General features: G+C 63.9%; 52 protein-coding genes (2 of these 52 running past the window's edge). 21 read left to right on the plus strand and 31 right to left on the minus strand.

What is annotated here, in order from left to right:
- The 7 genes from FEV53_RS03430 to FEV53_RS03460 all read right to left on the minus strand — a co-directional run.
- Positions 1-50, minus strand: partial view of a Na/Pi cotransporter family protein gene (locus FEV53_RS03430; protein ID WP_142833417.1) — the 5' portion only. It extends 1,615 nt beyond the left edge of the window; 50 of the gene's 1,665 nt are visible here — the first part of the coding sequence; the start codon lies at positions 48-50; the stop codon falls past the left edge of the window.
- Between the two features lie 45 nt (positions 51-95).
- Positions 96-893, minus strand: a complete 798-nt coding sequence (locus FEV53_RS03435; RefSeq protein WP_142833418.1) for a metallophosphoesterase — start codon at positions 891-893, stop codon at positions 96-98.
- A gap of 2 nt (positions 894-895) precedes the next feature.
- Entirely contained in the window at positions 896-1,705 is an 810-nt protein-coding gene (locus FEV53_RS03440) for a carbohydrate ABC transporter permease (protein ID WP_142833419.1), read from the minus strand.
- Entirely contained in the window at positions 1,702-2,595 is an 894-nt protein-coding gene (locus FEV53_RS03445) for a carbohydrate ABC transporter permease (RefSeq protein WP_142833420.1), read from the minus strand. Before FEV53_RS03445 ends, FEV53_RS03440 begins: the two co-directional genes overlap by 4 nt.
- 61 nt (positions 2,596-2,656) lie before the next feature.
- Positions 2,657-3,913, minus strand: coding sequence for an ABC transporter substrate-binding protein (locus FEV53_RS03450; protein ID WP_142833421.1), 1,257 nt, complete (start codon positions 3,911-3,913; stop codon positions 2,657-2,659).
- 33 nt (positions 3,914-3,946) lie between these two features.
- Positions 3,947-4,978, minus strand: coding sequence for an ABC transporter ATP-binding protein (locus FEV53_RS03455; protein WP_142833422.1), 1,032 nt, complete (start codon positions 4,976-4,978; stop codon positions 3,947-3,949).
- On the minus strand, positions 4,975-5,757 hold the full coding sequence (locus tag FEV53_RS03460) for a DeoR/GlpR family DNA-binding transcription regulator (protein WP_142833423.1): 783 nt from the start codon (positions 5,755-5,757) through the stop codon (positions 4,975-4,977). Before FEV53_RS03460 ends, FEV53_RS03455 begins: the two co-directional genes overlap by 4 nt.
- 142 nt (positions 5,758-5,899) lie before the next feature.
- Between FEV53_RS03460 and FEV53_RS03465 the strand changes: the two genes are divergently transcribed.
- From FEV53_RS03465 to hslU, 8 genes are all read left to right on the plus strand, one after another.
- The gene (locus tag FEV53_RS03465; RefSeq protein WP_142833424.1) at positions 5,900-6,784 is read left to right on the plus strand and encodes an HAD-IIA family hydrolase; all 885 of its coding nucleotides are present in this window, start codon (positions 5,900-5,902) and stop codon (positions 6,782-6,784) included.
- Positions 6,785-6,975: 191 nt separating this feature from the next.
- On the plus strand, positions 6,976-7,212 hold the full coding sequence (locus tag FEV53_RS03470) for an Lrp/AsnC ligand binding domain-containing protein (protein ID WP_142833425.1): 237 nt from the start codon (positions 6,976-6,978) through the stop codon (positions 7,210-7,212).
- Positions 7,213-7,235: 23 nt separating this feature from the next.
- Positions 7,236-8,372: an ABC transporter substrate-binding protein gene (locus FEV53_RS03475; RefSeq protein ID WP_142833426.1), complete on the plus strand. Its 1,137-nt coding sequence runs from the start codon at positions 7,236-7,238 to the stop codon at positions 8,370-8,372.
- A 48-nt stretch (positions 8,373-8,420) separates the two neighbouring features.
- Positions 8,421-9,344, plus strand: a complete 924-nt coding sequence (locus FEV53_RS03480) for a branched-chain amino acid ABC transporter permease (RefSeq protein ID WP_142833427.1) — start codon at positions 8,421-8,423, stop codon at positions 9,342-9,344.
- On the plus strand, positions 9,341-10,324 hold the full coding sequence (locus tag FEV53_RS03485) for a branched-chain amino acid ABC transporter permease (protein ID WP_142833428.1): 984 nt from the start codon (positions 9,341-9,343) through the stop codon (positions 10,322-10,324). Before FEV53_RS03480 ends, FEV53_RS03485 begins: the two co-directional genes overlap by 4 nt.
- Positions 10,317-11,072 carry an ABC transporter ATP-binding protein gene (locus tag FEV53_RS03490; RefSeq protein ID WP_142833429.1) on the plus strand — a complete coding sequence of 252 codons (756 nt, stop codon included), beginning with the start codon at positions 10,317-10,319 and terminating at the stop codon, positions 11,070-11,072. Before FEV53_RS03485 ends, FEV53_RS03490 begins: the two co-directional genes overlap by 8 nt.
- Entirely contained in the window at positions 11,069-11,758 is a 690-nt protein-coding gene (locus FEV53_RS03495) for an ABC transporter ATP-binding protein (RefSeq protein ID WP_142833430.1), read from the plus strand. Before FEV53_RS03490 ends, FEV53_RS03495 begins: the two co-directional genes overlap by 4 nt.
- Before the next feature lie 89 nt (positions 11,759-11,847).
- On the plus strand, positions 11,848-13,155 hold the full coding sequence (gene hslU / locus FEV53_RS03500) for an ATP-dependent protease ATPase subunit HslU (protein ID WP_142833431.1): 1,308 nt from the start codon (positions 11,848-11,850) through the stop codon (positions 13,153-13,155).
- Positions 13,156-13,197: 42 nt separating this feature from the next.
- Here the strand turns inward: hslU and FEV53_RS03505 are convergent, their stop codons facing one another.
- From FEV53_RS03505 to FEV53_RS03540, 8 genes are all read right to left on the minus strand, one after another.
- Positions 13,198-14,244 (minus strand): ABC transporter ATP-binding protein, encoded by a 1,047-nt coding sequence (locus FEV53_RS03505; RefSeq protein WP_142833432.1) that lies wholly within the window; start codon positions 14,242-14,244, stop codon positions 13,198-13,200.
- Complete coding sequence (locus tag FEV53_RS03510; protein WP_142833433.1) at positions 14,244-15,500, minus strand: MGH1-like glycoside hydrolase domain-containing protein; 1,257 nt, start codon at positions 15,498-15,500, stop codon at positions 14,244-14,246. Before FEV53_RS03510 ends, FEV53_RS03505 begins: the two co-directional genes overlap by 1 nt.
- 5 nt (positions 15,501-15,505) lie before the next feature.
- Entirely contained in the window at positions 15,506-16,720 is a 1,215-nt protein-coding gene (locus FEV53_RS03515) for a carbohydrate ABC transporter permease (protein ID WP_142833434.1), read from the minus strand.
- A complete protein-coding gene (locus FEV53_RS03520; RefSeq protein WP_142833435.1) occupies positions 16,717-17,946 on the minus strand; it encodes a carbohydrate ABC transporter permease in 1,230 nt (409 codons plus the stop codon). Before FEV53_RS03520 ends, FEV53_RS03515 begins: the two co-directional genes overlap by 4 nt.
- A 64-nt stretch (positions 17,947-18,010) precedes the next feature.
- Positions 18,011-19,357 carry an ABC transporter substrate-binding protein gene (locus FEV53_RS03525; RefSeq protein ID WP_142833436.1) on the minus strand — a complete coding sequence of 449 codons (1,347 nt, stop codon included), beginning with the start codon at positions 19,355-19,357 and terminating at the stop codon, positions 18,011-18,013.
- Positions 19,357-20,436, minus strand: a complete 1,080-nt coding sequence (locus FEV53_RS03530; protein ID WP_142833437.1) for a LacI family DNA-binding transcriptional regulator — start codon at positions 20,434-20,436, stop codon at positions 19,357-19,359. Before FEV53_RS03530 ends, FEV53_RS03525 begins: the two co-directional genes overlap by 1 nt.
- 183 nt (positions 20,437-20,619) lie before the next feature.
- Positions 20,620-20,823, minus strand: a complete 204-nt coding sequence (locus FEV53_RS03535) for a hypothetical protein (RefSeq protein ID WP_142833438.1) — start codon at positions 20,821-20,823, stop codon at positions 20,620-20,622.
- Between the two features lie 24 nt (positions 20,824-20,847).
- Positions 20,848-22,080, minus strand: coding sequence for a urate hydroxylase PuuD (locus tag FEV53_RS03540; protein ID WP_142833439.1), 1,233 nt, complete (start codon positions 22,078-22,080; stop codon positions 20,848-20,850).
- Positions 22,081-22,180: 100 nt separating this feature from the next.
- Between FEV53_RS03540 and FEV53_RS03545 the strand changes: the two genes are divergently transcribed.
- Positions 22,181-23,098, plus strand: a complete 918-nt coding sequence (locus FEV53_RS03545; RefSeq protein WP_142833440.1) for a LysR family transcriptional regulator — start codon at positions 22,181-22,183, stop codon at positions 23,096-23,098.
- Between the two features lie 8 nt (positions 23,099-23,106).
- Here the strand turns inward: FEV53_RS03545 and uraH are convergent, their stop codons facing one another.
- A complete protein-coding gene (gene uraH, locus FEV53_RS03550) occupies positions 23,107-23,460 on the minus strand; it encodes a hydroxyisourate hydrolase (RefSeq protein ID WP_142833441.1) in 354 nt (117 codons plus the stop codon).
- A gap of 148 nt (positions 23,461-23,608) precedes the next feature.
- Here uraH and puuE point away from each other — a divergent pair, with 148 nt between their 5' ends.
- The 4 genes from puuE to FEV53_RS03570 all read left to right on the plus strand — a co-directional run bounded on the left by puuE (position 23,609) and on the right by FEV53_RS03570 (position 27,964).
- Positions 23,609-25,021 (plus strand): allantoinase PuuE, encoded by a 1,413-nt coding sequence (puuE, locus tag FEV53_RS03555; protein WP_246100720.1) that lies wholly within the window; start codon positions 23,609-23,611, stop codon positions 25,019-25,021.
- On the plus strand, positions 25,018-25,503 hold the full coding sequence (locus FEV53_RS03560) for an ureidoglycolate lyase (RefSeq protein ID WP_142833443.1): 486 nt from the start codon (positions 25,018-25,020) through the stop codon (positions 25,501-25,503). Before puuE ends, FEV53_RS03560 begins: the two co-directional genes overlap by 4 nt.
- Positions 25,504-25,560: 57 nt before the next feature.
- Positions 25,561-26,985, plus strand: coding sequence for a uracil-xanthine permease family protein (locus tag FEV53_RS03565; RefSeq protein ID WP_142833444.1), 1,425 nt, complete (start codon positions 25,561-25,563; stop codon positions 26,983-26,985).
- Between the two features lie 163 nt (positions 26,986-27,148).
- Positions 27,149-27,964: a bifunctional allantoicase/(S)-ureidoglycine aminohydrolase gene (locus FEV53_RS03570; RefSeq protein WP_142833445.1), complete on the plus strand. Its 816-nt coding sequence runs from the start codon at positions 27,149-27,151 to the stop codon at positions 27,962-27,964.
- Between the two features lie 8 nt (positions 27,965-27,972).
- Here FEV53_RS03570 and bhcR read toward each other — a convergent pair whose 3' ends face one another.
- On the minus strand, positions 27,973-28,803 hold the full coding sequence (gene bhcR / locus FEV53_RS03575) for an HTH-type transcriptional regulator BhcR (protein WP_142833446.1): 831 nt from the start codon (positions 28,801-28,803) through the stop codon (positions 27,973-27,975).
- A 167-nt stretch (positions 28,804-28,970) separates the two neighbouring features.
- On the opposite strand from bhcR, the gene bhcA reads away from it, so the two are divergent.
- From bhcA to bhcD, 4 genes are all read left to right on the plus strand, one after another.
- Positions 28,971-30,161, plus strand: a complete 1,191-nt coding sequence (gene bhcA, locus FEV53_RS03580) for an L-aspartate--glyoxylate aminotransferase BhcA (RefSeq protein ID WP_142833447.1) — start codon at positions 28,971-28,973, stop codon at positions 30,159-30,161.
- The gene (gene bhcB / locus FEV53_RS03585) at positions 30,161-31,126 is read left to right on the plus strand and encodes a beta-hydroxyaspartate dehydratase BhcB (protein WP_142833448.1); all 966 of its coding nucleotides are present in this window, start codon (positions 30,161-30,163) and stop codon (positions 31,124-31,126) included. Before bhcA ends, bhcB begins: the two co-directional genes overlap by 1 nt.
- A gap of 27 nt (positions 31,127-31,153) precedes the next feature.
- Positions 31,154-32,317, plus strand: a complete 1,164-nt coding sequence (gene bhcC, locus FEV53_RS03590; RefSeq protein WP_142833449.1) for a 3-hydroxy-D-aspartate aldolase BhcC — start codon at positions 31,154-31,156, stop codon at positions 32,315-32,317.
- Between the two features lie 113 nt (positions 32,318-32,430).
- Complete coding sequence (gene bhcD / locus FEV53_RS03595) at positions 32,431-33,396, plus strand: iminosuccinate reductase BhcD (protein WP_142833450.1); 966 nt, start codon at positions 32,431-32,433, stop codon at positions 33,394-33,396.
- On the opposite strand, the gene cuyB is transcribed toward bhcD, so the two are convergent.
- From cuyB to xdhA, 5 genes are all read right to left on the minus strand, one after another.
- Positions 33,393-34,091, minus strand: coding sequence for a cysteate racemase (gene cuyB / locus FEV53_RS03600; protein ID WP_142833451.1), 699 nt, complete (start codon positions 34,089-34,091; stop codon positions 33,393-33,395). The genes bhcD and cuyB overlap by 4 nt on opposite strands.
- Positions 34,088-35,299, minus strand: a complete 1,212-nt coding sequence (locus FEV53_RS03605; protein ID WP_142833452.1) for a DegT/DnrJ/EryC1/StrS family aminotransferase — start codon at positions 35,297-35,299, stop codon at positions 34,088-34,090. Before FEV53_RS03605 ends, cuyB begins: the two co-directional genes overlap by 4 nt.
- A 212-nt stretch (positions 35,300-35,511) precedes the next feature.
- Positions 35,512-36,327, minus strand: coding sequence for a xanthine dehydrogenase accessory protein XdhC (gene xdhC / locus FEV53_RS03610; RefSeq protein WP_142833453.1), 816 nt, complete (start codon positions 36,325-36,327; stop codon positions 35,512-35,514).
- A gap of 3 nt (positions 36,328-36,330) precedes the next feature.
- Positions 36,331-38,616 carry a xanthine dehydrogenase molybdopterin binding subunit gene (gene xdhB, locus FEV53_RS03615; protein ID WP_142833454.1) on the minus strand — a complete coding sequence of 762 codons (2,286 nt, stop codon included), beginning with the start codon at positions 38,614-38,616 and terminating at the stop codon, positions 36,331-36,333.
- A complete protein-coding gene (gene xdhA, locus FEV53_RS03620; RefSeq protein ID WP_142833455.1) occupies positions 38,613-40,082 on the minus strand; it encodes a xanthine dehydrogenase small subunit in 1,470 nt (489 codons plus the stop codon). Before xdhA ends, xdhB begins: the two co-directional genes overlap by 4 nt.
- A 168-nt stretch (positions 40,083-40,250) precedes the next feature.
- Here xdhA and FEV53_RS03625 point away from each other — a divergent pair, with 168 nt between their 5' ends.
- Complete coding sequence (locus tag FEV53_RS03625; protein ID WP_142833456.1) at positions 40,251-42,560, plus strand: Tex family protein; 2,310 nt, start codon at positions 40,251-40,253, stop codon at positions 42,558-42,560.
- Between the two features lie 15 nt (positions 42,561-42,575).
- Here FEV53_RS03625 and bchO read toward each other — a convergent pair whose 3' ends face one another.
- From bchO to crtA, 4 genes are read right to left on the minus strand one after another with little or no spacing between them, the layout of a single operon-like run.
- Positions 42,576-43,433: an alpha/beta fold hydrolase BchO gene (gene bchO / locus FEV53_RS03630; RefSeq protein WP_142833457.1), complete on the minus strand. Its 858-nt coding sequence runs from the start codon at positions 43,431-43,433 to the stop codon at positions 42,576-42,578.
- Entirely contained in the window at positions 43,433-45,052 is a 1,620-nt protein-coding gene (locus FEV53_RS03635; RefSeq protein WP_142833458.1) for a VWA domain-containing protein, read from the minus strand. The genes bchO and FEV53_RS03635 overlap by 1 nt, the downstream gene beginning before the upstream one ends.
- Positions 45,049-46,074, minus strand: coding sequence for a magnesium chelatase ATPase subunit I (gene bchI / locus FEV53_RS03640; protein WP_142833459.1), 1,026 nt, complete (start codon positions 46,072-46,074; stop codon positions 45,049-45,051). The genes FEV53_RS03635 and bchI overlap by 4 nt, the downstream gene beginning before the upstream one ends.
- Positions 46,071-46,766, minus strand: coding sequence for a spheroidene monooxygenase (gene crtA, locus FEV53_RS03645; protein WP_142833460.1), 696 nt, complete (start codon positions 46,764-46,766; stop codon positions 46,071-46,073). Before crtA ends, bchI begins: the two co-directional genes overlap by 4 nt.
- A 105-nt stretch (positions 46,767-46,871) precedes the next feature.
- Between crtA and FEV53_RS03650 the strand changes: the two genes are divergently transcribed.
- Positions 46,872-48,407, plus strand: coding sequence for a phytoene desaturase (locus FEV53_RS03650; RefSeq protein WP_142833461.1), 1,536 nt, complete (start codon positions 46,872-46,874; stop codon positions 48,405-48,407).
- Positions 48,404-49,414, plus strand: a complete 1,011-nt coding sequence (crtB, locus tag FEV53_RS03655) for a 15-cis-phytoene synthase (protein ID WP_142833462.1) — start codon at positions 48,404-48,406, stop codon at positions 49,412-49,414. The genes FEV53_RS03650 and crtB overlap by 4 nt, the downstream gene beginning before the upstream one ends.
- A 30-nt stretch (positions 49,415-49,444) precedes the next feature.
- Here the strand turns inward: crtB and FEV53_RS03660 are convergent, their stop codons facing one another.
- Complete coding sequence (locus FEV53_RS03660; RefSeq protein WP_142833463.1) at positions 49,445-51,022, minus strand: trimethylamine methyltransferase family protein; 1,578 nt, start codon at positions 51,020-51,022, stop codon at positions 49,445-49,447.
- A gap of 132 nt (positions 51,023-51,154) precedes the next feature.
- Between FEV53_RS03660 and FEV53_RS03665 the strand changes: the two genes are divergently transcribed.
- Positions 51,155-52,042 carry a LysR substrate-binding domain-containing protein gene (locus FEV53_RS03665; RefSeq protein WP_246100721.1) on the plus strand — a complete coding sequence of 296 codons (888 nt, stop codon included), beginning with the start codon at positions 51,155-51,157 and terminating at the stop codon, positions 52,040-52,042.
- Here the strand turns inward: FEV53_RS03665 and FEV53_RS03670 are convergent.
- The 4 genes from FEV53_RS03670 to porA form a co-directional block, all read right to left on the minus strand.
- Positions 52,039-54,075, minus strand: coding sequence for an NADH:flavin oxidoreductase (locus FEV53_RS03670; protein WP_142833464.1), 2,037 nt, complete (start codon positions 54,073-54,075; stop codon positions 52,039-52,041). The genes FEV53_RS03665 and FEV53_RS03670 overlap by 4 nt on opposite strands.
- A gap of 176 nt (positions 54,076-54,251) precedes the next feature.
- Complete coding sequence (locus tag FEV53_RS03675; RefSeq protein ID WP_142833465.1) at positions 54,252-55,934, minus strand: FAD-dependent oxidoreductase; 1,683 nt, start codon at positions 55,932-55,934, stop codon at positions 54,252-54,254.
- Positions 55,931-56,992 (minus strand): thiamine pyrophosphate-dependent enzyme, encoded by a 1,062-nt coding sequence (locus tag FEV53_RS03680; protein ID WP_142833466.1) that lies wholly within the window; start codon positions 56,990-56,992, stop codon positions 55,931-55,933. Before FEV53_RS03680 ends, FEV53_RS03675 begins: the two co-directional genes overlap by 4 nt.
- Positions 56,992-57,509 carry the final stretch of a pyruvate ferredoxin oxidoreductase gene (porA, locus tag FEV53_RS03685; RefSeq protein WP_142833467.1) on the minus strand. It continues 655 nt past the right edge of the window, so only the last 518 of its 1,173 coding nucleotides appear in the window; its start codon lies off the right edge, out of view; the stop codon is at positions 56,992-56,994. The genes FEV53_RS03680 and porA overlap by 1 nt, the downstream gene beginning before the upstream one ends.

The following is a 57,509-nucleotide window of genomic DNA, read 5'->3' on the forward strand; positions in this document are numbered from 1 at the left end:
GCCGCGGCGCCTGCGATGTTGAGGAAGAAAAAGATTGGTGACGTTTCCATCGGTAGTCAGGAACTTAGAGGGGCGACAGTATTAGTCCACCGGAATCAGAACGGGAAGATCCCGTCACCGTGGTGCAGCGGAATGGCGGTCCACAGATCGTCCGGCCCCGTATCGAGTACCGCAAACCCCGTCGGACCCGCGTAAAAGCCCACGGGTGCGTCGGTCCGGCGATCCAGAGCGAAGGCGCTGCACAGGGAGGGGGCGGTGACGACGGGGTGGCTCGCGAGGGTGCTCTGATAAACCCCATGAACATGACCCGCGACGATACGGAGATGGCCTTTGAACGGGGCAAGAACGGTGGCCAGATCGCCGGGATTTTCCAGCGCGATCGCGTCCATAAAGCAGATGCCGGTGCGCAGGGGCGGATGATGGAGCGCGACAACCACCGGGCCGGACCCTGCGCCATCCAGCGCATGGGCGAGATGATCGAGGCTCTCGGGCCTGAGACGCCCGCCGCCCTGCCCCTCAACCAGCGTGTCGAGGCCGATGATCCGGGTGTCGCCGATATCGCGCACCCAGTCGATGAGGCCGTCCTTCGGCATACCGGGGAGGTCACCAAACACCGCGCGCAGGGGATCGCGGGCATCGTGATTGCCGGGGACGACCATCAGCGGCAGGCGAAAGCGCTCCAGTTCCAGCCGGGCCAGAGCGGTGCTGTCCACACCGCCATCATCGGTGAGATCGCCGGTGACCAGAACCGCATCGAGGGGTCCGATCTGATCCATTCGCTTTTGGATCTGATCCACCGCGCCACGCACCAGAGCAGGCGTGTCGAGTACCTGCGAGGCGTGCTGGCCGTTGGAGACCAGATGCAGGTCGGTAAGATGCAGGATACGAGCCATGGTTACTTGATCCCGGCGCGCAGGAAGGCCTGCACGAACTGGCGCTGGAAGACGAGGAAGGCGATCAGGAGCGGCGCCACCGACATCATCGTGGCCGCCGAGATCACCGAGATATCGACCCCGTTCTCCGGTGCGCCGAAGATCGACAGACCCACGGTCAGCGGCCGGGTATCAGGAGAGTTGGTGACGATCAGCGGCCAGAGGAAATTGTTCCAGTGGGTCGAGACGGAGACCAGCGCATAGGCGAGGTAGGTGGGCCGGGCCAGCGGTACGTAGACCCGCCAGAGGATACCGAACCAGCCGCAGCCCTCGACGCGGGCGGCCTCATGCAACTCGATGGGGACGCCCTTGAACGCCTGTCGCATGAGGAAGATCCCAAAGGCGGAAGCCATATAGGGCATCCCCACCCCGAGGATCGAGTCGAAGAGGCCCAGCCGCGAGACCATGGCGTAGTTCTCGACGATCAGCACTTCGGGCAGGATGAAGAGCTGCATCAGCACGAGGATGAAGACCACGTCGCGTCCGGGGAACTGCACCTTGGCAAAGGCAAAGCCCGCCAGCGTGGTGACGAAGAACTGGCCAATCAGGATCACCGTCACGAGGATGAAGGTGTTCAGGAAGTAACGCAGCCAAGGCGCGCCGTCCCAGGCGGTGCGGAAATTGTCGAGGGTCCAGGCCGAGGTGAGGTTGAAATTCACTGCGTCAGAGGTGGAATGGAACGCGGCCCAGAAGGCAAAGACCAGCGGCGAGATCCAGATCACCGCGAGCAACAGGGCGCCGGCGGTCTCGATGTAACGGGAGAGGCTGCTCATTGGTAATGGGTCCGCTTGTCGAGAATGGTGAATTTGACGGCGGCGACGATGCCGAGGACGAGGAGCACCATGATGGTCATCGCAGCGGCATGGGGCGCGTCAAAGAAGGCAAAGGCCATTTCCCAGATATAGTAGAGGATCAGCTTCGACGCGTCGTTGGGTCCGCCCTTTGTCAGGATGAACAGGTGGTCGATGAGCTTCACCGAGTTGATCAGCGCGTTCACCATGATGAACAACGTAGTCGGCATCAGGAGCGGCAGCACGATGCGGCGGAAATAGGTCCAGCGGCTGGCGCCTTCGATATCGGCGGCTTCCTTCAGGTCCTCGGGGATGGTTTGCAACGCCGCGAGGTAGAAGATCATGAAGAACCCCGCTTCTTTCCAGATCGTCACGATGATGACGGCCCAGAGCGCGGTTTCCGGCTGACCCAGCCAGTTCACCGATGGCAGGCCAAAGAGCGACCCGATCTGATCCAGCACACCGAGGCCGGGCGTGTAGAAGAACAGCCACAGGTTCGCGGCTGCGATCATTGGCAGCACAGTGGGGGTGAAATAGGCGGTGCGGACAAAGCCTCTCGCCGGGATCTTTGAGTTCGCCCAGAGCGCCATGCCGAGCGCAATGCCGATGGAAACCGGGATCGTGACACCCGCATAGATCAGGTTGTTCTTGACCACGACGAGGAAGGTCGGGTCCGCGAACAGGTCCGTGTAATTCTCCAGTCCGATGAACTCGGACGGGCGGCGGCGGGTCTCCCGGCTGAACAGGCTGTCCCAGAAGGTCGCCAGCGACGGGTAGAACGCAAACGTCGTCAGCAGGATCGCGGCGGGCGACAAGAGGAGCCAGCCATAGATCGCCTGTCTTCGGCGCTCGATATTCACATGCTCGGCCATGCCGGGTCTCCGCTGAATGGGGGGACGGGCGCCGAAGGTACCCCCGGCGCCCGAGATGGGTTTATTGGTAGGCCTTCAGCAGGCGTTCGGCAGCAGACTGGGCCTCTTCCAGCGCCGCAGCGGGCTCTTTGGCACTGGTCAGCGCGGCCTGAATGGCATTGTTCAGGCCATCGCGCACGCGAGCGGTCTCGAAGGTCGAGAACTCGGCCACGGCGTTTTCCAGCTGGTTGCGCGCCACGAGCGCCGGGGGGAACTCCTCGGTATAGGCCTTCAGCGCGTCGGTCTCGTAGGCGGCGGGGGAGACGCCCATATAGCCGGTGGCGATGGACCAGGCGGCCGCCTGCTCGGGTGCGGTCATGAACTGGATCAGCTTCAGCGCAGCGGCCTGCTCTTCGGGGGTCGTGTCCTTGAAGATGTAGAAGTTGCCGCCACCTGTGGGCGAACCCGGGCGCACATTAGCGGGCAGCTCGGCCACGCCGAAGTCAAAGCTCGCACCGTTCTTCACCGCCGTCAGGTTGCCGGTGGAATGCCACATCATCGCGGTCTGCCCTTCGAGGAAGGCCTGACGCAGGGTGCCCCATTCGACCGTGCCCTCGGGCATGATGCCATGCTCGGTGGAGAGGGATTTCCAGAACTCCAGCGTCTCGACGACGGCCTCATCGTCGAAGGAGGTGCTCAGCCCGTCGCCGGACATCAGCTCCTTGCCATTCTGGATCGCCAGCGCCTGGAACATCCAGTAAGGATAACCGGTCGAGGGGATCATCAGGCCAAACGTATCGTCCTTGGTCAGGGCTTTGCCCATCTCGACCAGCCCGTCCCAGCTCTTGGGCGCCATCTCGGGGTCGAGACCGGCCTCGCGGAACATGTCTTTGTTATAGTAGGCCACGATGGTCGAGCGCTGGAACGGGATGCCCCAGGTCTGGCCCTCGATGCGGCTGTTGGCCATCAGAGCCGGGTAGAAGCTGTTCAGCCAGTCCTCAGTCACCCCGTCGATCTCCTCGAAGGGCACGATCAGCTCCTGCTCGATCAGGTCATAGGCGTCGATGGAGAACATCACCGCCAGCTGGGCTGGCTCGCCGGACGACAGCGCCGAAAGCGCGCGCACGCGGGTGTCGTCATAATTGCCGGAATAGATCGCATTGACCTTGATATCCGGGTTTTCGGCCTGAAAATCAGCGACGATCCCGTCCACGACTTCGGTCAGCGCTCCGCCGACGGCAATGGGGTAGTACATGGTCAGCTCGGTCTCGGCCAGCGCCGGAGCCATCAGAGCCATGCTGGCCGCGCCCGAAAGCGCCAGTGTCTTGAATACGTTCATGTGTTCCTCCCTAAATGAACGATGTGCCTGAGATCAGGCGCCGGGTTGCGGCTGGTTCAGCCGCTGTCCGTTGGCGTCGAAGAAATGCAGATCCGCGTCGGAGAAGCCGATCTCCATCTGCTGGCCCGCGGGAATGTTGCGCAGCCCCGGCATGGACACGGTCAGCCCGGTCGTGCCCGGATGCGACAGTCCCACGAAGGTCTCGGAGCCCAGAAACTCGCATTCGGAAACCTGACAGCTCAGCCGCCCCTGCCCGGTCTCGGCCACATGGATGTTCTCGGCCCGCAGCCCGATCTTCTCCACCCCACCAAAGCCCGGCAGCGCCGCGCTGTCGATCAGCGCCATGGGCGGCGCGCCGACAAACTCGGCGACGAACGTGTTGGCAGGTTTGTAATACAGATCCTCCGGCGCACCGACCTGCTGGATGTGGCCGTCCTTCATCAGCACCACCATATCCGCCATGCTCATGGCTTCGGTCTGGTCGTGGGTCACGTAGACCACGGTCATGCCAAGGTCGCTTTGCAGCTTCTTGATGTCTTTGCGCACCGAGGCGCGGAGCTTGGCGTCGAGGTTCGAGAGCGGCTCGTCCATCAGGCAGAGCGGCTGGTTCGCCACGATCGCGCGGGCCAGCGCTACCCGCTGACGTTGTCCACCGGACAGTTCGCCCGGCTTGCGGTTTTCGTACCCGAGCAGCCCGGTGATCTCGAGCGCACGGTGCAGTTTCTTCTGGCGCTCAGCCTTCGGCGTCTTGCGGACCTTCAGACCAAACATCACGTTCTCGGCGACGCTGAGATGTGGAAACAGGGCGTAGGACTGGAACACCATGGACAGGTTGCGCTCGGAGGGCGCGGCGAGGGTCACGTCCCTCCCGTCTATGCTGATCCGTCCCTCATCGGGAAGCTCCAGCCCCGACAGAAGCCGCAACGTCGTCGATTTGCCGCAGCCCGACGGACCCAGAAGCGCGACAAAGGCGCCCTCGGGGATCGACAGCGAGATGTTCTCGACCCCCAGCTGGCCGTTCCAGCGTTTTGCGACGTCTTCCACGTGAACGAAGGGCTGGGTCATGGGCGGTCGGGTCCTTCTGCGAAGTGAATACGCGCGCCAAGGCCCTCGACCAGAGGCGCGAAATCTGCGGTGGGCGGACGGTCGCACACGACCAGATCCACATCCGTGATGGTGCCGCCCAGAGCCGGGGCATGGCGGCCAAATTTACTGTGATCGATGGCGAGGATTGACATGCGGGCGCTTTGCGCCATGCGTTGCGCGGCGCGTATTTCGGCCTCGTGGAACTCCAGCAGCCCCCCGTCGAGACCCACCCCCGCGACGCCAAAAATGGCGTATTCCGTGCGGTAGCGGCCAAAGAACCCGATCACATCGGCCCCGATAAAATCCCGGTCAGGCAGGCGCAGCTCGCCGCCGGGCAGCACGATCCGGTTCGAGACCTCGCCGCTCAGCGCCATGGCGACGCCAAGATTGTTGGTGATCACCGTCAGCTCTCTGCGGTCCCGCAGCGCCTGCGCCACGGCCACTGCGGTGGACCCGATGGAGATCGCCAGTGTCGCCCCGTCCGGGATCTTGGCTGCGACAGCAGCGGCGATTGCGGTCTTGCCCGACAAGTTGTGGACGGCGCGCTGGTCGAAGGGCGTGTTCAGGCGGTCTTCGGCCAACTCGATCCGTCCATGCATCCGCCGCAGGGTCTCGCCATCGCAGAGCACATCCAGATCCCGGCGCACGGTCTGGGTCGACACGTCCAGCAGATCAGCCAGCGCACCGACGCTGACACTGCCGCGCTCCTGCACCAACTGCACGATCCTGTCGTGACGTTTGACCTGCTTGGTTCCCATCGCTCACCTGTTGATTTGAGCCGAGCATACCCGGAAAAAACAACAAAACAACAAAATTTATCAAAACATGATGTTTAACCTTCCAATTAAGGCTGAATTGGGTACATTCCTGTCTCAGCGGCCACTAGGAGAGGGGATCAGGATGGACGAGATCGGCAGTATTTTTGCACGCTACGAAGCCGTTCGGCCCCGCTTGCCCGAGGCCCGATTCGGCGACCGCGCGCGGGAGATCGGCTCACTGCTGGATATCTCGACTGAGGCCGATGCCTTCGTCTTCGACGCGTTCGGGGTGTTGAATGTGGGCGAGACACCGATCCCCGGCGCGGCGGAGCGGTTGGATGCTCTGCGCGCTGCCGGAAAGCACATCCGAATCCTGTCAAACGCTGCCAGTTACAACCACGACAAAGCGACGGAGAAATTCCGCAGGCTCGGCATGTCCGTTGCCTCAGACGAAATCATCACCAGCCGCGACGCGGCGCTGCGGGCTGTTAGTCCCGGCCTTTGGGGTTGCATCGCTGCTCCGGCCGATGACCTTGCCGACATCCCTGCCGAGACCCTGCGGCTGGGCCTTGACCGCGCGGAATACGACCGTGTGGACGGTATCCTGTTCCTCTCGACCGAGGTTTGGTCTGCCGAACAGCAAGCCCTCTTGGAGGCCAGCCTCCACGACCGTCCCCGCCCGGTAATCATCGCCAATGCCGATGTGGTCGCACCGCGTGAGGGAGGCTTTACGCTGGAGCCGGGCGAGTTTGGTCACCGGCTGATGGATCTCGGCGCCGAAGACGTGCGGTTTTTCGGCAAGCCCTTTGGTGATGTGTATGGGATGATCGAAGACACCCTGCCCGGTATTGCGCCTGACCGGATCGTCATGTGCGGCGACAGCCTGCACACCGATATCCTTGGCGCCGCTGCCTGTGGCTGGCGGTCGGTCCTCGTGACGCAGGATGGGCTGTTGTCCGGGGTCGATCCCCTGCACTACTGCGCTGCTGCGACCATCCAGCCCGACTGGCATCTGGGGCGGATCTGATCTGCTGCGTCTGATCGCGGAACACGCCGACGCGGGTGCCATCTGGTGAACAAGACACCGCATCCGCGCGGGGCCCGTTATGGGATCGCGACAGACCATCTTCTCCCGATCGGCGAAGGATGTCACAGTCGCCGGGGACAGGTCGGCCGATGAGGCGATCGGCGGGCTGCAGATGAACGAGGGAGGTAAAAATGAACTGTGTATTCGTACAGATTCGCTGCGTGCCGGGTAGGGCGTACAAAGTCGCGGATGAGATCACACTGAGGGAGATCCACTCGGAACTCTATTCTACCAGCGGCCCGTTTGATCTGCTGGTCAAGCTCTATATCCCTGCCGGGGAAGATGTCGGGAAATTCATCAATGACAAGCTGCTGGACATTGAAGGGATCCAGCAAACCTTGACAACGCTGACGTTCCGGGCGTTCTGAAAGACGCAAACGGGGAGACAAAAATGACGATAAGGCAGCTTTTCCTGTCGGCCTGCATGGCCGCCATGGCCACGGGTGCGACCGCCGAAGGGGTGAAGGTCGGCATGATCACCACTCTGTCAGGGGGCGGTGCTGGGCTCGGGATCGACGTGCGTGACGGCTTCATGCTCGCAGTCGAGCAGTCTGGGCGCGACGATATTGAAGTGGTGATCGAGGATGATCAGCGCAAACCCGACGTAGCGGTGCAGCTCGCGGACAAGATGATCCAGTCCGAAAAGGTCGATGTTCTGACAGGCATCATCTGGTCGAACCTCGCCATGGCGGTAATTCCGGGTGCAGTCGCGCAGGGGAAGTTTTATCTCTCGCCCAACGCGGGGCCCTCAGTGCTGGCGGGAAAGGGTTGCAACCCCAACTACTTCAACGTGGCGTGGCAGAACGACAACCTGCACGAGGCGGCGGGAGCCTATGCCAATTCGGCGCGACTGACGAACAGCTTTATTCTCGCGCCGAACTACCCTGCGGGTCAGGACGCGCTGACCGGGTACAAACGCTTCTACGAGGGCGAACTGGCTGGTGAGCTTTACACGAAACTCGGCCAGACAGATTACGCCAGCGAGATCGCCCAGATCCGGGCGGCTGGTGCGGACAGCGTGTTCTTCTTCCTGCCGGGGGGCATGGGAATCTCCTTCATGAAGCAATATGCCGAGAGCGGTCTCGACCTGCCCGTGGTCGGCCCGGCCTTCAGCTTCGATCAGGGGATTCTGCAAGCGGTCGGTGACGCGGCGCTGGGCGTGCGCAACACGTCCCAATGGTCGAAGGATCTGGACAACCCGGCCAACACCGCGTTTGTGGAGAGCTTTCAGGCGAAATACGACCGGCTGCCGTCGCTCTATGCAAGTCAGGGCTTCGACACCGCGAATCTGTTGATCTCTGCCGTCGAGGCGGCGGATGTGGGCGATCAGGACGCTTTCCGCGCGGCGCTGAAGGCGGCTGACTTCGCCTCCACGCGGGGTGATTTCGAGTTTGGACCGAACAACCACCCCATTCAGGATTTCTACGTCCGCGAAGTGATCCAGGAGGGCGACGTGTTCACCAACAAGGTCGAGAGCCTCGTGCTCGAAAGCCACGGCGACGCCTACGCTGCCGAATGTAAGATGTGAGACCGGCGTGCCCTGCCCTGAGTGGCGGGGCGCCCTGACAGGCCAGCCATGTCCCTGATCCTCCTCGCCGAGCAGACGCTGAACGGGCTGCAATTCGGCATGATGCTGTTTCTGATGGCCGCCGGGCTGACGCTGATTTTCGGCGTCATGGGGCTGATCAACCTCGCCCACGGATCGCTCTATATGGTCGGCGCGTTCATCGCGGCGGCCACAGCGGCGTTTACGGGCTCCTTCCTGCTGGCGCTGATAGCCAGCCTCGCGGCGGCGGCACTGGCGGGAGTCCTGATCGAAATGACGATCATCCGCCGCCTCTACGAGCGCGACCATCTGGATCAGGTGCTGGCGACCTTTGCGCTTATCCTGATCTTCTCCGAGGGGACACGCTGGGTCTTTGGCTCCTTTCCGCTCTATCTCGACATCCCCGATGCGCTCAGCGGTACGGTAACGCTGCCCTTTGGCGTAGAATACTCGCTGTATCGGCTGGTGCTGATTGGCGTCGGTCTGGTGATTGCTCTGGGGCTGTTCCTGCTCATCGGAAAGACCCGCCTCGGCATCCGCATCCGCGCCGGCGAGAATGACCGGGAGATGATCGGGGCGCTCGGTGTCGATATCTCAAGGCTCTACACGCTGGTCTTTGCCCTCGGCGCCGCGCTGGCGGGACTCGCGGGCGCCCTGATCGGCGCGATCCAGTCGGTGCAGGTGGGCATGGGCGAGCCGGTTCTGATTCTGGCCTTCGTGGTTATCGTGATCGGTGGTATCGGCTCCATCAAGGGTGCGCTTGTCGGCGCGCTGCTCGTGGGCCTGACCGATACGCTCGGCCGGTTCCTGCTGCCCAAAGCCTTTGCGCTGGTGCTCGACCCGTCGCAAGCGACCGCCATCGGATCGGCACTGGCCTCTATGGCGATCTATATCCTCATGGCAGGCGTGCTGATCCTCCGCCCCAGGGGCCTCTTCGGCGGGGCTGCATCATGACCCGCGAAACCGCTCTGAACATCGTACTGATGGCTGTGCTGCTCGCGGTGCCGCTCGCGGCGTGGAGCCTCGATGAACCCTTTGTGATCACGCTGGCCACGCGTGCGGCCATCCTTGCCATTGCTGGCGTCGGTCTGAATGTGGCGCTGGGGTTGGGTGGGCTGGTGAGTTTTGGTCACGCGGTGTTTTTTGGTCTTGGCGGATATGCCATGGGGATCCTCGCCCATCACGCCCAGACCTACACGCCGCTGATGACCGCGCCCTTCACCATCGACGGCACGACCTCCATGCCGGTGATCTGGCTCGTGGCCATCGGCGTCAGTGTGCTTGCGGCTTTGGCCATCGGAGCGCTGTCGCTCCGGACCACGGGCGTCTACTTCATCATGATCACCCTCGCCTTTGCGCAGATGGTCTATTACTTTGCCATCTCGTGGCCCGCCTACGGGGGCGAAGATGGCCTGTCCGTCTATGTCCGCAACGGTTTTCCGGGGCTGAACACCATGGACCCGATCCAGTACTTCTCCCTGTGCTACGGTGTGCTGGCGTTGGTACTCCTTGGCGTCTCGCGACTGGCGCGGTCACCCTTTGGTCTGATGTTGCAGGCCGCACGACAAGACCCGGAGCGGGTCGAGGCCATCGGCCAGACCCCCTATCGCCTTTACCTGACGGCCTTTGTCATCTCCGGCGCGATCACCGGACTGTCGGGGGCGCTGTTTGCGGATCTGAACCGCTTTGTCAGCCCGACCATGCTGAGCTGGCACATGTCGGGCGAGATCATGATCTTCGTCATTCTCGGCGGTGTGGGGCGCGTCTTCGGCCCGGTTGCGGGCGCGGCGCTGTTCATCCTGCTGGAACACCTCCTCGGCGGACTCAGCGCGTATTGGCATGTCTATCTGGGCGCGATGCTGCTCGGGGTCGTGCTGTTTGCGCGCGGTGGGCTTTACGGGTTGCTCGCGGGCCGGGAGGTCGCCCATGACTGAACCGGCCCTCGCCGTGGACGGTGTCACCAAGTCCTTTGGCGGCTTGATCGCCAGCAAGGACATCAGCCTCGACCTTCGCCCCGGTGAGATCCATGCGCTGATCGGGCCGAATGGTGCGGGTAAGTCCACCCTGATCGCGCAGATCGCCGGAGGTCTCAGGCCAGACACGGGGCGCATCTGGCTCGAAGGGCGGGATGTCACCGGGCTGCCCACAGCGGAGCGCGCGAGGCTCGGGATGGGGCGGACCTTTCAGATCTCGTCGCTGGCGATGGAGTTCACTGTGCTGCAAAACGCGGTCCTTGGGGCGCTGGGACAGCGGGGTCGCGTGTTCCGGTTCTGGCGGCCGGTGATGCGGGAGAGCGACCTTCTCTCCCGTGCCGAAGCCGCGCTGGAGCAGGTCGGTCTCGCGGAGTTCCGGGCCGTGCGCACCGGCGATCTTTCACACGGGCAGCGCAGGCAGCTGGAAGTCGCCGTTGCCCTGACGCTGGAGCCGCACGTGTTTCTCATGGATGAGCCCATGGCGGGTCTCGGAGCGGAGGCGTCGCGGCAGCTGATGGGGTTTCTTGACCGGTTGCGCGACCGGGCACCGATCCTGCTGGTGGAACATGACATGGACGCGGTCTTCGCGCTGGCCGACCGGATTTCTGTGCTGGTCTACGGCGAAATCATCGCGACCGGCACTGCCGATGAGATTCGGGCCGATCCGCGTGTGCGCTCGGTTTATCTGGGCGCGGAGAGCACCCCATGAGCCTCTTGCGCCTCGACCACGTATCGGCGTTTTACGGGCCGTCACAAGCGCTGTTCGACGTGAGCCTCGCGCTCGCGGAGGGCGAAGTGATGGCGCTGATGGGGCGCAACGGTATGGGCAAAACCACAACCGTCTGGGTGATCTGCCGGATGCTGCGGAACCGCGGCGGGTCAGTGCTGCTGGACGGGCAGGACATCGGCAGCTGGCCCTCGCACCGTGCGGCGCGGGCGGGAATCGGGCTGGTGCCTGAGGGGCGGCGGTGCTTTCGGGATCTGACGGTCTACGAGAACCTGATTGCGGCCGCGCGACCGGGGGAGTGGGATTTTGCCGCCGTGACCCGCCTTTTTCCCCGACTGGCGGAGCGACGCGATCAGAAAGCCGCCACTCTGTCCGGCGGAGAGCAGCAGATGCTGGCCATCGGTCGTGCCTTGATGACGAACCCCCGCCTGCTGGTGCTGGATGAGGCGACCGAGGGGCTGGCTCCGGTGGTACGGCAGGAGATCTGGGCCGCCATTCAGCGCCTCAAGGCCGACACGGGGATGGCGCTCCTCGTGGTGGACAAGTCCCTGAAGGAGCTTGCAACCGTCGCCGACACGGCTGTCATCCTCGAAAAAGGCGTCTCGGTCTGGTCCGGGGAGTTCGCCGCTCTCACCGACGACATCACCGACAGGTATCTGGGCGTGTAAGCCCGATCTGAGGATCTGCGGCCCAGACCTTTGGTTGTAAATTCCGCCGACATGCATAGGTTCGCGGCAACGAACTTCCTGGAGTCCCCATGACCGACCTCACCCCCCGCGAAATCGTCTCGGAGCTGGACCGCTTCATTATTGGGCAGAAGGACGCCAAGCGTGCGGTGGCCGTTGCCCTGCGCAATCGCTGGCGGCGCAAGCAACTGCCCGACGACCTGCAGGACGAGGTTTATCCGAAGAATATCCTGATGATCGGTCCGACCGGCGTCGGGAAGACAGAGATCTCCCGCCGTCTGGCCAAGCTGGCCCGCGCGCCGTTCATAAAGGTCGAGGCCACGAAATTCACCGAAGTCGGCTATGTGGGCCGCGACGTGGAGCAGATCATCCGCGATCTGGTGGAGCAGTCCATTTCCATGACCCGCGACTACATGCGCGAGGACGTGAAGGCCCGCGCCGAGAGTAATGCCGAGGAGCGCGTGATCGATGCCATCGCCGGAGAGAACGCCCGCGAGGGGACCCGCGATATGTTCCGGCGTAAGCTCCATGCCGGTGAGCTTGATGCCACCGAGATCACGCTGGAGGTGCAGGACACCTCTAACCCCTTGGGCGGGATGGAGATGCCCGGCCTGCAACCGGGTCAGGCCGGGATCATGAATATCGGCGACCTGTTTGGCAAAGCCTTTCAGGGTCGGACCGTGCGCAAAACCATGACCGTCGCCGAGAGCTACGAGATTCTGCTGGCAGAAGAGGCGGACAAGCTTCTGGACGACGAGGCCGTTCAAAAGACCGCGCTGGAGGCGGTGCAGGAGAATGGCATCGTATTCCTCGACGAGATTGACAAGGTCTGTGCCCGTCAGGATTCCCGTGGCGGCGAGGTCAGCCGCGAGGGCGTCCAGCGTGACCTGCTGCCCCTGGTCGAGGGCACCGTGGTGGCGACGAAATACGGCTCGGTGAAAACCGACCACATCCTGTTCATCGCCTCGGGGGCCTTCCATGTGGCGAAACCCTCGGATCTGCTGCCCGAGTTGCAGGGCCGCCTGCCGATCCGGGTCGAGCTGCGCGACCTCACCGAAGACGACTTCGTTCGCATCCTGACCGAAACCGATAACGCCCTGACCCGCCAGTACACCGCGCTGCTCGGCACCGAAGAGGTGACGGTGACCTTTACCGAGGACGGTATCGCGGCGCTCGCGCGAATTGCGGCGGAGGTGAACCGCTCGGTCGAGAATATCGGCGCGCGGCGGCTTTATACGGTGATGGAGCGGGTCTTTGAGGATCTGTCCTTCGAGGCGCCTGACCGCTCCGGCGCAGAGATCTCTGTAGATGCCGGTTTCGTCGAGCAGCATCTGGGCGAGCTCAGCCGTTCCGTCGATATGAGCCGCTACGTGCTGTAAACCCTTCGGCGGCAGCGCCTGTGCATGGGGGCTGCCGCCCTGTCAGACGGCGTTTCCGTCGGCGCCAAAGAAGCTCAGCTTCGCCGCGTCGAATTTCAGCGAAATCTGCGCCCCGGCGCTGATGGGCGAGTCGCCTGAGGTCCTCACGGTGATCTGCCCCAGCCTGCCTGCATCCACGTAGAGAAAGCAATCCGCCCCTAGGTACTCCACCACGCTGACCCGACCGTCACACTGACCGCCGCCGGAGGAGACCACCGTAATATGCTCAGGCCGCACGCCAAGATGGGTGGCGCCGTCATGGCCCGTTGTCTTACCGCCGCGCCCCCATCGCAGATGGTACTGCCCGCCGGTGACCGAGCAGGGAAGGATGTTCATCTTGGGGCTGCCGATGAACTCGGCCACAAATCGGGTTTGCGGTTGCTCGTAAAGCTCCTTTGGTGTGCCAACTTGGGCAATTTGCCCATAGTCCAGCACCACGATCCGATCGGCGAGGGTCATGGCCTCGACCTGATCGTGAGTGACGTAGATCATCGTCGCGTCGAGCTTCTGATGCAGCCGCGCGATCTCCAGCCGCATCCCGACACGCAACGCCGCGTCGAGGTTCGATAATGGCTCGTCAAACAGAAAAGCCGTGGGATCCCTGACGATGCTGCGCCCGATGGCCACGCGCTGCCGCTGACCGCCCGAGAGGTCCTTGGGACGACGGTGGAGATATTCTGTCAGGTGCAGGATCTCGGCGGCCTCGACCACTTGCTTTTCGATCTCAATCGCTGGAACCCCGGCGGTCTTCAGCGAAAAGCCCATATTCTCGGCCACGCTCATATGCGGATAAAGCGCATAGGACTGGAACACCATGGCGAGGCCGCGTTTCGACGGCGGCTCCGAGGTCATATCCACCCCGTCGATCTCCAGCGCGCCCCGGCTGATATCCTCCAACCCGCCGATCATCCGCAGGAGAGTGGACTTCCCGCAGCCCGACGGCCCGACAAACACCACCAACTCGCCATCCGCAATCTCCAGGTCGATCCCCTTGATCACCTGCACATCGCCATACCATTTCTCGACGCCCCTGAGGCTGATCCCGCCCATCACGCACCTCCTGCCGATGGCGACGCCCAGGCGAGCCAGATCGCTGCCGTCCAGGTAAAGGTCCCGCCCCCTGCCGGTTCCCCGGTCAGTGGGTCGAAATACTCGGCAAAGCCATGCTCCGCGATCAGATCCGCCGTGGCCCGACGCAGACGCGCGGCCCGGTCTTCATGGCCCATCTCGGCCAGCCCGATCCCGGTCAGCGTGTTCAGAATCCCCCAGATCGGTCCGCGCCAGTAGCGTTTCGGGTTGAACTCTTCGGTGCCGAAGGCGTGACTGGGGATGGTGTAGGGCGTATCCTCAAAGGCCTTGTCCAGACAGGCCAGCATGTCCTCGCTCTCGATCCCGGCATACCAGCAGAGATACGAGGCGCAGGAAAGGTGCCCCGAATGCGCGCCGGTGTTCAGGTTGATCGCGTCGAAAACCCCTTTCCCGTTCCTCAGCCGTCCGGCGCCTTCGGTCAGCCGGTCGATCCAGCCGTCGATCTCCGCACGGTCCTCGCCCAGCAGATCCGCCATCCGGCCCAGATCCCGGCAGGCGCGCAACAGGATAAAGGTCATGGTCGGGTCGGCGACTTTGAACGGCATATCGTCCGCCATCGCCGCATCGTCCCACCCGAGCCGCTTGCCGCGCTGCACCAGCCAGATGTAGCGGTCGTAATCTTCCTTGGTCGGGCGCATGGCCGGGTCCACATGGGACGTATCGCGGCGCGTATATTCCCCAACGCCCACCGGGTCGATCGCCGCCATGGCGGTATCCCAGTCGGGGCAGTTGTCCCGCCCCGCTTCCCACGGGTGGGTTACAAAGATCATCCCGTCCTCGCAGCGCCATGTCATGAACCAGCGATGCCAGTCGCGCAGTTTCGGGTACAGGGCGCGAAGGCGGGGCAGTCCGGCCTCCGGGTCCGCCTCATGGGTGGCCAAGGCAAATGTCGCGGCAACGGGCGGCTGAGTGATCCCCGAGGACAAGACCGGGCCCTTACCCTCTGTGCCCCAGACATCGGGGCCGGGAAAGTAACCCGGGTCGGGCTTGTGAAACAGGATGTGCGGAATCATCCCGTTCGACCATTGCCCGGAAACCAGCGTCTCCAGCTCGGCCCACGCGCGCTCCACGTCGAACTGCGCAAATCCCCAGGCCGCAAAGGCGCTGTCCCAGTTCCACTGGTAGGGGTAGAGTCCGTCGGTCGGCACAGTATAGCCGCCGCGATCATTGCCGCGAAGGATCTTCCGGGCCTGCTGGTCCAGAGCGGTGACGTCCATCTGTCTTATCCCTTTACCGAGCCTGCGGTCAGGCCCTTTGTCATGAAGCGTTCGAGCCCCAGAAACAGAGCCATGATCGGCACCGTTGCCACAACCGAGCCCGCCATCAGGTGCTGGCGTGGAATTTCCGAGGAGTTGAGCGAAGAGATCCCCCGCGTCAGGGTGAATTTCGACGGATCATCCAGCAGCATGAAGGCCAGCAGAAATTCGTTCCACGCGATCATGAAGACATAAAGGCTGACTGAGGCGAGCGCCGGCAGGGCGAGTGGCAAGGTAATCTTCCAGATCACCGCGAGGCGCGACAGCCCGTCCATCAGGCCCGCTTCTTCGACCTCATAGGGCAGGCCCCGGAAATAGCCTTGCAGCATGTAGAGCGCCACAGGGATCGTGGTGACCGGGTAGATCAGCAGAATTCCGACGAAGGTGTTTCTGAGCCCGGTCATGGAAAACGCGATGTAGATCGGCAGGGCCAGCACGATGATCGGCACCATATAGATCAGGAGGATCGAGCGGGAAAACAGCGCTTGCCCTTTGAACCTCAGCCGCGCGACCGCGTAGGCGCCGGGGATCGAAAAGGCCAGCGTGATCACAACGGTGAGGACCGAGATGATCAGAGAATTCAGCAGGTACGTGCCGAAATTGAAGTCGCGGAACAGCTCCACATAGGAGCGGAACAGCCCCCAGCCCTGAGACAGGTCCAGCGAGAAATCGAGCGGGTTGGCGACGAGCTGCTGCTGGTTCTTCAGGCTGGTCATCACCATCACGTAAAACGGGATCGCGACGATGGCGGTGAAGAAGATGTATCCGAAGCCGGTCAGGAACCGGATGACGGCGTCCTCGAATTCGTGACGGGTGAGGGGGCCACTGGGCAGATCCCCATAGATGATCCGCATGCCGCCAAGGAAAGCCAAGCTCAGGGTGAGAATACTAAGAATGGCCGAAGGGCTGAAAATGTCAGCATCGAACGCGAGCGAACCAATCTGATAATTCGAAAAATAACCCATCACAGCGGCGAAGAGAGGCACATTGATCAACAGAGAGCGGGGACGGTCATAGGGTCTTCCAAAGACGAGCCCCCATAGAGTGCAATACCAAAGCTGCGGTCGGAACGCCTCACCGGTCGCAAAGGACATGACCACAGCGATGGTCGTCGCCACGGTGAGCATCCACAGGGCGCCGAGGATCGCGCCGGTGAGCCAGCCCCAGTAGAACAGTTTCATAGCCCCTCCTCCCGGCTCATGACGCGGAAGAAGAAGACGGAGAACAACAGGAGACACAGGAAGATCACCACGGCCACCGCCGCCCCCGCGCCGATGTTGGAGATCGCAAAGGCCTGCTCATAGACATCCACCGTCAGCGTCCGGGTGCCCGCATTGCCGCCCGTCAGCAGGAAAATGTCGTCGAACTTGTTGAAGGTCCAGATGAAGCGCAACAGGAACAGCACCGACAGGATCCCGAGGAGCTGCGGCAGGCTCAGATACCAGAACTTCTGGAACGGCGAGGCGCCATCCATGTCGGCGGCCTCGTACATCTCGCTGTCGATGCTCTGCATCCGCGCGAGGATGAACAGGAAGGACAGCGGGAAATAGCGCCAGATCTCGAACACCGTTACCATAATCAGCGCCAAAGGCTTTTCCCCGAAGAAATTGATCGCCTCCTCGGTCACGCCCATCTGGATCAGCAGCGCGTTGGCCGAGCCCGAGAATGGGTCGAACAGGATCAGCCACGAAAACGCCACCGCGATGATCGGCGCCACATAGGGAAAGAGGTAGAGGCCGCGCAGAATCCCCTGCCCCTTGAAGGATTTGTTCAGTAGCAGCGCCGCCATCAGGCCCACCACCAGCGCGCCTACTGTGCCAAAGATCGTGTAGAACAGAGTCACGCCGAGCACGTTCAGGAACTGGCCCCCGTCGAACACCTTGCGAAAGTTTTCGGTGGTGAAGGTCAGGTTGGTCAGGACGTTGGGCGCGGTGCCCCGGATCTGAGGCTCGCTGAGCTCGACCAGTTCTTCGGCATGCTCCGGGTCATCGGCCTCCACCGCAAAGCGCAAGCGATCCCGGAACCCTCCCGGCACGCTGTCAAAGCTACAGATCAGACCCGCGTCGTTCAGGTGGCACGGCCCCGGCAACGCTCCCGCCACACGCACACCTTCGGGCAGGGTGTCGGTCAGCACCACATTGCGGATTTCGACGTCCTGACTGGAATTCCGAAGGCGGTATTCGACCGTCAGCGCCCCGTCGCGGTCGCGCAGGCTCTCGCGGATGAGGACCTGTGGCGGGCGCAGATCGGCAAGGCCGATGGGCTTGAAACTGATCCAGAACACCGCGAGCAGCGGCAGGACCACCACCGCAGCAACGCTGATCAGCGTTGGCGCCAGCAAACCCCAGGCCAGCCGGGCTTCGCGTCTTGCCAGCGGTGTCATGCCCTTGGGTGGGCTGGGTGTCATGGGCGACCCGGTCTTGTTCGTTGGTGGTGAGGCGCCGCCCGACGAGGGCGACGCATCCGGTCAGTTATTCGATGGCCGACAGTTCGTCATTCATCGCAGCGACAGCAGCGCCCGCATCAATCTCGCCATCGATATACTGGCGCACGATACGGTTGATCGCCTGACTGTTGATCATCTTTGACGCAAGTGCAAGTTGTCCTTCCTGCACGCCCCAGCGCTGGGCCACGTCGAGGCCACCGACAATCTCGTCGATCATCTCCTGCGCGTAGAGATCCCCCAGCGGGGCCTTACGATCCACGCCTACCGGCAGGGTCGCCCACAACTCGGTGAAGGCGGTGGGATTGTCCGCATTACCCTTCCGCACCGGGAATTTCCCCTCTGGCGCGATGGACAGCGTCTGGCCGTAGCCTTCGTCCATGGAGAATTTCACGAATTCCATGGCGGCGTCTGTTTCGGCGTCTGCCGTGATGCCGAAGAATCGCACATCCGCCCAAGCCGCGCCGTCCGGGTTCGAGGGACCCGAGAAGTTCGTGACGATGCCGGTCTTCGACGCCAGCTCCGACGAGGTCGGATCATCGTTGATCGTCGGCGGAGCGCTGTCGCGCAGACCCGCGAGCTCGTCGAGGATGAAGGGCGACCAGATGATCATCGCCGCATCGCCCGAGAAATAGAGCGTGCGGGACTGATCCCAGTAGAGATCGCCTTCGGGCGAGGCATCGGCGATGGACTTGTAGAACTCCAGAACCTCGATGGTCTTCGCCTCGTCCAGCGTCTGGAAACCATCGGGACCCACGGGCGAGACGCCATTGGCGAGGAACACATGCTCCAGCACCTGGCTCATGAAGTTCTCGTCCACTTTCGTCGCGGCCACGAACCCGTACATCTCCGGCGGGTTGTGCAGGGCCTCCAGCGCGGCGCGGACGTTGTCATAGGAGGTCGGCGGCTCCAGTCCCTTCTCCTCGAACAGGTCCTTGCGGTACACGATCATCTGTGTCCAGCCATCGACCGGGATCGAGGCCACGTCGCCGTCGAAATCGGCCATCTCCAGCACGCCGGGGGCAAAGGTATCTCGACCGAGCGCGTCCACCGCCTCGGTCGCAGCCTCGGTATCGAGAATCCCCGCCTCGGCCCAGGGCAGAGCGTATTGCAGCGGATGGTAGATCACGTCAGGCAGGTCGCCGGCGGCAAAGGCCGCGGTGGTGCGCGTACCAAGGTCAGATTCAGTGACCGGGATCACCTCGACCTCAACACCGGATGCTTCAGCGAAGTCAGCCGCCATCTGCTGCTGCTTTTCCAGACGCTCCGGCTGTTCTTCGGTGGTCCAGAACTGGATTGTCTCAGCAGAAACGGCGCCAGCGGCGATCAGCGCGGTCAGGGCTGTTCCCGCCCACCAAATGGATGTCTTCTTCATTATGTCCTCCCTGTGAAAACTGTTCGGATCGCCGAGGGCGCCTTGCCGTGAGAGCCGCGCGACAGGAACGTTGGCGTGTCCAGTTCCAGATGCGGCCCGGATAGCGTCCCATTGACCTGTGCAATCAGCAATTCCGCGAGGCGCTGGCCAGCGCGCCGGACGTCCACCCGGTAGGTGGATAGCGCCGGATCTACGAGGTCTGCCTCGGTAATTCCGTCGTATGAAATGATGGAGAAATCGTCGCCGATCCGCAGGCCGCGGTCGTGGGCGATGATGTAGGCCCCCAGAGCGGCACGATCCATCATGTAGATGAGCGCCGTCGCTCCCCGGTCGAGCAGGTCTGCCGCTGCGGTTGCCCCGGCGGACTGGGTGATGGCGTATTGGGAAATAAGCTTTCTGTCGTCCGCCAGTCCAGCCTCGCGAAGACCTTCGCGGTAGCCGCGTTCGCGGGTGGCGGCGTAGGTGCTGCCGGGTGCCCCCGGAATCAGGCCGATCCGACGATGACCCAGTGCTGCAAGACGCCGGACAGCGTCCTGCATCGCGGCAGCGCCATCGACATCGTAACACACCGAGGTCCCCGCGCTCTGATCCCGGCCAAAAAGAACGTACGGCACTTCAAGCGCCGAGAGAAACATCACCCGGGTGTCCATTGATTTAACGCGCGGCAGCACGAAGCCATCAGCCTTATTGTCGCGGACCAGACGCTCGATCACCCGGAGCATATCTTCATTGCCGTGTGCTGCTGCAACGGTCAGGGAAAACCCGTGGACAGAGGCGGCATCGGACAGGCCGCCAAGAAAATCGGCCAGAAATGGTTGTTGCTGGTCAGCGTCCCGGCGCTGAATCACCAGCCCGATTGCGCTGCATTTGCCGGTGCGCAAACTCTGCGCCTGCGCCATCGGACGATAACCAAGTTCTTTGGCAGCGCGCCGGACCTTTTCTCGTGTCGCCTCGGAAATATCGGGATATCCGTTCAGTGCGCGCGACACGGTCCCTTTGCTCAGGCCCAGATGGGCGGCAACGTCAGACAAGCGCACCTTGGACCGTCTCAACTTCTCGTTTGCGTTGTCCGGTGTCATAGTCGGTTCCCCACACACACCGTGATAAGGTATAGCCGAAATCGGTTTCGTAAAGAAATTTGTTGCGATCAGCTTTTTCTGCCTGGCTTCAGGCGGGGGCCAACGCCGCAGGCCACCAGACCGTCGGTAAAGAAATGTCACGGGGGTAGGATCGGGGCGGCATCTTCTCAGCGAGACCTGAAATCAGGCGACGCTTGTCAGAGGATCGATAACTTCCAGAGCACGCTCGTTGGCCAGATCGGCAGCATTGTCTTTGACGCCTGCCTGAGTGAAGGTGGTCGCCATGCCCGGTTTGGTGTCCAGATCGTGCGCTTTCATCACGAGATTGCCGTAATCCACGGTATTGATGGCGACGGTGCGCAGTTTGGCACCGCAGAAGTAGCGCAACCCTCCGAAACGCTGTCTTGCGGGTCAGTGATCGCGGACGTCCCGGACCCATGCAATGATGGCACGCCGCGCCTCCGGCTCCATCTCGATCGCGCTCGGCGGGGGCATGGCGTGGCTGAGACCGGCTTGCAGATAGATCTGCTCCGCATGGCGGGCCACGTCGCTCTCGGTCTCCAGAACGACATTCTTGGGCGCGCGCCGGATTCCGTCCCATGATGGGTCCCGCGCGTGACACATGGAGCAGTTGCCGACCACGGCGTAATAGGCCTCCTCGAAGCTGCCGACCGACGCGTATTTCTGCTCGTAGGTTGTCAGCGGACGGGCCTCTGCCTCCTCGTACGTGGCGCCCCCGGGAACCGTGGAGAGCCATGCGATGACCAGCATCAACACCGTCGTCACCCCCCATGTCCACAGCGGCCCATCGCCGGTCTTGTGCATGGTGTTGAAGTAATGCCGGATTGTAACCCCAGTCAGGAAGATCAGGCTGGCGATGATCCAGGCATATTCCGTGGCAAAGGCCAGCGGGTAGTGGTTCGAGAGCATCAGGAACACGACCGGCAGGGTCAGGTAGTTGTTGTGGGTCGAACGGACTTTGGCGATCTTGCCGTATTTCGCGTCCGGGGTGCGGCCCGCCTTCAGATCCGCCACCACGATGCGCTGGTTTGGCATGATCTGAAAGAACACGTTCGCGGTCATGATTGTCGCGGTGAAGGCGCCCAGATGCAGCAACGCGGCGCGACCCGTGAAGATCTGGTTATAGCCCCACGACATCCCGACAAGGATCAGAAACAGCAGGAGCATCAGGACGGTCGGTCGATCCGCCAGACGCGACTTGCACAGCGCGTCATAGGCGAGCCAGCCGAGAGTAAGTGACCCGCCGGAGATGAGGATGCCCTGCCACAGCGCCAGATCGGCCTTGGTCGGATCCAGCAGGAACAGTTCCCCGCCCACCCAGTAGACGATCATCAGGAGCGCCGCACCCGACAGCCAGGTCGTATAGCTCTGCCATTTATGCCAGGTCAGGTGCTCCGGGATCTCCGCAGGGGCGACGAGGTATTTCACCGTGTGGTAAAATCCGCCGCCGTGGACCTCCCATTCCTCGCCATAGGCGCCCGCGGGCAGGGCGGAGTTGGGCTTGAGCATCAGGTCCAGCGCGATGAAATAAAACGACGCACCGATCCACGCCATCGCGGTAATCACATGCAGCCAGCGGACGCAAAACGCGATCCAGTCCCAAAGAATGGCCATTTCATACATGGCGGTCCTCCCCGAAGCCTGCCTCTTGCACACGCTATCCGACGATGGATTGTTCTGCTATTGTCGAAAAGCGCGAGGCAGCATCAAAGAAACCAGAAGAATGTCCTATCTCGACAATATCCGGACCTTTGTGCGGGTCTATGAGCTGGGCAGCATGTCGGCGGCGGGGCGGGATCTGCGGATTTCACCGGCGGTGACGTCCTCGCGGATTTCCCAGCTCGAAGAGCATCTCGGCGTGCGTCTGTTCCAGCGCACCACCCGAAGCCTGACGCCGACCGAGCAGGGGCAGTCCTTCTACCGCGGCGCCACCGAAATTCTCGAAGCGGTCGAAAGCGCCGAGGCGCAAATTGTGGATATCACCGAGAACCTGCGGGGGTCGCTCTATGTTGCGGCGCCCCTGGGGGTCGGGCGGCGACTGATTGCACCGCAAGTTCCTGATTTTCTCGAAACCTATCCCGAGGTCAGCATCCGCCTGCGTCTGAGTGACCGCAAGGTGGACCTGACCACCGAAGGACTCGATCTGGCGTTTTTTCTCGGCCAGCCCGAGGACAGCAATCTGCGCATCCGCAAGATCGCTGATGTGGCGCGCGTCCTCTGTGCGGCGCCGGACTATATCGCGCGACGAGGAATGCCTGAAAGCGGCGAGGATCTGGTGGACGGTGGGCATAACTGCCTGAACCTGCGCTTTCCCGGGGCGACAGAGTTCCAGTGGCTTCTGAGCACGCCCGATGGCCCGAAACGGTTTCGCGTGTCCGGTCGATTTGAGTCTGACGACGGAGACGTGCTGACCGACTGGGCGCTGGCAGGGCATGGTGTGGTGATGAAGCCTGTCTTTGAGATCGTCGACCACCTGCGGAGCGGTGCGCTTGTCCCCGTGGCTCAGAAGACCCCGCCTGAGCCGATCCAGATGGCTTGCCTCTTCACCCATCGGCGGCGGCAGGACCCGAAAACGCGGCTGTTCATGGAGTTCATGATCGACCGCATTTCCAAAGTGATAAAAGCTACCGCATCGGATTGAGGGGGCCCCTAGCTGCCGCGATAGGTCGAATAGCCAAACGGCGACAGCAGGAGCGGCACGTGGTAATGGGACGCCTCAGACATGCCGAAGCGGATCGGGATGACATCGAGGAACCGCGGGCTTTCTGGTGGGGTGCCGGTGGCGTCAAGATAGGCGCCTGCGTGGAAGACCAGCTCGTAGATACCGGTGGCAAACTCCGCGCTTGGCAGGATCTGCTCATCCGTCCGACCGTCCGCGTTGGTCGTCAGGGCGTTCAGCAAGTGCCGCCCGTTATCTTCGATCCGATAGAGCTCGATCCGCAGGCCCTGTGCAGGGCAGCCGCGGGCCGTGTCGAGCACGTGGGTTGTCAGGTAGCCGCTCATTGGTGAAATTCTCCTGAATGTCTGACCGTCACTCTACTGGTTCGGGATCGCGTGACAAAGCCGGACTGTCAGAAGCTCCTTTCTGATTTTTTTGAAAAACACCCGTGATTTTATGGATTATGCAATGGTGAGACAGAAGGAAACCGCCGTGACCCGATACCCCAGAGACATGACCGGTTATGGAGCGTACCCACCTGACCCCCAGTGGCCCGGCGGTGCGCGGATCGCCGTTCAGATCGTCCTGAACTACGAGGAAGGCGGCGAAAACAACGTGTTGCACGGGGACGCCGCATCTGAGGCGTTCCTGTCCGAGATCACCGGCGCCGCCCCTTGGCCGGGGCAGCGGCACTGGAATATGGAATCGATCTACGAATATGGCAGCCGCGCCGGGTTCTGGCGGGTCCACCGCCTGCTCGGCGATCTGCCGGTGACGGTCTACGGCGTGGCCACCGCTCTGGCCCGCGGACCGGAGCAGGTTGCGGCGATGAAATCCGCCGGGTGGGAGATCGCCAGCCACGGGCTGAAATGGATCGAGCATAAGGACATGAGCGCCGACGAAGAGCGCGCCCAGATCCGCGAGGCAATCCGGCTGCATACCGAGGTCGTAGGGGCTCCGCCCCGGGGTTGGTACACCGGGCGCTGCTCCATGAATACGGTTGACCTGGCAGCGGCAGAGGGTGAGTTCGCTTATATTGCCGACAGTTACGCAGATGACCTGCCCTACTGGGTGGAGGCAGGGGGCAAGGATCAGCTGATCGTACCCTACACCATGGATTGCAACGACATGCGCTTCGCCATTCAGGCGGGGTTCACCACGGGCGACCAGTTCGAGCGGTATCTCAAAGACAGCTTCGATATGCTCTATGCCGAAGGGGTCGCGGGTGCGTCGAAGATGATGTCCATCGGCCTTCACTGCCGTCTGGCGGGCCGTCCGGGGCGCGCCTTGGCGCTGAAGCGGGCGCTGGATCACATGCGGTCCCATGAAGGCGTCTGGTTCGCCACCCGCGAACAGATCGCCGACCACTGGGCGCGGGTGCACCCGCCGCAACCGCGTCTGCGGCCCTCGACCATGGAGCGGGAGGCGTTTGTGGCCGCGTTTGGCGGCGTGTTCGAGCACAGCCCTTGGATCGCCGAAGGAGCCTTCGAGATGGAGCTCGGCCCTGCGCACGACTCCGCTGCCGGGGTTCACAACGCGCTGGCGCGGGTGTTTCGCTCGGCGACGGAGGCGCAGCGCCTCGGTGTTCTGACCGCACACCCGGATCTGGCGGGCAAGCTCGCCGCTGCCGGGCGCCTGACCGCTGAGAGCACCGCGGAACAGGCCGGGGCCGGGCTCGATATGCTGACCGATGACGAGCGCGCGACCTTCACCCGGCTGAACACTGAGTACACGGAGAAGTTCGGTTTCCCCTTCATCATCGCGGTCAAGGACCACTCGAAGGCCAGCATTCTCGACGCCTTTCACCGACGCATCCGCAATGACCGGGAGACAGAGTTTGCCGAGGCATGCCGCCAGGTCGAGCGGATCGCTGAGCTGCGTCTGATCGAGAAGATGTCGTCTTGACGGAGACCATCCGCATACGCCCCCTGACAGCTGAGGCTTTTGCCCCGTTTGGGGATGTGCTCGACACGTCGGGCGTGCCCGACAAGATGATCAATGCCGGGCTCTGCGGGCGGTATCATGACCGGGCAAAACTCGATTTTGCAGACGGACGCGCCGGGATCAGCCTGTTCCACGCTGAGCTCCGGTCCCTGCCCCTGATCCTCGATCTGGTCGAGCGCCACCCCGACGGCAGTCAGGCCTTTCTGCCCATGAGCCTCGACCCGTTTCTTGTGATCGTCGCACCGGATCAGAACGGACAACCGGGTCAGCCAATGGCGTTTGAAACAGCGCCCGGTCAGGGTGTGAACTATCACCGGGGCACATGGCACGGGGTTCTGACCCCCCTCACCGCCCCCGGTCTCTTTGCCGTCGTGGACCGGATCGGTCCGGGCGCCAATCTCGAGGAGCACCGCTACACGCGGAAGATCCTCATAGACAGATAACCTTGCGCCCACCGGAGGAGGAGCCGGCTGTCGCAACATCAGGGAGGAAAAACCACCATGGCCGACGCATCCATAGGGACGCCGGAGCAGCTCCGCGATCCGAACTACACGCCCCCCATGGCCAAGGCTGTCCCGCTGGGGATCCAGCATGTGCTGGCCATGTTCGTCTCGAATGTCACCCCGGCCATCATCGTCTGTGGCGCGGCTGGGTTCGGATTTGGGTCAAACAGCCCCGACTTTCCGCAGATGATCTACATGATCCAGATGTCCATGTTCTTTGCGGGCGTGGCGACCCTGTTCCAGTCGGTGGGCGTTGGACCGGTGGGCGCGCGTCTGCCGATCGTTCAGGGGACGAGCTTTGCCTTCATCCCGATCATGATCCCGCTGGTCGCGGGCAAAGGCGTGGATGCCATGGCAGTGCTGATGGGCGGGGTCCTCGTAGGGGGGCTGTTCCACGCTGTGCTCGGCCTGTTCATCGGCAAGATCCGCTTCGCCCTGCCGCCGCTGGTCACGGGGCTCGTGGTCACGATGATCGGTCTGGCGCTGGTGAAAGTCGGTATCCAATACGCGGCTGGAGGCGTCCCCGCCATCGGCACGCCGGAATACGGCTCGGGGCTGAACTGGCTCATGGCTTGCACGGTGATTATCGTCACGCTCGCGCTGAAGTTCTTCGCCCGCGGAATGCTCTCCGTTTCCGCAGTTCTGATCGGTCTGCTGGCGGGCTATGCGCTGGCCTTTGTGCTGGGCCAGGTGAGCCTCGACAATGTGGGCCGCGCGGCGAGTTTCGCCCTGCCGAACCCGCTCCATTTCGGACTTGAGTTCTCTGCGGCGGCGATCATTGGCTTCTGCGCCATGGCCTTTGTCTCGGCGGTTGAAACCGTGGGCGACGTCTCCGGGATCACCAAAGGCGGCGCGGGTCGCGAGGCGACGGATAAGGAAATTCAGGGCGCGACCTTTGCAGATGGTCTGGGCACGGCGGTATCGGGCCTCTTTGGCGCTCTGCCCAACACCTCCTTCAGCCAGAATGTCGGCCTGATCGCCATGACGGGGGTCATGAGCCGGATGGTGGTCACCATTGGGGCGCTGTTCCTGATCCTCTGCGGTCTGGTGCCCAAAATCGGCGCGGTGATCTCCTCCATCCCCATCGAAGTGCTGGGCGGTGGTGTGATCGTCATGTTCGGCATGGTGGTCGCGGCGGGCATCTCGATGCTGTCTGATGTGAACTGGAACCGGCGCAACATGGTGATCTTTGCCATCGCTCTGTCGCTGGGTCTGGGGCTACAACTGGAACCGAATGCGCTGCAGTACCTGCCTGGGACGCTCAAAGTTCTGGCCACCTCGGGCATCCTGCCTGCCGCCCTGATCGCCATCGTTCTCAATCTGGTCCTGCCCGAAGAGCTGTCGGACGAGGCGACCGAGGAGGTCTCTGGTGGGCTGGCAGGCCATGGCACGGGGTCTCTCACCAAGGAAGACCGCGGCTAATCCCTGATGCCTGACATCAGGCCGGATCAAAGTGGCGCGAGTCGCTTTGATCTCATGGCTGAAGAATGGGGATCCTTTGCAGGTTTTGAGGACATGCACTCTTTTCTGTCAGGGCGTTTGGGCGACACTTTTTTTGGCACCGTCGCGTGCACCGGGAGTACCGATGACTAACAGCTATTATGCGCCACAAGGCGGACACCCGGGGCAGGAACAACTCCTGACGGACCGTGCCGTCTTTACCGAAGCTTATGCGGTGATCCCGCGCGGGACGATGCGGGACATCGTGACGAGCTTTCTGCCGTTCTGGGATGCGACCCGCCTCTGGGTCATCGCCCGCCCGATGAGCGGGTTTGCGGAGACCTTTTCCCATTACATCATGGAGGTGCAGCCCGGCGGTGGATCGGATCGGCCCGAGACGGACGCGCGGGCGGAGGCAGTGCTCTTCGTGGTGGAGGGCGAGGCGACCCTGACCGTCGAAGGCCAGACTCATAAACTGAAACCCGGCGGTTATGCCTATCTGCCACCGTCCGGCAACTGGGCTCTGCGCAATCGCGGTGACGGAGCGCTCCGGTTTCACTGGATCCGCAAGGCGTATCAAGCGGTTGAGGGCCTCGACACCCCCGACGTATTGATCCTGAACGAAAACGATATCACGCCGACCCCCATGCCCGGCACGGAGGGCAAGTGGGCGACGACCCGCTTTGTAGACCCGTCCGACCTGCGCCACGATATGCACGTGACCGTGGTCACCTTTGAGCCCGGCGCAGTGATCCCGTTTCTTGAGACGCATGTGATGGAACACGGGCTCTACGTGCTGGAGGGAAAGGCCGCCTACCGCCTCAACACGGATTGGGTTGAGGTCGAAGCGGGCGATTACATGTGGCTGCGCGCCTTCTGTCCGCAGGCCTGCTATGCCGGGGGACCGGGCCGGTTCCGCTACCTTCTCTACAAGGACGTGAACCGGCACATGACGCTCTGACCCGCCCGTCAGTCCGGCGGACTGCCTCCGATGGCGAGCGTCAGTTCTGCGGCCGCCTCGATCACCGCGCCACTTAGTTCGGCAATGCCCGCTTCGGTGACGCGGCTGGTCGGTCCGGAAACGGAGATTCCCGCAACGGCTTCGCGGGTCATGTCGAAGACCGGCGCCGCGATACACCGCATACCGGGATTCTTTTCCTCGTCATCCACCGAATATCCCCGCCGCCGGATCTCAGTCAGATCACGTTGCAGGGCCTCCGGGTCGGTAATCGTTCGCTCGGAAAAGCGCTCCATTCTGGCCGACGACAGGAGCCTGCCCAGCCGGGCCGCGTCCATATGCGCCAACAACGCCTTCCCGATCCCCGATGCATGCATGGGCGACAGGGTGCCGGGTGGGAAAAACGCGCGGATGGTGGCGTAGGTCTCGACCTGACTGATGAACAGCACGGACCCTTCCTTTTCGATGCCGAGATTGGCGGTTTCGCCCGTTGCCTCCATGAGCCGCCGCATGATCGGACGCGCGCGCTCCACGAGGCTGGTTCGCCGCAGAAACCGGGCGCCGATGGCGAAAGCCTGCGGACCAATATGCCAGACCTGATCCTCGGGGTCGAACTCCACCAGCCCCCGCCCCTCCAGCGTTACGAGGATCCGATAGACCGTGGCCGGGGATTGCCCGGTTTCCTCCGCCAGCGCGGTGAGCGGCTTGCCCTGTGCGAGGCTCAGGTACTCGAACACCTCCATGGCGCGATCGAGCGATTTTATCGTGTTCTGAGCGGTCTTGTCGTCCCAGCCCCTCGGGCGGCCACGGGCTCTGCGAAGGGGCGATTTTTGAGTCTCCATACGTCAATTTCTAACATTATGAAATGAGAATTCACAATATGAAAAATTTATGCTACTGAAAAGCATAAGAAATTTTGCAGACTGTACATTTTGAAACGTGATTTCAAAAATATAGCCCGATTAAAAAGGATTCGCTAACCTCTGTTTACGTTCCAAGGAGATCGTGCATGAGCTTCCAGAATCCCGTCTTCATCCCCGGCCCGACCAATATTCCAGAGGCGCTGCGCAAAGCCTGCGACATGCCGACCATCGACCACCGGTCGCCGCTTTTTGGTCAGATCCTGCACCCGGTCCGTGAAGGGGTGCGCAAGGTGCTGATGAGCGATAGTGCCGAAGTCTTTATCTTTCCGTCCACCGGAACCGGCGGCTGGGAGACCGCTCTTACCAACACACTCTCGCCGGGGGACAAGGTGCTGGCGGCGCGGAACGGCATGTTCTCTCATCGCTGGATAGATATGTGCCAACGCCACGGGCTCGATGTTCAGATTGTGGAGACCCCTTGGGGTGCGGGTATCCCCGCCGATCGCTACGAAGAGATTCTCACCGCAGACACGGCTCACGAGATCAAGGCGGTGCTGGCGACCCACAACGAGACGGCTACTGGCGTCCGCTCGGACATCGGGGCCATTCGCAAGGCACTGGATGCGGCAGACCACCCTGCACTGCTCTTCGTGGACGGGGTGTCCTCTATCGGCTCCATGGAGTTCCGCTTTGACGACTGGGGCGTGGATATTGCGGTGACCGGCTCCCAAAAGGGCTTCATGCTGCCTGCGGGGCTCGCCATTGTCGGGTTCAGCGCCAGGGCGATGAAGGCCACTGAGACCGCCACGCTGCCCCGCACCTTCTTCGATGTGCATGACATGTCGAAAGGCTATGCCGCGAACGCCTATCCCTACACACCCGCCGTCGGCCTGATGAACGGGCTGAACGAGGCCTGTCGGATGCTCCTCGATGAGGGACTCGACAATGTCTTTGCGCGCCATCACCGCATCGCCGAAGGGGTGCGCGCCGCTGTCCGAGCGTGGGGGATGGAGTTGTGCGCCACTGATCCGTCCGTTTACTCCGACACCGTCAGCGCGATCCGCACACCCGAGGGGTTCAACGCCACAGAAATCGTCACACATGCTGCCGAAACCTATGGTGTCGCCTTTGGCGTCGGTCTGGGCGAGGTCGCGGGCAAGGTCTTCCGCATCGGCCATCTGGGGAGCCTCACGGATGTAATGACTCTCTCCGGACTGGCAACGGCGGAAATGTGCATGGCCGATCTGGGACTCGATATTCAACTCGGCTCAGGCGTCGCCGCCGCGCAGGACTATTATCGCAGCCACCGCGCTGCCAGGAAAAGGGAGGCCGCGTGATGGCGGATCTGGATCTTCCGACCTATGAGGACATGCTGGCCGCCCATGAGCGGATCAAACCTCACATCCGCCGCACTCCCGTCCGCACCTCGGATTATCTGAGCGAGCTTGCGGGTTGTGAGCTGTTTTTCAAATGCGAGAACTTTCAGGAACCCGGCGCTTTCAAGGTCCGGGGCGCGACCAACGCGGTGTATGGCCTTGATGACGCGCAGGCCGCCAAAGGCGTCGCGACCCATTCTTCGGGCAACCACGCCTCCTGCCTCAGCTACGCGGCGATGAAGCGCGGCATTCCCTGCAACGTTGTCATGCCCCGCACCGCTCCGCAGGCCAAAAAGGACACGGTGCGCCGCTATGGCGGCAAGATCACGGAGTGCGAACCCTCGACCACCTCGCGCGAGGCAACCTTTGCCGAGGTACAGGCCGCCACCGGGGGCGATTTCGTCCATCCTTATAACGACCCGCGGGTGATCGCCGGTCAGGGGACCTGTTCCAAAGAGTTCATGGAGCAGACTGGTGGGCTCGACATGGTGGTTGCGCCCATCGGTGGCGGCGGCATGGTGTCGGGCACCTGCCTGACCCTTTCGACGCTGGCCCCCGAGACGCAGATCATCGCCGCCGAGCCTGAGCAGGCGGATGACGCCTATCGCAGTTTCAAGGCCGGACATATCATCGCCGATGACGCACCCAAGACCATCGCGGACGGCCTCCTCGTGCCGCTAAAAGAGCGCACCTGGCATTTCGTCTCGAACCACGTCTCCGAGATCTACACCGCCTCGGAGCAAGAGATCATCGACGCGATGAAGCTCACGTGGAAGCATCTGCGCATCGTGATGGAGCCGTCTTCTGCGGTGCCGCTGGCCGTGGTGCTGAAGAACCCCGACGCCTTCCGGGCTAAGCGCGTGGGGTTGATCATCACCGGCGGCAACGTCGATCTCGATAAGCTGCCCTGGCTCACCGCCGCCTGATTTACCTTCTGACATAGGAGCACGGACATGAAAGACATGACCAATCTCGACGACTTCGAAGTGGGCTATAACATCCCGGCCAAGCCCGGCATGGACGAGGCCGAGATCCAGACCCCCTGTCTGGTGCTCGACCTCGACGCGCTGGAACGCAACATCAAGAAGATGGGCGACTACGCCAAGGCTCACGGGATGCGCCACCGCACCCATGGCAAGATGCACAAATCCGTGGATGTGCAGAAACTCCAGCAGGAACTGGGCGGGTCCTGTGGCGTCTGCTGTCAGAAGGTTTCCGAGGCCGAGGTCTTTGCCCGGGGCGGGATCAAGGATGTCCTGGTCTCCAATCAGGTCCGCGAGCCTGCCAAGATCGACCGCCTCGCCCGGATGCCGAAGCTGGGCGCGCGCACAATCTGCTGCGTGGACGACGTGGCGAATGTTGCTGATCTGTCGGAGGCGGCGGTGCGGCACGGCACCCAGATTGAATGTCTGGTGGAAATCGACTGTGGCGCGGGCCGCTGCGGGGTTACGAGCACCCCCGCTGTGGTTGAGATCGCCAAGGCCATCGACGCGGCCGAGGGCCTGAAATTCGCCGGGATTCAAGCCTATCAGGGGGCTATGCAGCACCTCGACGACTACAATGAGCGCAAGGCGAAGATCGACATCGCCGTGGCCATGGTCAAGGATGCCGTGGATACGCTGAAGGCCGAGGGCCTCGCGTGCGATATTGTCGGCGGCGGGGGCACGGGCTCTTACTATTTCGAGTCGAATTCAGGCGTATATAACGAGCTGCAATGCGGCTCCTACGCCTTCATGGACGCCGATTACGGGCGGATCCTCGATCAGGACGGCAAGCGGATTGATCAGGGCGAATGGGAGAACGCAATGTTCATCCTCACCTCCGTGATGAGCCACGCCAAGGCCGACAAGGCCATCGTCGATGCCGGGTTGAAGGCCCAGTCCGTCGATAGCGGCCTGCCGGTTATCCATGGGCGGGATGACGTGGAATACGTGAAATGCTCCGACGAGCACGGCGTTGTGATGGACCCGCAAGGGGTTCTGAAGGTCAATGACAAGCTCAAGCTCGTGCCCGGCCATTGCGACCCCACCGCCAACGTCCATGACTGGTACGTGGGTGTCAGAGGCGGCAAAGTGGAATGCGTCTGGCCGGTCTCGGCCCGCGGCCACGCCTACTGACGTATTGAACACGGAAGGCCGGGCCCGGGACGGGTCCGGAAGCCGCCCCTCGTGTATGCTCTCCTTCCGGCAGTGGCACAGGGGCGCACGACATTCCTGCACCGGAGACTGACATGCTGATCGTACCCGAACGCGACATTGCCGATCTGATGACCCGGGAGGCGGCGTTTGCGGCCGTCGAGAAGGTCTTTGCCGCCATGGCCTCGGGCGACGCCTCGAATTTTCCGGTGGTCCGGGAGGCGCTCGGTCATGAGGACGCGCTCTATGGCTTTAAGGGTGGCTTTGACCGGGCCGGGTTGACCCTCGGGCTGAAAGCCGGGGGCTACTGGCCCAATAATCTGGAGCGACGCGGGCTGATCAACCACCAGTCCACGGTGTTCCTCTTCGATCCGGATACGGGCAAGGTCAGCGCCATGGTGGGCGGCAACCTTCTGACCGCGTTACGCACCGCCGCCGCGTCTTCGGTTTCGATCCGCCATCTGGCGCGACCCGACGCCAAAGTCCTCGGCATGGTCGGGGCGGGTCATCAGGCGACCTTCCAGCTTCGTGCGGCGCTGGAGCAGCGCGACTTTGAGAAGGTCATCGGCTGGAACTACCACCCTGAGATGCTGCCCAATATTGAAAAGGTCGCCGCCGAGGCCGGCGTACCCTTCGAGGCGGTAGAACTCTCCGGCATGACCGAGGCGGATGTGATCATCACGATCACCAGCGCGTTCTCGCCCTCCCTGATGGCCGATCATGTAAGTTCCGGCACGCACCTCGCCTGCATGGGCACGGATACAAAGGGCAAGCAGGAGGTCGAAGCCTCCCTCCTCGCCCGCGCCACTGTCTTTGCCGATGAGGTCGCCCAGTCCATCAGCATCGGCGAGGCGCAGCATGCGATCACCGGGGGTCAGATCACCGAGGCCGACGTGACCCAGATCGGTGATGTGATCAACGGCACTCATCCGGGCCGCAGCTCAGACGACGAGATCACCCTGTTCGACGGCACGGGTGTGGGTCTGCAAGATCTGGCCGTCGCCGCCGCTGTGGTCGATCTGGCCGTGCAAAAAGGCCTCGCCATCGAGGTCGATTTCTAGGCGTTTCGCCCCATGGTCGAAAAAGACAGGATTTCAATCACCAGCCTGTCGAGCGTGTCAAAGGAGGTGGCGTCCGAAGCGACAGCCTCCGGGATCAGCGAAAACTCGGTGCAGGCGATCATTTGCACTTCGGCTCCGCGGTCGAGTAACTCCGCCGAAGCCCGTGCAAGAGCGTGCCGCGCTTCGGGTTGAGGGCCATCTGCCTTGATCTGGCGGATTGCGCCGAGTGTCGCGTCCTCGTTTTGCGGGTAGAGCGCCGTCAGCCCGTACCTTTCCAGCGCGGCCTCGAACAGCGCCACCTTGCGCACCGCAGGCGACCCCAGGATCCCCACCGAGCTTCCCGGTTCGCTGACGCGTGCCGCGTGGGCGGCAGAGAGGGCGATCATGTCGAGAAACGGCACCCCGACCGCCGCCTTGATTGCGCCCGCGTAATGGTGCGCGGTGTTGCAGGGCATGGCCAGTGCCTCGGCGCCACCGGCCACGAGGCGTTGCGCCATCTCCGCGAGGACCGGACCGGGATCTGCGCCGGTGCCTTCGATCAGATGGGCGATGCGTGAGGGTACCTGTGGGTTCTGATCCACGATCAGCGGGATGTGGTCGGCATCATCGGTCGCCGTGACCCCGGCCAGCACCTTTTGCATGATGAGGAGCGTCGCTTCCGGTCCCATGCCTCCGAGAATTCCGACGCGCCTCACGGGGTAACCTCCACGGAAGCTACGGAATCTGCGGCTTCGACGATCAACTCCCCCAACAACGCGCAATCCTCAAGGCTGAAGGTCAGAGGCAGGCGCATGTCGAACAAGCCTGAGAGAATGGCGTCCGTGGCGGGCAGCTTTTGGGGGGCAACGTAGCGCCAGCTGTGATGGTCGGAGGTAAAACCCACCGGCTCCGCCGCGCCGAACCATTTTATCTCAACACCGCGCTCTGCGAGGCCCGCCACAAAGGACCGCGCCGTTTCAGGGGTAATCCCCGGCAGGCGAAACTGGATCGAGGAGCCCACATAGCGCTCCACAGACGGGCGCGCTGGCACACGGATGGCAGTGCAGCGGGTCAGCATCCGGGCGATCAGATCGTGGCGGGCGTTCCAGGCGTCGATATTTGCTTCGAGTTCTCTCAATTGCGGACGCAGGATGGCGGCGCGGAGATTGTCCATCCGGGCCGACATGTTCGGGGTCTCGAGGCGGATCTGGTCATAGACTTCTGATGCCGGACCCGCGCCATGTCGGGCATACATCATGTAAGAGCCCGAGAGCATCGTCGCCCGCGCCATGAACTCTGCGTCATCAGACGTCAGCAAGCCGCCTTCGCCGGAGTTGATGTGCTTGTAGGTCTGGGTGCTGAAACACCCCGCCAGCCCGAAATTTCCTGATTTTCGTCCGTTCCAGCTGGCTCCCATCGTGTGCGCGCAATCCTCAATCACGGTGAGGGAGAGGCGATCCGCCAGTTCCGCCAGCCGCTCCATGTCGCAAAGATGACCGCGCATGTGGGACAACAGGACATGCCGCGCGCCACTTTGGCTTGCCTTTCGTTCCAGATCCTCAAGGTCGAGGACGAGATCGGGGGTGATCTCCACCAGAACCGCTTGCCCGCCAATGGCCGCGATCGCGCCGGGAACAGGTGCGAGGGTGAAGCTGTTGGTCAGCACCGGATCGCCGGGCGCCACCCCGGCGGCGCGTAGGGCGATCTGCATCGCCTGACCGCCCGAAGCTACAGCGAGGCAGTAGGGGGCACCCTGCCACTCTGCATATTCCCGCTCCAGCAGCATGGTCTCGCTCAGCTCGTCACCGAGGGTGTTGTAGCGGTGCAGCCGTCCCGTCCGCATGACGGCCATCGCCGCATCCATCGCAGCGTCGGGGATTGGTGCTTGTTGGGTGAAGCTCTTGGTGAATCGCGTCTGTGCCATGATCTCAGCAAAGGCCCCGCTCAGAACCGCCGACGATGGCCCGCTGGATCTTCTGTCCGACTCCGTCTGTTGCGTTCCACGACGTCAGGCCCCGGCACCGGTGCGATTGTGGTGTGGCAGACATGGCGACCCCCTCTGAAACCCGTCTGAATAAACGCTGGCACAACAGGCCCTCTCTGGCCAATAATAAAGTTTCAGGTTCCCGTGTTGGACTACGACCCGATCCTTTGCCTTGCGACGAACGCTGTCATGACCTCCGCCAGCACCGAGGCCGCAATCACCTGCGGACGCTTGTCCATAACGGTATCGCCAATGGGGCAGTGCAGGGCGCTCAGCTCTGCATCTCCGCCCTGGTCGCGATGCCAGTTGGCAAATTGCGCGCGTTTGCTGCGAGAGCCGATCATGCCCACATAGGCGGCATCGCCCCGCTCCAGCACCGCTGCGGTCAGAAGGAAGTCGAGCGCGTGGTCATGGGTCAGCACGACGAATGCGCTGCCCGGCGGGGCCGCGCGGATTTCGGCTTCGGGAAGGGCGGTTAACCGCGTCTCGACCGATGCGGCGCAACGCTCAAGTTGGTCGGCGCGGGAATCAATCAGGAGGCAGCGGACCGGCATGTGCTGGAACAGATCCGCCAGTGCCCGCCCGATATGCCCGGCACCGAGCACGCAGACATGCGGTTGCGCAGCGTCGGACGCTACGGCGCGGGCGAGGGCGTCGGCCCGCGCTGACGCGTCCATGGCGTGCAGCGTCAGCCAGACCCGTCCCCCGCAACATTGGCCGATTTCCGGCCCGAGAGGCAGCTCCAGATCGCGCCGTGTCTCTGTCGTCTCCAGCATCTTACGGGCGGCACTGATCGCCAGATATTCCAGTTGTCCCCCGCCGATCGTGCCCAGAGCAGCATCTCTGGCGACGAGCATCTCGGCGTCTTCGTCGCGGGGGGTGGAGCCTGACACACGTGTAATTTTGATATGGATAACTGCGGGATGGGTGGCAAAGAAAGCCGACAAGCTGGCCGTGCTGCCTGCCATTTCTCAGCCTCTCAACCGCGAGACGGCCATCAGGATGCGCTCGGGCGTCGCGGGGGTGTCGAGCCGTGGGCACTCGCGGTAATTTGCCACGGACGCGACCGCCATGGACAACGCTTCAAGCACCGAGATCCCCAGCATGAAGGGCGGTTCGCCGACGGCCTTGGAACGCCTGATAGTGGGTTCCCTGTTCTCGGACCAGTCGGCGAGGTTCACGTTGAAGATGCGCGGGCGGTCTGAGGCCAGTGGGATCTTGTAGGTGGAGGGCGCATGGGTCCGCAGCCGACCGGCCTCGTCCCACCAGAGTTCCTCGGTGGTCAGCCAGCCCATGCCCTGCACAAAGGCCCCCTCGACCTGCCCGCGATCCAACGCCGGGTTCAGCGACCGACCCACATCATGGAGGATATCCGTCCGCTCGATCCGGTATTCGCCGGTCAGCGTGTCGATGGTCACCTCGGAACAGGCGGCGCCATAGGCGAAATAATAGAACGGACGGCCCTGACCCTTGTTCCGGTCCCAGTGGATTTTGGGCGTTTTGTAGAACCCGGCGGCTGAGAGCTGGATGCGGGCGAGATAGGCTTCTTTGATCAGTGTCTCAAAGGACAGCACCTCCGACCCGATCCGAACCTGACCCGCTTCAAAACTCACATCCTCCGCCGCAACGCCCCATTTCCCGGCGGCGAAACCGGCCAGCCGTTCCTTGATCTGGCGAACCGCGTCGAGCGCGGCCATAGCGTTCAGGTCGGTGCCGCTGGAGGCCGCCGTGGCGGAGGTGTTCGGGACCTTTTCCGTCGTTGTCGCGGTGATCCGCACCTGCTCAAGGGGCACCCCAAACGCATCGGCCACCACCTGCGCAACCTTGGTGTTCAGCCCCTGCCCCATCTCGGTGCCGCCATGGTTCAGGTGGATCGAGCCGTCCTTATAGACATGGACCAGCGCACCGGCCTGATTGTACCAGGTCGCGGTAAAGGAGATGCCGAATTTCACCGGTGTTAGCGCAATGCCGCGTCGCAACACCGGGGAGTTGCGGTTATAATCAAGGATCTCCTGCCGCCGGGCGCGATAGGCGCAGCTCTGTTCCAGCTCCCCCACCAGCCGGTCGAGAATATTGTCCTCCACCTCCTGATGATAGGGCGTCAGGTTCCACCCCTCGCAGCCGTAGAAATTCGCCTTGCGCACGTCGAGCGGGTCCTGCCCCGTGGCATAGGCAATTTCCTCGATCATCCGCTCGGCGGCGATCACCCCCTGCGGCCCGCCAAAGCCGCGAAAGGCCGTGTTGGAGACCGTGTTGGTCTTCATCGGGTGGCTGGACAGGCGCACATGGGGATAGAAATAGGCATTGTCGGCGTGAAACAGGGCGCGGTCGGTGACGGGGCCGGAGAGGTCCGCCGAAAAGCCGCAGCGGGCGCGGAAATCGCCCTCGACTGCGGTGATCCGCCCCTGATCGTCAAAGCCGACCTCGTAATCGATGACAAAATCGTGGCGCTTCCCTGTGGCGGTCATGTCCTGATCGCGGTCGGGGCGGATCTTGACCGGGCGGTTCCACGTTTTTGCCGCCATGGCGGCGACGACGCAGAACAGGTTCATCTGGGTTTCCTTGCCGCCGAACCCGCCGCCCAGACGCCGCACATTGACCACCACTGCATGGGCGGGCACACCAAGAGCCTGCGCTACCATCTGTTGCACCTCGGACGGGTGCTGCGTCGAGGAATGAACTGTGACCTCATCATCCTCGCCCGGAATCGCGAGAGCGATTTGCCCTTCGAGATACATGTGGTCCTGCCCGCCGACCTGCATCTGCCCCTTGATCCGGCGGGGTGCGGTGGCCAGCGCGGCCTCGGCATCTCCCCGGGTGAGGGTTAGCGGCGGGGTGACGAAGGGATAGCCCGCAGCCTCAGCCGTCAGCGGATCGAGCGCGTGGGCCAGGGGATCGCAGATGACTTTGGCCAGCGCCGCCGCCCGCCGCGCCTGATCCCGTGTTTCAGCGACGACCGCAAAGAGTGGCTGGCCATGGAATTCGATCCTGTCGGTCGGAAAGACCGGCTCATCCCCCGATCCCGTCGGGCTGATGTCGTTCAGCCCCGGTACGTCCTCTGCCGTCAGGATGCCGACCACGCCGGGCGCGGCGCGGACATCGGTCAGGTCGATCTCGCGCAACGTGGCGTGGGCGACATCCGAGACTCCGAGATAGGCGTGCAGCGCGCCTTCGGGCAGGGGCAGGTCATCCGTGTACCGGGCTGCGCCGGTGACGTGCTTCGTAGCGCTGTCGTGGATTCGGTCCGCCGTCGTCATGCCAGAGCCTCCATGGCGGTGTCGAGGCGTACCGGCGCGCCCTCCTGTTCCAGCCAGAACCGCCGGAGCAGGTTCTGTGCCGCCAGCATCCGATACTCCGCCGAGGCGCGCCAATCGGTGAGCGGGGTAAAGTCCTGCGACAACGCCTCTGCCGCGGCCTCGAAACTCTTGCGTGCCCAAGGCTCGCCCACCAGCATCGCCTCGGCCTGAGCCGCCCGTTTGGGCGTTGCGGCCATGCCACCAAAGGCAAGCCGCGCGTCGGTGATGATGTCGTCTTGCACCGTCACCCGGATCCCGACCGCGACGGCCGAGATATCCTCGTCCCGGCGTTTGGAGATCTTGTAGGCGGCGATGCGATCATCTGGGCCGGGCAGGGGGACCGCGATGCTCTCGACAAACTCGTCGGGCGCGCGGTCCTGCTGGCCGTAATCGATAAAGAACGCCTCAAGCGGCAGCCTGCGGCGTTCCGCACCCTGACGGAGGGTGATCGACGCGCCAAGCGCGATGAGCACGGGCGGCGTGTCGCCGATGGGCGAACCATTGGCGATATTGCCGCCGACCGTTCCCATATTCCGCACTTGCCAGCCACCGATGCGCGACCAGTACTCCGAGAGAACCGGGATGTGGTCACACAGAACCTGCTGGCAATCGGTGTAGCTGGCCCCGGCGCCAATCCGCAGCGCGCCGTCGTCTCGGGTGATCGTCTTCAGCGCGTCGAGATGGCCGGTGAAAATCGCGGGGCCGATGGGGCGCAGGTGCTTGGTCACCCAGAGGCCGACATCGGTGGCACCCGCGACAAGTGTCGCCGCCGGATTCTCCAGCAGACAGTCCGCCAGATCGTCGACGCTGGCGGGCAGGATGGCGCGATCGCCGGGAGGGCCCGTGACGATCCGATCTTCAGTCTTGAGATCACGCAGGCGGGCGGCGATGGTCTCTCGTTCTTGCACAAGATGGTCCGCCGCTGGTCTGCCGTAGCGCGACAGTGCCAGAGCCGCGTCGATAATCGGCGCATAGCCGGTGCAGCGGCAGAGGTTGCCCTGCAACGCCGTCTCGATCTGCGCCACGGTGGGCTCCGGCACCTCCATCCACAGCCCATAGAGTGCCATGACAAAACCCGGCGTGCAAAACCCGCACTGGCTGGCATGGTGGTCCACCATAGCTTGCTGCACAGGGTGGAGCTGTCCGTCAGGCCCGGAGAGATGTTCGACCGTGACCACGTGACAGCCATGCACCGAGGCAAGGAAGCGGATGCAGGCATTGACCGGCGCATATCTCAGCCCGGACGGGGTGAGCCGACCCACGAGCACGGTACAGGCCCCGCAATCGCCTTCGGCACAGCCTTCCTTGGTGCCCGTCAGGCGCTGATCCAAACGCAGGTAGTCCAGAAGAGTCTGGCTGGCGCCGACCTCGCGCAACGACACGTCTTTGTCATTGAGACGAAAGCAGATTTCGCTGCGATGTGTCATGCTCACCTCTCTCTGGATGCCGGATGGGCGCAGTGGTTCCGGCAATTAGGAGGGAAGCTTGCCAAAAATAGCAATTGCTTTTGTCTGGCACAGGTGGCGGCAGAGGAGATGTTGCCCAGGGCAAACCTGGGGGGTATCACGAACTCCGGACCTCAGGGAGCACGTGATTTGGCCCAGACCGCGACGCAGATCAGCCGCCTGATTGCTCAGGAAATTGGCGCAACACCGGCACAGGTAGGAGCGGCCGCCGCGCTGCTCGACGGCGGCGCGACGGTGCCCTTTGTGGCCCGGTATCGCAAAGAAGTCACCGGCGGGCTCGACGACAGCCAGCTGAGGACCCTTTCGGACCGGCTCGGCTATTTGCGCGAGCTGGAGGCCCGGCGCGAGACGATCCTCAAATCGATCCGGGAGCAGGGCAAGTTGACGGACGATCTGGCTCGCGCCATCGCGGGAGCCGAGACGAAATCCGCGCTTGAGGACATGTACTTGCCCTACAAGCCCAAACGGCGGACGAAGGCGATGATCGCCCGCGAGAACGGGCTTGAGCCGCTGTTGCGCGCGATCATGGCTGATCGCGAGGTCCCGCCTGAAACCCACGCGGCAGGGTATCTCAGCGATGCGGTTGCCACCGTGAAGGACGCGCTGGCCGGAGCGCGCGACATTCTGACCGAAGAGCTCTCCGAGCAGGCCGATCTGCTGGGTCGTCTGCGGGAGTTCATGCGCCGCGAGGCTTTTGTGGTGTCAAAGGTCATCGAGGGGAAGGAGCAGGAGGGCGCGAAATTCTCCGACTACTTTGATCAGCGGGAGAAATGGGCGGACATCCCCTCGCATCGGGCGCTGGCCATTCTGCGCGCCGCGAAGGAAGATATCGTTCTGATCGAGGTCGCGCCCGATGCCGAGACCGGCGTACCCCGGGCCATCGCGATGATTGCGGCTCATCTCAACACGACAGGCGACACGCCGGGCGACACCTGGCTGCGCGAGGTCGCCGGATGGGCCTGGCGTGTGAAGTTCTCTCTGACACTCTACATCGACTTGCTGGGCGAGTTGCGCGAGCGGGCGCACCAGGACGCGATCACCGTCTTTTCCCGCAATCTGAAGGATCTGCTGCTCGCCGCTCCGGCCGGGGCCAAAGCGACGCTTGGGCTCGATCCGGGCATCCGCACCGGTGTGAAATGCGCGGTGGTGGATGCGACCGGCAAGTTGATGGAGACCGCAACTATCTATCCATTCCAGCCGCGGATGGATGTGCGCGGTGCTGAGGCAAAGCTTATCGAGCTGATCACCCGGCATGATGTGGACTTGATCGCCATCGGTAACGGGACAGCCAGCCGCGAGACCGAAGCGCTGGTCGGGGACACGCTGAAACTGTTGCCCAAGCGGGGCACTCCGCCTAAGAAAGTCGTGGTCTCCGAAGCGGGCGCGTCCGTCTATTCAGCGTCCGAACTGGCCGCGCGAGAGTTTCCTGACCTCGACGTATCCCTGCGCGGCGCGGTCTCTATCGCCCGCCGATTGCAGGATCCGCTGGCCGAACTGGTGAAAATCACACCGCAATCCATCGGCGTTGGCCAGTATCAGCACGACGTGGACCAGCGCCGTCTGGCGAATGCTCTGGATGCTGTCGTCGAGGATGCGGTGAACGCCGTGGGCGTCGATCTGAATACAGCCTCCGCTCCGCTTCTCGCGCAGGTGGCGGGGCTGGGGCCATCTCTGGCCGACGCCATCGTGCGTCACCGCGAAGCACACGGCGCGTTTCCATCCCGCAAAGCGCTCATGAAGGTGACGGGGCTGGGGCCCAAAGCGTTCGAACAATGCGCCGGTTTCCTGCGCATCCGCGATGGGGCCGAGCCGCTCGACGCATCTGCCGTGCACCCTGAAGCCTATGATGTGGCGCGGCAGATCGTGCGCGCTTGCGGGCGTGATATCCGCCAGATCGTTGGGGCGAGCGGGGCGCTGCGGGGGCTGCGTGCCGAAGAGTTTGTAACCGACTCCTTCGGTCTGCCCACTGTGCAGGATATCTTCCGCGAACTGGAAAAACCGGGGCGTGACCCCCGGCCCGAGTTCAAGACCGCGACATTCGCCGCCGGGGTCGAGGACATCCGCGACCTGAAGCCGGGCATGCGGCTGGAGGGCACGGTGACCAATGTGGCAGCATTCGGGGCTTTTGTGGATATTGGCGTCCATCAGGACGGGCTTGTCCATGTGAGCCAACTCGCCGACCGCTTCGTCAAGGACCCCCATGAGATCGTCAAGGCGGGCGATGTGGTGCAGGTGCGCGTGACCGAAGTCGACATCCCGCGCAAACGGATCGGACTGTCCATGCGCAAGGACGGCGCTGCGGGTGGCCGGGACGGTAGAGATCCCGCCGGAAATCCCCGCGCTCCGGCCCCGAAGCAGCGTAAGCCTGCCACGCCCCCCAAGAGTTCAGCCACCGGCAGCTTTGGCGCAGCATTGCGCGATGCGATGAAAAAGACCTGACCTCTGCCCAGCCCCTCAGGTCTGAGGGATGGCGTCGAGGATCAGTCGCACGGCGAGGTTCGGGTCTTCCTCATGGGCGAGATGTCCCAGCCTGCCCATGGAGATATAGCACCCGTTCGGAGCCTGCGTTGCGGCGTGGCGGGAAACCTTGGCTGGCACCGTCCGGTCGTTCTCGGCGGCGAGGAAGGTGACAGGGATCTTCAGACCGGGAAGACCTTCGCGTGCCGCGCGGGTCGACCATTGGGCCATCATCAGGAGCGCTCCCTCAACATGGGCGGCACTGGCCACGGTGCGGGCGTAGAGCTTACGGCCCCGTGCGTCGATCGTCGATCCGGTGCCGTCCAGCAATCGCGCGACGCCTCCGGTCCGGGTGGTGAGCTGCGAAAACGCCAAAGACACGAATGGGGTCATCGACAGCGCCTTCGCCATCATCGGAAAGAGAAACCCGGCCGGTCCATCGAAATCCCCCAGCGCCGCGTTGATCCCGATCACTGTGGCAGGGCCCTGGCGGATCTGCGCCATGCGCAGGGCGACCGCGCCCCCTGCCGAATGGCCGATGATCGCGTGAGGTGCCACGTCGAGCTCATCGCACAGGGTCCAGCAATCCTCTGCCATCGCCTCCATGGAGGATCGGTTGTGTCGCCCCAGTTTCGTGAATCCGTGCCCCGGCAGATCCGGCGCGATCACCCGGTAGTGCTTGGCCAGCAACGGCAGCACGTCGCGCCAGCTATGGGTGGTGGCCCCTGTTCCGTGCAGCAGCAGCAGATCCGGCCCCTCGCCCATCACCTGCACATGCCAGCGATGGGGGCGGGCCGCGATGAATTGCGAGGCCTCGCGGTTGGGCCAGTCGCCCCCATCCCGATCCCAGTCCATTACGCGCGCAACGCCTCCGGCAAAGCACCCACATCGGCGCGGGGCAGGGGCAGGTAGCGCCCGCCCGCCTGATTTGCCAGCTCCTTCAGGCGGCGGTTCGGACGAATGGCGGTATCGACGACAATCACCTGTCGCGCATCGCCCGCCAGCGCCGTGGCGGAGCGGGTCGCGTCTTCGGCGGCGCGACCGCGGTCGGCGGTGCCGTCCAGCGCCATATTCGCCCGACCGTCGGTCAGGAGCACGATCACCGGGGTGGCCCCGCGCCGCTCGGATTGTCCCGCCAGCGCCCGTGCCGCCTCCAGCCCCGTCGCCAAAGGCGTGGCGCCGCCGCCAGGGAGCCCGCAAAGGCAGCGCCGCGCGCGGGTGAGGGAGCGCGTTGGCGGAACGATCAGCTCGGCCTCCGTGCCGCGAAAGCCGATCAGGGCCACGCTGTCCCGGGCCGCATAGGCTCCCGACAGGAGCGCTTCGACCGCGCCCTTGGCCTCAGCCATACGGGCGATGGCAGCAGAGCCGGACGCATCCACGGCAAAGATCACCAGCCTCTCGGCACTGATCTCCGACCGCGCGAGACGGATGTCCTCGGGCAGCACGATGACGCGGCGCTGGTCCCGCGCGCCCATCGAGCGGTGCCGGATGGTCTGCCACGGTGCCGCAGCGCGCAGGGTGGCAATAACATCGATCCGTCCGCCATCCGGATGCCCCGGACGCGCGGGCAAGGGGCGTCCACGACCGCCCATTTGCCGCAGCTTCGCGCCTTCGCCCTTGCCCGCATGCCTGCGAGTGCGGCCCAGTTGCAGCGCAGTCATCAGATCGGGTGGCAGGACCACGCGGGTGGCTTCGACCACGCGCTCGACCATCGCCTCGCCGCGTTGTGCGGGCTCTTCGTCCTGCGCCTCGGACGTTTCAGGCTCGTGCGGCGCCTCGGGAACGTCCATCGGTGGGCCAGCCAGATGGGCGAGCGTCAGGGAGGCCGCCTCTTCGATTTGCGCAGGCCCCGCTTCGCCATCCAGTGCCGCCAGACAGCGCAGCGCTGCGCGGGTGCGCAGCGCTGCGGCTGGGGAGGTGACGCCCAACATGAGGGCGATTTCGGCCAGCGTCCGGTCGATGTCATCAGGGAGTGCCATTTGATCCAACCGCCCGCGCGCGTCCTCCAGATCCGGGGACGTGGCCTGCAGATCGGCGAGAGCCAGCCCGTCCAGCGCCACGAAGAGCCCCAGCCGCGAGGTCAGCGCGCGTGGCGGCTGCTCCTCGGCATCGGCCCCTTCATCCACGGCCAGCACCTCCAGATCCTGCCGGTCGATCAGCCCCGCGAGCCGCGCGGCAAGCCCCGGCGTGGCGCGCTCGGCCATGGTGAGTTGCAGGAGCCGCGCCCGCTCCGCGACGCCAGCCCGATGCACGACTCGCCCGGCCTGAAGGGTCGCCACGAGATCGGGTCCGCCGAACAGGGCGGCGTCTGAAATGTCGGGATGGATGCGGGCCGGGTCAAGCGGAGCCAGTCTTGCGAGGAACGCGTCTCGGGCAGGTGACGGCCGCGCCCGCAGCCACAGGCCGCCGAGCCCCACCGGATCGAGGGCCAGCACCGCTGCGGCCCGGCAGGCGCGCTGCCAGACCGGGTTCATTCCGCCGCCGCGGCCAGCGGGCCAAAGAGCTCTGACAGCGCGCGGGTAACCCGCGCGGCAGAGCCCGCTTCGTCCATGGGATCGCGGCGGAGACGGTGCTGCAGGGCCATCGGGGCGATCTCGATCAGATGTTCCCGCGCGATTACATTCGCGCCTTCGAGCGCGGCCAGAGCGCGGGCGGTGCGTAGGAGCGTGAGTTCCCCGCGCAGTCCGTCCGAACCGAGCGCAATGCAGAGCGCCGCACAGTCTTCGAGGATCGCGTCAGGCGTCTCGATCCGGGACAGCGCTTTGCGCGCGGCGGTGATCGCCTTGCGCTGACGCGTTTCCTCGGTCCGCCACCGGCGCAGAAACCCTGACGGGTCCGCATCAAAAGCGGCACGACGTCGGACAACCTCCACCCGTGTTTCGATATCCGTCGGGGAGGTCACATCCACCATCAGCCCGAACCTGTCGAGGAGCTGCGGGCGCAGCTCGCCCTCTTCTGGATTGCCGGAGCCCACGAGCACAAACCGGGCCGGATGGCGGATCGACAGGCCCTCGCGCTCGACCACGTTCTCACCGGACTGCGCCACGTCGAGCAGCAGGTCCACGAGGTGGTCTTCGAGCAGGTTCACCTCGTCGATATAGAGAAAGCCGCGATTGGCGCGGGCCAGCAGACCGGGCTGGAAGGCTTGCTCGCCCTGCACCAGCGCCCGCTCGATATCGAGTGCGCCGGTGACGCGGTCCTCCGAGACGCCCAGTGGCAGATCCACCACCGGCGTCAAACGCGAAACCATCTGCGCGTCGGTGATTTCCACCCAGTCGGGTACGTCGCGCGGGCGGGCGGAATTCACCGGGCATCCCTCGACGACACGGATCTTCGGCAACAACGCCGCGAGGGCGCGCACAGCCGTGGACTTGCCCGTGCCCCGGTCGCCCATGACCAACACCCCGCCGATACCGGGATCGACGGCGGCCAGCAGAATGGCGCGCTTCATCTGGTCCTGACCGACCAGCGCGGTAAAGGGGAACACCTGTTTCATGCGACCTCTCGGATGGGTTCGAGGGGGGGGCGGCCGTTCCACAGTCCTGACACATGGGTGACGCGGAACCGGGCGTAGAGCTCTTCGGCGAACCAGCCGCCGTCGCGGACCTTGCGCACCGCCGCCGCGTGGGGACCGGAGGCATGGGCAAAGGCGTGCATCGACGCCACGTCCGACCAGACCGAGAACGTGACCTGCTGGACGAGGGGGAACTCGCCCACGCCGATCTTGAAAAGCAGTCCCGGCGTATCCGGAATACGGCCCGAAATGGCGGGCTCCTGCCGCCAGAATTCCAGTGCGTGCCGGGGACGGACGGTGGCTCGGGTCATCACCGCGAGGCCGCCCGGGCCTGCGTCTGTTTGCGGGGCAAAGGGCTCCTTGCCCGACCAGACCCCGCGCGCGGATGTCGCGCTGAGGTTGAACTGGCAGCTCTCATCGGCACGGGCGGCCCAGCGCCGGTGCACCGGACAGGCGGCACTGCCATCGGGACCCTCCCAGCAGGCGAGAATTGCCCAGACGGCGGTGTTGGGAATCGGAGTAAAGCCTTCTCCGCTGCCAGAGCCAAAGAGCTTCCAAAAGGTGCAGCCGGGCGTGCGGGCCATGTTGCGCCGACCAAGGGCCATTTGGCCCAGCATCCAGATCCGGTCACGGATCCGGTTGAACCGATAGAGGCTGAGCGTGATCGTCTGCATCGGAGATGCCTCCCATCTGTCAGATAAGTCTGACAGCAAAATCCTCTTTTGAAAAGGGAGCAAACGTGAATTGTCAGATCAGATTTACACTGCTAGTCTCAAATTATGGACAACTCACACGCCATTGTCATCGGCGCGGGTCTCGGGGGGCTCGCCGCTGCCATGCGGCTGGGCGCCAAGGGCTACCGGGTTACGGTGCTCGACCGCCTCGACGTTCCCGGAGGACGCGGCTCGGCGATTACGGTCAACGGTCACCGATTCGATCTGGGGCCAACCATCGTCACCGTCCCGCAGCTCTTTCGCGAGCTCTGGGCCGATTGCGGGCGTGATTTCGACGCGGATGTGGACCTGCGGTCGCTCGACCCGTTTTACGAGATTCGCTGGCCCGATGGCAGTCATTTTACCGCCCGGCCGGATGAGAACGCCATGCGCGCCGAGGTGGCACGTCTCTCACCGGAGGACGTGGCCGGATATGATAAGTTCCTGAAGGACAGCGAGGCACGCTACTGGTTTGGCTTCGAGAATCTCGGGCGGCGGTCCATGCATAAGCTCTGGGACCTGATCAAGGTCCTGCCGACCTTTGCCATGCTGCGCGCCGATCGCTCCGTGGCGGCCCATGCAGCGCGCCGGTTCAAGGATGAGCGGCTGCGGATGGCCTTCAGTTTTCACCCGCTGTTCATTGGCGGCGACCCGTTCCGCGTGACCTCCATGTATATTCTTGTCAGCCATCTGGAGAAGGAATTCGGCGTCCATTACGCCATGGGTGGTGTGGCGGCGATTGCCGAGGCCATGGCAAATGTGGTGCGTCGGCAGGGCGGCACCGTGCGGATGGGGGCCGAGGTCGCGGAGATCCTGAGCGTGCCCGAGGACGGCACCCGCCGGGTCACAGGCGTGCGGCTCGACAGCGGCGAGGTGCTGGACGCCGGGCTGGTGGTCTCGAATGCTGATACGGGCCACACCTACAAGCACTTGCTCAAAGGGAAAAAGCGCTGGACCCCGCGCAAGCTCGACCGCAGCCGTTGGTCCATGGGGCTCTATGTCTGGTATTTCGGCACACGGGGCACGCGAGAGATGTGGCCTGATGTGGGTCATCATACGATCCTGAACGGGCCGCGCTACCAGGGGCTTGTGGACGATATCTTCGTCAACGGGCGGTTGGCCGACGATATGAGCCTTTATATCCATCGCCCCAGTGTCACCGATCCCAGTGCGGCGCCTGAGGGCGGGGATACGTTCTACGCCCTGTCTCCGGTGCCCCATCTGGGTCACGACAATCCGGTCGACTGGAAGCGCGAGGCGCTGCGCTACAAGGAAAAGGTCGCCGCCCAACTGGAAACGGTGATCCCCGGATTCCGGGATCACCTCGCGGCAGAAACCGTACTGACCCCGGCGGAATTCAGCACCCGCTATCTCAGCCCCCATGGCACCGGCTTCTCCATCGAGCCACGCATCCTGCAATCGGCGTGGTTCCGCCCCCACAACGTCAGCGAAGAGGCGCGCGGGCTCTATCTGGTCGGCGCAGGAACCCATCCGGGTGCGGGGCTTCCAGGGGTGGTGTCCTCGGCGGAAGTGCTGGGCAAGCTGGTTCCCGATGCGCCAAGTGCTGCCGTCACGGCCCCCGAGCCCCTGGCCGCCGAATGATCGCGCCGGGGGATCTGGAGTATTGCCGAGAGGCGATCCGCCACGGATCGCTGTCCTTTCACGCTGCCTCGCGCCTCTTGCCCGCCCGTGTCCGCGATCCGGCGCTGGCGCTCTACGCGTTCTGCCGGCTGGCCGATGACGCGGTGGATCTGGGGGAGGATAAAGCCGCTGCGGTCCTGCGCCTGCGCGACCGGCTGGACAAGGCCTATCACGGCCGCCCCGAAGACCGCCCCCCCGACCGGGCCTTTGCCGCTCTGATCGAGGACCACGACATGCCCCGCGTGCTGCCCGAAGCCTTGCTCGAAGGGCTCGCCTGGGATGCACTGGAGCGGCGCTATGACGATCTGTCCGGCCTCCGGGACTATTCCGCGCGGGTTGCTTCGGCGGTCGGGGCAATGATGTGCGTCCTCATGGGTGTGCGCGACGCGCCCTCCCTGTCGCGGGCCTGCGATCTGGGCGTGGCCATGCAGCTTACCAATATCGCCCGAGATGTGGGCGAGGACGCCCGGGCGGGCCGGGTCTATCTGCCGCTCGACTGGCTGGACGCAGCCGGGCTCACCCCCGAAACGCTCTGCGCCGATCCCGACGCCGCCCTGCCTCTGCTGCGCCCCATGGTCGCGCAGCTCTTGCGCGAAGCCGACCGGCTCTATCATCGCGCCGAAACTGGCATCGACGGGCTACCGCTGGGCGCCCGCCCGGGGATTTACGCTGCGCGCAATATCTACGCTGCGATCGGTGGGGCCGTGCGGCGCAATGGCTGCGACAGTGTCCACCACAGGGGCCGGACCGGACGGATGCAAAAGGCGGGTCTTCTGGGCTTGTCCGTCGCGCAGGCGGCGCTCTCGGTGGTCACGCCGCGCTCGGCGGTGATCTACGCCCCGCCCCTGCCGGAAACCGCGTTTCTCGTGGACGGCGCGCGCCGCGAAGCGCCGCAGGCCCGAAACCGCGGCCAGTCGCTGATCGAGGTGCTTATGCAGCTCGAACGGCACCGCCGCGCGGGCATCTAGATCGCCTCGCCACCGCGCGGTCTGGTCTTGTCAATGCCAGGCCACCGGCAGCTCGCTCTTGCGACGCGCCATGAAGTCGCGCAGCGCTTCATCCGTCGCGACGTCGAGGGGAGGGGGTCCATAGTCGCGCAAGATCTGCTTCCATCGGGTGTTGGCCCGGGTGGCGTGGTCTTCGCCGCCTTGCTCGGACCACGTCTCGAACGGCTGATCGTCGTTCAGCGCACTGTCCCAGTAGGCGGTCTCGTAGTGGCGCAGGGTATGGGCGGTTCCGAACAGATGTGCGCCGGGGCCATTCTCGGCCAGCGCATCGACTCCGAGCGTATCGTCACTGACCTCAAGCCCGCGCAGGTAGGCGTGCAGGGCCCCGGCCATGTCGCAATCCATGACGAATTTCTCATAGGACATGGAGAGGAGCCCATCGAGAAAGCCCGCCGTATGCAAAATGTAATGGGCGCCGCTCTGGACCGCAGACAGCATCGACATCATCGCCTGTTGCATGGCCTGGCCGTCGGGCAGTTTCGACGTGCTGAAGTTTCCGGCGCAGCGCAGGGGCAGGTTCAGCCGCCGGGCCAGCTGGCCCATGACCAGCGAACCCAAGGCTGGTTCGGGCGTGCCGAAGGTCGGGGAGCCCGTGCGCAGGGACATGGATGACAGGAACCCCGCCAGGAGGGCCGGAGCGCCGGGACGGACCAGTTGCGTCAGCGCGCAGGAGACCATGGATTCCGCCAGACACTGAGCGACGGCGCCAGCCATGGTCAGCGGTGACACCGCTCCCCCAAGGAGAAATGGCAGGTGGATCGAGCCCTGACCCGCTGCCGCATAGGTGCGGATGCCTGCCGTTGTGACCCCGTCCAGAACCAGCGGCGATGTGGTGTTGAAATTCCCCATGATAACGCAGTTCTGGTCGACGACTTCGGACCCGAACAGGATACGGCACATCTCGATGCTGTCAGCGGCCCGTTCCGGCGCTGTGATCGACCCCAGAAATGCCCGGTCTGAATAGCGCATGTGGGCATAGACCATGTCCAGATGGCGGGTGCTGACGGGGATGTCCGTAGGCTCGCAAATCGTGCCGCCGGAATGGTGGAGCCACGGGGACGACTGCCCGAGCCGCACCAGATTTTCAAAGTCCTCAAGCGTTCCGTAGCGCCGCCCCCGGTCCAGATCCATGACAAAGGGCGAGCCGTAAGCCGGCGCGAACACTACCGAATCGCCACCGATTTCAACGGAGCGGTCAGGGTTTCGGGCCATTTGCGTGAACCGTGCAGGTGCTGTTGCCAGAAGACTGCGGATGAGGCCCGGCTCGAACCGCAGGTTCCATGCGTCCCCTGTGACCGGTCGCAGATCGGCCCCAGCCTCACGAAACAGGCGCACCGCCTCGTCATCGCCCCGGATTTCGATGCCGATCTCCCGAAGGATGCGGTCGGCCGCTGCCTCGATCCGGGTCAGGGCCTCGTCGCTCAGAAGGTCATATGGAGGGATACCACGCGTGATGTAAGGTGTGTGCAGGTGGGTGTTCGTCTCACGCACCTGACCCGGCTCTCCTGCCCGCCGCCGCCGCGGTCTGGAGCGCTTCGGCACTGCGTCAGTCCAGCTTTCGTCCTGCATCCTGCTCTCCCGGGTCCATCGCTCGACTGTCTGTCCGCGGCGCCGTCGCAGCAAGCGTACAAATTCTCGCCTTGGAATAGCTGAGGTAATGCCGGATGCTGGCGGGATGGTCCGTTTGTCAGGAGTCGTCGTGTGCCCAAACGCCCCTACGATCTGCCGCCCATGAGTGCGCTCGTGGCTTTCGAAGCTGCTGCCCGGCATGTGGGCTTCAAGGCGGCCGCGCGTGAGCTGAATGTGACCCCGGCGGCCATCAGCCATCAGGTCAAGGCGCTGGAGACGGAGTTGCGATGCGCCCTGTTCAACCGCCATCATCGGGGCGTGGAACTGACAGAGGCCGGCGCTTATCTTCTGGTCGCCTTGCAACGGGGCTTTGAGGCCATGGGAGAGGCTGTGGGCCAACTGCGGCAGAACGCCCGCCGCAGTTCGGTTGTGATCCGGGTCACCACCGCTGTCAGCACCCTCTGGCTCACGCCGAAGCTTGCCCAGTTCTGGAAGGCGCATCCCGATGTCTCAGTAGCGCAGATCGTTAGCGATACGGATTTGCTCAGCACCGACTGCGATCTGAGTATCCATTACGGAGTCCCGCCCGCTCGAGATCCGACGTGCCGCGCTCTGTTTGCTGACCGGATCATGGCGCTGGGCAGTCCGCGCTTTGCCACCGCTCACCCGGTGCGTGGGGTCGGCGATCTGGCTGCGCTCCCTCTCATCCAGTTTGACAGCACCCAGACGGGCTGGACGGGGTGGGCCGAATGGTTCCGGGCGGTGGGTCATGATGCTCCTGTGCAGGCCGCACACCGGGTGAATAACTACGCCATCGCCTTGCAGGCGGCGCGCGACGACATGGGAGCGGTGCTGGGCTGGGTCGACCTCGCGCGGGTTTATCTGCAGTCGGGAGAGCTGGTGCCGCTCTTGCCAGACGCGGTAGAGACCGGGGACCAGTTCTATGTCCGGCTGCACCGACATGCGACGGATCGCTCACGGTTGGTCCACGACTGGCTGCTGAGGAACTGTCAGGCTTAGATCGCCTTGACCAGCCGCAGCGCGTCGTAAATCGCTGCGTGGGTATTCCGCGCGGCCACCGCGTCTCCGATCCTGTAGAGCCGGAAGGCTCCCTCCGGGTTGCGCACTACCTGCTGCGGCTGTCCGTCGACCAATGCTTCGTAATCGACCTCGCCGCCATTCAGCGACCGATCCCGCAGGGCGAAGTAGAGGTCGTCGAGGGGCCGTGTGCCATGGTTGACCACGACCTGATCGACCATGCGGGCCTCGGAAAACGCGCCATAATCTGAGCCGAGCAATGCCCGCAATCCATTGCCGTCACGTGTCACCGCATCCAGCCGCCAAAGGACTGTGTAGCGGACGTCGTGCTGTTTGAGCTCCCGCAGAGATGCGGTCAGGGACATGGCCATCACCTCTGGGGAAAATGCGCGGTCCCGACTGACGATCTCGACCCGTGCACCACCGCGCGCCAGCTTTTCGGCGGCCTGTAGCGCCGGATAGTCGCCCGCGTCGTCGTAAATGAGAACATTCGTCCCGGGCTGCGCGTCGCCGGTCAGGATATCCCATGCCGAAACCACCAGATCCTCGCCTTCTGTCAGAACCCCGGTATCCGGCAAGCCGCCCGTGGCGACGATCACCACATCCGGGCTGGCCTCGGACACGGTCTCTTCATCGGCGAGACTGTTAAAATGGAACCGGACATCGTAGCGCGCGCATTCGGCCATCCGCCACTGGACAAGCTGCAACATCTCCTTGCGGCGCGGCGTTTGAGCCGTGAGGCGCACTTGTCCGCCGGGTTCGTTCGCCGCCTCGTGCACGATGACGTCATGGCCGCGAGCTCCGGCGACCCGCGCGGCCTCCAGACCGGCCGGACCGGCGCCGATGATCAAGACGCGTTTGCGCTCGGGGGCGGGCGGTATCTCATGCGGTTCGGTTTCTTCGCGCCCTGTTGCCGGGTTATGCAGGCAGAGCGCCATGCCCCCCTGATAGATCCTGTCGAGGCAGTAATTCGCGCCAAGGCAAGGGCGAATGCGGTCTTCTTCGCCGCGCCGGATCTTGGCCACCAGATGAGGGTCGGCCATATGGGCGCGGGTCATTCCGACCATATCGAGCTTGCCGCTGGCGATGGCGTGTCGGGCTGTCGCCACGTCCTGAATCTTGGCGGCGTGGAAGGTCGGAAATTCCGTTTCGGCCCGGATCCGACCTGCGAAGTCCAGATGCGGCGCACTGGCCATGCCCTGAACGGGAATCACATCAGTAAGCCCTGCATCTGTGTCGATATGACCGCGAATGACGTTCAGAAAATCCACCATCCCGCAGGCCTTCAGCCGGCGCGAGATTTCCAGCCCATCCTCTGACGTGAGACCTCCGGGCAGATCCTCGTCCGCCACGTAGCGGATACCGACGATGAACTCGGGCCCGACCCGCTCCCGGATCGCAGAGAGTGTATCGAAGGTGAAGCGGAGCCGGTTGTTGAGCGATCCGCCATAGGGACCCTGCTGGTCATTTGTCAGTGGGGACCAGAACTGGTCCATCAGGTGCCCATAGGCCTGAAGTTCGATCCCGTCGAGCCCGGCGGCCTGCATCCGTTCGGCGGCGTCGGCGTAGTCTTCGATGATCCGGGCAATGTCCCAGTCCTCGGCGCATTTGGGGAAGGCTTTATGCGAAGGCTCGCGGGCATATCCCGCCGAGACCACCGGCAGCCAGTCGCCTTTGTCCCAGCGGGTCCGGCGCCCCAGATGGGTGAGCTGGATCATCACAGCGCAGTCGTGGTCATGACAGGCGTCGGTGAGCTGGCGCATCCAGCCAACCACCTCGTCCTTCCACGCCAGAATATTGTTGAACACCGGAGGGCTGTCGCGCGCCACGCTGGCTGATCCCGCCGTCATGGTCATCGCAACCCCGGCCTTTGCCCGCTCGACATGATAGGCACGATAGCGTCCTTTGGGCATCCCGTCCTCGGGGTAGGCGGGCTCATGGCTGGAGATCATCAAACGGTTCTTCAGCCGCAGATGCCTGAGCTGATATGGTTGCAAAAGAGGATCTTCGGCCACGATGCGCCTCGTCTCTGGAAGGTTTCACCAGCGCCGCCGAGCCCCTTGTTCCGGACGCACGCCAGCGATGTCGAACCCAGCTGACACCCCTCACGCCAGCCCGACAAGGCCAAAATGCTTGGCACTGGCTTAATTGAACTCACTCTGAAAGCGATCCGCAGGCGTTGACGGGCTGCCTATTCAGGACGCATCTGGATGTAGCCCGTGGGACATTCCTGCGCACAGAGGCCGCAGCCTTTGCAGTAGTCCAGATCAAAGAGGTAGAAGGACCCGTCGGTCGCCAGTTCCGCCGTTTTGATCACAGCGCTGTCGGGGCAGAAGGTCCAGCAATTGTCGCAGGCGAGGCAGTTGCCACAGGACAGACACCGCGCGGCTTCCGCCAGCGCGGCTTCATGCCCGATATCGCCCTCGATCTCGGCCTCGAAGGTCCGCTCGGACACTGGCAATTTCGGCGCAACGCTGCGCGCGGCGGGCGGATAGTAAACCGGGTTCAGATCCGAGGCGGGCAGTTCGGCGCGGGTGTCGGTCGTGGCCTCGCCTCCGTTCAGCCGTGCGGCCACCGCCGCTACGGCGCGCGCACCGTCCCCGATGGCCTCGGCCACCGTCCCCCGGTCACCACGCGCATCGCCCAGCGCGTAGATCCGGTCGCTGAGCGTCCCCCAGTGATCCGAGGGCCGCAGGTAGCCTCGATTGATCCAGCTATGCAGCCCCTCGGGATCAACCATTTCGCCGATGCAAGGGATCACCATATCCACGTCGCGCACCCGTTCGGTGCCCTCGAAGGTCACACGTTTCTTGCGGCCATCAGTGCCGGGAACCTTCTTCAGGCTCGCCACCTCCGCGCCCACGACCTTGCTGCCGCGCATGATCAGGCGGTTGACGGTGGCGTGTGGGATGATTTCGATCCCTTCTTCCAGCGCTTCTTCCAACTCGCGCGGGACGACGTTGATCAGGTCATCGGTAGCCGTGTCGGGGCCGGGCAGGCCGGAGGCGGTGACAAGAGTCACCTCGCCCACACCGAAGCGCTTCATGAGACGGCAGAGATCCATCGCCGTGTTGCCGCCGCCGTGAACGATCACCCGCTGGGCTGCGGGAAACTGGCCATGATCCATGAATTCCTTCAGGAGCGCGAGCCCCTCATGGTGATCGGCGGGCACCGAGCCGCCCACATCCCAGTCGCGCCCTTCCTGACAGCCAGGGGCCAGGAGGACGGCGGCGTGATCAGCGGCGAGTGCCTCCACCGAGACATCGCGGCCCAGACGGGCGCGACAGGTCACCTCGATTCCCGGCAATGAAAGGACGCGATCAAGCTCTGCGTTCAGGGCGGCGCGCGGCAGTCGGGTGGGCGGGATGGCCGAGCGCAGGAGCCCCCCGGCCTCGGAGGCCGCTTCGAAGATCCGGGCGCGCATCCCATGGCGCAAGGCGTGGTACGCCGCCGAGACCCCGGCCGGACCGGCGCCGATGATGGCAACCACTGGCGCGTCTGCCGGCGGTTCTTCGACCGGGTAGGCCCAGCCATTCGCGACCGCTTCATCCCCCAGCCAGCGTTCAACATTGTGGATGGCCAGTGCGCCGTCGAGAGCCTTTCGGTTGCAGGCAGTCTCACAGGGATGCGGGCAGACCCGGCCAGTGACCCCCGGCAGCGGGTTCGCCGCAACCAGAGCGCGCCACGCCGCCTCGACCCGGCCCTCCTGCAAGAGCGCAAACCACGCCTGCTGGTCCTCGCCTGCGGGGCAAGCCCCGTGGCAAGGCGCCTTGGCGTGGATATGAACGGGCTTTTCGGTGGAGCGCCAGTTGCCGGTCTTGAAGTCCAGCGAAGTGCCCGGTTCGCCATAGGCGCTGCGTGTGAGGATCGTCATGGTCTGAGCCTCCCCGCCGGATGGCCGCCGCGCCCGACCGCCGCCGTCCCGACGGTGTCGGCGTTGTCGGGGTCGCCGCCCGTGAGGCCATAGGTGGTGATGTTGTAATCCGCGAGCGCCTGCAGGTGGGCGCGTTCCTCCTCGGCCCTCGGATCGTCGGCGAATAGGTGACGAAAACGTCCCTGCAGCTCCAGATAATCCGTCACCGGACGTACCTGCCGGATCGGCATGACGTTCGACAGCGACCCGCGCTCGAGCTCGACCATCGGAAACAGCCCACATTCCACTGCCTTACGCGCTACGTCGATGGTCAGGCGGCTGTCATGCTTCCAACCCAGCGGACAGGGAGAGTGGATGACGAGGAAGGTCGGCCCCTCGATCCCCATGGCGTAGCGGACCTTGCGTTGCAGATCCTGCGGAAAGGCCACCGATGCAGAGGCGGCGTAGGGGATATGGTGGGCGGCGATGATGGAGACGAGGTCTTTCTTCAGATGCCGTTTTCCCATCCGCTCCTTGCCCGCCGGAGAGGTCGTCGTCGTCGCCGCATGGGGGGTGGAGGAAGAGCGCTGGATGCCCGTGTTCATGTAGGCTTCGTTGTCGTAGCAGACGTAGAGCACGTTGTGATAGCGCTCCAGCATCCCCGAAAGCGACTGAAACCCGATATCATAAGTCGCCCCGTCGCCGCCAAAGGCGAGCACCTTGGTGTTTTTGCCGCGCGCTTTCATGGCGGCCTCGATGCCGGAGGCGACAGCCGCGGCGTTCTCGAACAGCGAATGCACCCACGGCACCCGCCACGCGCTCTGCGGCCAGGCGGTGGTAAACACCTCCAGACAGCCGGTGGCATTGGCGACGATCACGTCCGGCCCGGCGCACTCCATCACCAGCCGCGCGGCCAGAGCTTCGCCGCAGCCCTGACAGGCACGATGGCCACTCTCCAGCCCCCGAAACCGCGGCTGCGCCTCGCGGGGGCTAACTGTGCCGGGCTTGGGATCTGAGGGGCCTTCCGGCACACGCCCGAATTTCTGGCGCAACTCGGCAAGTCGGGTGGCGTCGGTCATCACCGGTCCTCCGGGGCAAGTTTGGTCATATCGGCGTCGAATACCGAAAAGCGCGGTGCGTCGGGGTCGCGGCCGGCATCCAGCAGGTCCACATAGACGGTCTCGGGGATGTCCCGCCCGCCGAGGCCGAGCGCGTGGTTGAGAATGTGCGGTGGCCGCGCCGATTGCGATAGCACGGCGGCCACTTCGGTCCCCAGCACGCCGCCCAGACCCGGCGAGATCGCCCGGTCGATGACGATAAGGCAGTCGAGCCCCTCCACTGCCTCGCGCAACGCCTCCGCCGGAAAGGGCCGGAAGCTGCGCAGAGTGATTAGCCGCGCGGGCCCCGCCTCTACATAATGCGCCATGCCCGCCCTGAGCGTCCCCACGGTCGAGCCCATGGCAAGGATGCCGACCTTGGCCTCAGGGTCGCCCTCGACTGTCAGCAGACCCCCTGCCGCGCGGCCAAACCGGCTGTGGAATGAGGTATCGACCTCTTCGATCACCGCCAGTGCCTGTTGCATCGCAGCATGGTGGG

It is taken from the genome of Palleronia caenipelagi (genome assembly GCF_007004065.1).
In the GTDB taxonomy this organism is placed as follows: domain Bacteria; phylum Pseudomonadota; class Alphaproteobacteria; order Rhodobacterales; family Rhodobacteraceae; genus Palleronia; species Palleronia caenipelagi.

Coding starts and splice junctions, on each gene's coding strand:
- FEV53_RS03435 (WP_142833418.1), bottom strand. CDS start 893: ATGGCTCGTATCCTGCATCTTACCGACCTGCATCTGGTCTCCAACGGC.
- FEV53_RS03440 (WP_142833419.1), bottom strand. CDS start 1,705: ATGAGCAGCCTCTCCCGTTACATCGAGACCGCCGGCGCCCTGTTGCTC.
- FEV53_RS03445 (WP_142833420.1), bottom strand. CDS start 2,595: ATGGCCGAGCATGTGAATATCGAGCGCCGAAGACAGGCGATCTATGGC.
- FEV53_RS03450 (WP_142833421.1), bottom strand. CDS start 3,913: ATGAACGTATTCAAGACACTGGCGCTTTCGGGCGCGGCCAGCATGGCT.
- FEV53_RS03455 (WP_142833422.1), bottom strand. CDS start 4,978: ATGACCCAGCCCTTCGTTCACGTGGAAGACGTCGCAAAACGCTGGAAC.
- FEV53_RS03460 (WP_142833423.1), bottom strand. CDS start 5,757: ATGGGAACCAAGCAGGTCAAACGTCACGACAGGATCGTGCAGTTGGTG.
- FEV53_RS03465 (WP_142833424.1), top strand. CDS start 5,900: ATGGACGAGATCGGCAGTATTTTTGCACGCTACGAAGCCGTTCGGCCC.
- FEV53_RS03470 (WP_142833425.1), top strand. CDS start 6,976: ATGAACTGTGTATTCGTACAGATTCGCTGCGTGCCGGGTAGGGCGTAC.
- FEV53_RS03475 (WP_142833426.1), top strand. CDS start 7,236: ATGACGATAAGGCAGCTTTTCCTGTCGGCCTGCATGGCCGCCATGGCC.
- FEV53_RS03480 (WP_142833427.1), top strand. CDS start 8,421: ATGTCCCTGATCCTCCTCGCCGAGCAGACGCTGAACGGGCTGCAATTC.
- FEV53_RS03485 (WP_142833428.1), top strand. CDS start 9,341: ATGACCCGCGAAACCGCTCTGAACATCGTACTGATGGCTGTGCTGCTC.
- FEV53_RS03490 (WP_142833429.1), top strand. CDS start 10,317: ATGACTGAACCGGCCCTCGCCGTGGACGGTGTCACCAAGTCCTTTGGC.
- FEV53_RS03495 (WP_142833430.1), top strand. CDS start 11,069: ATGAGCCTCTTGCGCCTCGACCACGTATCGGCGTTTTACGGGCCGTCA.
- hslU (WP_142833431.1), top strand. CDS start 11,848: ATGACCGACCTCACCCCCCGCGAAATCGTCTCGGAGCTGGACCGCTTC.
- FEV53_RS03505 (WP_142833432.1), bottom strand. CDS start 14,244: ATGGGCGGGATCAGCCTCAGGGGCGTCGAGAAATGGTATGGCGATGTG.
- FEV53_RS03510 (WP_142833433.1), bottom strand. CDS start 15,500: ATGGACGTCACCGCTCTGGACCAGCAGGCCCGGAAGATCCTTCGCGGC.
- FEV53_RS03515 (WP_142833434.1), bottom strand. CDS start 16,720: ATGAAACTGTTCTACTGGGGCTGGCTCACCGGCGCGATCCTCGGCGCC.
- FEV53_RS03520 (WP_142833435.1), bottom strand. CDS start 17,946: ATGACACCCAGCCCACCCAAGGGCATGACACCGCTGGCAAGACGCGAA.
- FEV53_RS03525 (WP_142833436.1), bottom strand. CDS start 19,357: ATGAAGAAGACATCCATTTGGTGGGCGGGAACAGCCCTGACCGCGCTG.
- FEV53_RS03530 (WP_142833437.1), bottom strand. CDS start 20,436: ATGACACCGGACAACGCAAACGAGAAGTTGAGACGGTCCAAGGTGCGC.
- FEV53_RS03540 (WP_142833439.1), bottom strand. CDS start 22,080: ATGTATGAAATGGCCATTCTTTGGGACTGGATCGCGTTTTGCGTCCGC.
- FEV53_RS03545 (WP_142833440.1), top strand. CDS start 22,181: ATGTCCTATCTCGACAATATCCGGACCTTTGTGCGGGTCTATGAGCTG.
- uraH (WP_142833441.1), bottom strand. CDS start 23,460: ATGAGCGGCTACCTGACAACCCACGTGCTCGACACGGCCCGCGGCTGC.
- FEV53_RS03565 (WP_142833444.1), top strand. CDS start 25,561: ATGGCCGACGCATCCATAGGGACGCCGGAGCAGCTCCGCGATCCGAAC.
- FEV53_RS03570 (WP_142833445.1), top strand. CDS start 27,149: ATGACTAACAGCTATTATGCGCCACAAGGCGGACACCCGGGGCAGGAA.
- bhcR (WP_142833446.1), bottom strand. CDS start 28,803: ATGGAGACTCAAAAATCGCCCCTTCGCAGAGCCCGTGGCCGCCCGAGG.
- bhcA (WP_142833447.1), top strand. CDS start 28,971: ATGAGCTTCCAGAATCCCGTCTTCATCCCCGGCCCGACCAATATTCCA.
- bhcB (WP_142833448.1), top strand. CDS start 30,161: ATGGCGGATCTGGATCTTCCGACCTATGAGGACATGCTGGCCGCCCAT.
- bhcC (WP_142833449.1), top strand. CDS start 31,154: ATGAAAGACATGACCAATCTCGACGACTTCGAAGTGGGCTATAACATC.
- bhcD (WP_142833450.1), top strand. CDS start 32,431: ATGCTGATCGTACCCGAACGCGACATTGCCGATCTGATGACCCGGGAG.
- FEV53_RS03605 (WP_142833452.1), bottom strand. CDS start 35,299: ATGGCACAGACGCGATTCACCAAGAGCTTCACCCAACAAGCACCAATC.
- xdhC (WP_142833453.1), bottom strand. CDS start 36,327: ATGGCAGGCAGCACGGCCAGCTTGTCGGCTTTCTTTGCCACCCATCCC.
- xdhB (WP_142833454.1), bottom strand. CDS start 38,616: ATGACGACGGCGGACCGAATCCACGACAGCGCTACGAAGCACGTCACC.
- xdhA (WP_142833455.1), bottom strand. CDS start 40,082: ATGACACATCGCAGCGAAATCTGCTTTCGTCTCAATGACAAAGACGTG.
- bchO (WP_142833457.1), bottom strand. CDS start 43,433: ATGGACTGGGATCGGGATGGGGGCGACTGGCCCAACCGCGAGGCCTCG.
- FEV53_RS03635 (WP_142833458.1), bottom strand. CDS start 45,052: ATGAACCCGGTCTGGCAGCGCGCCTGCCGGGCCGCAGCGGTGCTGGCC.
- bchI (WP_142833459.1), bottom strand. CDS start 46,074: ATGAAACAGGTGTTCCCCTTTACCGCGCTGGTCGGTCAGGACCAGATG.
- crtA (WP_142833460.1), bottom strand. CDS start 46,766: ATGCAGACGATCACGCTCAGCCTCTATCGGTTCAACCGGATCCGTGAC.
- FEV53_RS03650 (WP_142833461.1), top strand. CDS start 46,872: ATGGACAACTCACACGCCATTGTCATCGGCGCGGGTCTCGGGGGGCTC.
- crtB (WP_142833462.1), top strand. CDS start 48,404: ATGATCGCGCCGGGGGATCTGGAGTATTGCCGAGAGGCGATCCGCCAC.
- FEV53_RS03660 (WP_142833463.1), bottom strand. CDS start 51,022: ATGCAGGACGAAAGCTGGACTGACGCAGTGCCGAAGCGCTCCAGACCG.
- FEV53_RS03675 (WP_142833465.1), bottom strand. CDS start 55,934: ATGACGATCCTCACACGCAGCGCCTATGGCGAACCGGGCACTTCGCTG.
- FEV53_RS03680 (WP_142833466.1), bottom strand. CDS start 56,992: ATGACCGACGCCACCCGACTTGCCGAGTTGCGCCAGAAATTCGGGCGT.